This window comes from Bifidobacterium bombi DSM 19703, assembly GCF_000737845.1.
Lineage (GTDB): Bacteria > Actinomycetota > Actinomycetes > Actinomycetales > Bifidobacteriaceae > Bifidobacterium > Bifidobacterium bombi.
Window position 1 is genome coordinate 1,095,756 of the sequence record NZ_ATLK01000001.1, and the last position, 57,671, is coordinate 1,153,426.

Here is a 57,671-nt window from a genome sequence, read left to right on the forward strand (position 1 = left end):
GGGTTTGTGCCGCCCCAAAGGAAAGGAACACCCATGAACACCAACATCCCATCCCTAATCACTGTTGACAACACCTTCCAGGCCACTGCGCGCAAGCTGTCCACTCACCACGACCTTGCCGCAAAGACAAGCAGACAAACTCTTGAAACCATTATGAGCATCCTCACCGGAACCCGCCAGGACGTCAACATGACCTATGAACAGCTCACCAACGTAGCCGCCCTCATAGAAACTTCCCTACAATACCGTGACGCTTTTCTTATCGCCTCTCTCAACCCGCAAGCCACTCAGGACGACCTGACCACCTGCACCGAACACCCGCACAGTCAAGAAGCAATCCTCCTCATCACCGGCACATTGGACAAATTCTTCAACATCAAGGATTACACAGACCAGACTCGCGTCAACCGGGCCATACACTTGCTTGACCAGCTCACCCGCATTACCGGCATGACACCACAACTATGCACCACCCGCGCCTACCTGAGCTGGGCCAGCCACGATATCGAACAGACCAAACAATATGCCAGCATGACCGCAGAACTTGACAAAGACAACACCCTAGCCGCGTTGCTCTTGGCAGCCCTGCACCTCAACATCAACCCCAAAACCAAGTAAACACAGCAACGGTGTCCACGCTTCCACAAGCGTGGACACCGTCACACGGGAAGAAAGCACCGCTCATGAAGAAACTACTACTTCTACATCACCGACGACCACCAGCAGGACGATTCCATCCCTCCTTCCGTGTCAGGGCGGGCACTTATTAGGGCAGGCACTGACGGCCTGAATATGGAACATCCCCGCATTCCCGGGCCACATACGACAACAAGGCATTTGCTCATCGGACCGGCACCTGCTCCGATTGGGATACCACGAGCCTGCCATCAGCCATCGTGTATACCACATCGCACCGCCGCGCCAGGTCAGGGTCATGGGTCACCATGACCACGCATTTGCCGGGTCGATGGGCAAAAGCAAGCAGTTCGGAAAACACCATCCAACCCGTATTCCGATCGAGCGCGCCGGTCGGCTCATCGGCGAGCACCACATCGGGGTCGGCGATCAAGGTGCGGATCAAAGCCACCCGCTGCTGTTCACCGCCGGACAGAGAGCCGACGGCATCCTGTTCATGTCCGCTCAGGCGGAACCTGTCCATCACAGCGGCGAACGTTGCCTTATCGACCTTCCGACCCGCAAGGGAAAGCGGCAGCAGCACGTTATCCCGCACCGTCATGGACGGGACCAGGTTATACGCCTGGAAGACGAAACCGACGTGAGCCCTACGGAAAAGAGCCAATCTCTGCTCGTTGAGTTTGCCCAATTCCCGGCCCAGCACCTGTGCTACGCCGCCTGCAGGCCGTTCCAGGCCGGAAAGGCAGTACAGCAAGATACTTTTCCCACATCCGGATGGCCTGGTTATCGCCGTTAAGACACCTCGGAACGCCATGAACGAAACATGATGGAGAACCCTGGCGTGATCCCGTCGCCGGAAACGAACCGCTGAGTCAGCCCTTGCGCCATGACCATGGCGGCGGACCGCATGACATCATCCATATGAGACCTCCCGCTTCTTCTCTGTTGAAGAGCCGCCGGCTTGGCTCGAAACATGTCATCATTACAGCACACGCGACGCCGTTTTCATATCAGGGAACACCCCGGTTCATCCCTGATTTACCCCTAATCGGTTTGTTCCACACTGGCGTTCGGAGCCGGAAAGGAAAATGGAAAAGCATAAAATCCGTCACATATAATACCGAAAAATACATGAAGACGGTATAATCGAGTACAGCACATGTAATGACTGTGCCACCCCTGAGCAAAGGAGCTGAAATGAATCAACCATCAGTCGAAACCTACCACGAAGACGGCAAATGGAAAAACAAGGTGGAAGGCAAGGCGCGCGCCACTAAGACCTTCGACACCAAAGCCGAAGCCGTGGCGGCGGGACGGGAGCAGGCCATGAAGCTTGAGACCGAACACGTCATCAAGAACATGGACGGCAAGATCAGTGAGAAGAAGTCCTACGGAAACGACCCACGGGCTCCGAAAGACTCACGCGGCTGAACCTGCCCCGTCAATCGTCTTGAAACCAGCACCTCTTTGGTGGTCACGCTTCATGTGCCGGTTTTTATATGCTCCTCCCTGCCGTGTGACCCTCCACATGAAACAGCCCGATAGAACGTCACACTCAGCGGCGAGCATTCATGAGAGGATTCGATCCGCTCCGTTCAAAACAGACGCAGATTGCCGTCTTCGGTTCCTTTCATATCGTCATAGTCAAGTATGAGGCATTCAAAACCACGAGATTGCGCAAGGACTTTGGCTTGGGCCGTAATGGTCTGAGCGGCGAAAATGCCACGAACCGGCGCAATCAAGGGGTCTTCATTAAGCAGTTTGCAATATCGCGTAAGCTGTTCTACACCGTCGATGCCGCCGTGCCTTTTGATTTCGATGGCCACGTGCCGTCCTTGGGCATCCTTGGCCATGATGTCCACCGGTCCTATGGGGGTCGGGTACTCACGTCGCACGAGCGTGGCTCCTTCGCCGATGCGCTCGATTTGTTCAGCCAGATACCTCTGTAAATGATCCTCCACACCGTCCTTGACCAAACCTGGATCCTGGCCAAGGTCGAAGGTCTGGTCATAATAGACGTGCGCAATCGTCACTTCAAGGATGTCATCGGATTTGGTTGAGGACACGCGAAACACCTTCTGAATCGGTTCCTCGGAAACAGCCTCCGCCACCTGAATGGCCTTTTCAATCTCACTGTCATCGTGGAGGCCGCACGACGCAACTCCGGCGTTAGTGGCTCCCGCAGCAACATCACCGTGAAGTGCTGCCGTAGAGGCCGTCGGCGCCATATCATCAGTGTCGACGGTCTGGGTCTGCGTGTCAGCGAGCGCACCCGGACCTTGTCCGCTTATCTCACGAATCGTACACGGCGCCGCCATCCAGTTGAGCGGCTTATAGGAACCCAACTCGGAAAAAATCAGAAAGCTGTTATCGGCTTTGACGAGCAATACGCGCTTCGCCATAGGCAGGTAGGCGTTCAATCGGCCGGAATATTCGGCACTGCAATCCGCAACAATTATTCGCACAACCTTCACTCTAGCGCAGGCTGGCCACCACAGGCGAGGAGCCTCCCCCGGCCACGCGATGCGAACATCACGACCGTGGAAGGCTCCTCTTACCGTTCAATGGTCACATGAACTTGCACGCCATCGCCGTCATTCCAAACCAATCGACTTGATGTCATGCACGGCGAGCCTGTTGATCGCAAGGACACCGCACTCGCTCGTGAGTTTGATGGCACGCGGGCCATCGGATGGGTAACTGTACGAGCTAAGCACGTAATGGCCGTCGTTGACATACACTTCAACCGAACCGCGATCGACGAAGACATGCAGCTTGAGTTCGTCGGCCTGTAATTCGTCGTCGCTCAGACGCGCGGCCCGATAACCACGATCGCCACGTGCCGCGGCGGCGCGGTCGATCACGACGGTGCCGGCCTGTTGGTCGAAAGCGACATACGTATAGGAACCATCGAGTGTGGCATGCACCTTAAGACCTGCACGTTCGGAGGTTGAGTGTTTGAGATCGATGTCGAGCTCGATCTCGGCGGCTTCCTTGTCCTCATCAACCAAGGCCTCTTCGTTGGTCTCGATGGTACGTGGGACATGCTCGAACGTGTTGATGCGCAGCTTCTCGATTTCTTTGACGGGGACGGTATGCACATCACCATCGTCGCCGAGGAACACCTCACGCGGCAAGGTCATCTGGCCGCACCAACCGTCGGACTGCATCGGGGCGTTGCCGGCGAACGGGCTCATCCAGCCGTACATGATACGCCTTCCATCGGCTTCGAACGATTGCGGAGCATAGTAGTTGGCACCACAGTCCCAAAGACGGAACTCGGTTTCAGGCTTGAACGCCTCACCCGGCGTCCATGTGCCGATCATATAGCCGGCGTTATCCTTGTTGCGGTTCATATAGCCGTTGGGGCGAGCGCCCTGGGCCGAGAAGCAGATGACCCACTTCTCATTGCCGTCTTTGTCCTTGAGTGGGAAGAAGTCCGGGCATTCCAACATGAACACGTCCGGATCGGGGCTTTCATACAGCACATTGGAAAACTTCCAATCAATCATGTTCTCGGACGTGTAGAGCCAAATCTGGCCTTTCTTTTCGGACGTGGAAACACCATGTATCATGGTCCAAACACCGTCTTGCTTCCAGACCTTCGGATCACGGAAATGGGAATCCACCTTGTCACGAGGACAATCGATGACCATGCCTTTCTTGTCAAGCCTAGTGGCATCGTCATCGGCGGCTTCAGCAAGCATCTGAACCTGCCACTGCCCATCGGAGTCATCCTTGCCGTTGACCCACCGATGACCGGTGTAGTAGAACTTGAGCCCGCCTTCATCGTCGATGACTGCCGAACCGGAAAACACACCATCCTTCTCCTGCTCAAGCGTAGGGGCCATGGCAATGGGATCGCGCCTCCACGTCACCATGTCGCTGCTCGAGACATGACCCCAATGGCAGGCTCCCCACTGCGTCCCATACGGAAAGAGCTGGTAATACACATGCCAACGTCCCTTGTAACGGCACAGGCCGTTGGGATCGTTGATCCATCCACCGTTGGAAGCGATGTGGAATTTAGGGTACCAGCGGTCGGTCCTTTCGACTTCGAGGCTTTCGGCACCTGCTTCCGCCTTGGCCAATTCCTCCTCATCATCCCTGATGGGAGTGTATACCGGATTGTCGTTGTTCATCAATTGCTGCCTTTCTCTTGTAGTGGCGGCACCGGGCAGACGGCGCCACGCTTTTTACGGAACCGACGGTCACATCCGAAGACCCGGCACAATGATGTTGCGCCCAAGTCGGACACGCGGCTTCAATCCATGGAATGTCCTGCATCGACTTGCAAATCAGGGGTAGTCGGGAAAACCGTTCCCGACTACCCCGACGGTTGTCAGTGCGAAATCTGAGCGGCCTCGGCCTTCCTACGGTCTTTGATTCTGACGAACGGATCGCCGCCCACTTGCTGGTCGTCCTTTTTGATGACGAGGAACCCATAGATCAAGGCACACAGCACTATGGCGGAGATGACGAAGAACGTCTTGCGCGGACCCATCGCGTCATGCATCGCGCCCAGCGGGTGCGACATGACGATTTGCCCGAGCTGCGAGGCGATCTGGAAACCGACCATGTAGAGCGTCGCCGAGAGCTTGGTGTTATAGTGCAACGTGAAGTAACGGAACGCCGGAAGGCTGAAGAGCGGCGTCTCAAGCGCATGGAAGAGCTTGACGACGGAGATCATGACCGGATTGGTGGCGACTCCGCACAGCCCGATGCGCAGGCACATCACCAAAGCGCCAAGCAAGAGCGAATTACGTACTCCGATGTGATCCATGATGATCGGTACGACACCCATCATGATGGATTCGAGGAACACCTCGGTGGCATTGAGGATGCTGTACCATTTATTGCCCAAATCGGGGGTGGCGAACAGCGAGGTGAAGTAGTTCGGAAACATCTGCTGATCGAACACAGTATAGAACGTGTTGGTGAAGAACATGAAGACGATGAGCAGCCATAGCGACCCCATGCCAAGCACCGAGACCATGTCCTTCAGGGTAGGGTTGGTGCGCGGAGCGTCCGGGTCGGCTTCCTTCCTAAGCTCGGTCTTCTGCTCCGAAGGACGCCAGAAAGCATAGATGCACAGCATGCCAAGACCGAATATGGAACCCAACCAGAAGTTGAGGTACATGTTGACGTTGAAGAGGAAACCTGCGACTAGCGCCACCACGGCATATCCGAAGGACCCCCATGCTCGGGATTGGCCATACTCGAAGCCGAAGAAACGGCTATAGCGTTCCGTGAGGGCTTCCACCAACGAGCACCCAGCCATGAATCCGGCGGAAAGCACGATGGATCCGAGCAGCGCTCCGATCATCCGCATGTTGCCGCCAGCCTTGAGCATCGGGCCGTATATGAACTGCGCGAATGGACCCACGAGGGCGGCTATGGTGGAGACCACCACTACCAGACGCCTTTTGATGCCAAGGTTGTCTTGGATGATGCCATAGACAAACATGATGATCAGGGTCGCCGCGGAGTTGATGGAATAGATGTTTCCTTGCTCGGCGCCCGTCATGCCCAGACCGTGCACCGGATCGGTAAGCCACCTGGAGAAGAAGGACCACCAAATGCCCCAGGAACAGAAGAACATGAAGATACCGGTCGAGCTCTCAAGGTACGAGGGATTCCGGTACGTCTTGGCCGCATTGATTTTGATAGCCATAAACCACCCTTTCGTTTCGTGGCGCGTCTACACGCCGCATACGGGGACTGCCCCACTGCAGATGCACCTGCAACACCGCTGCATCCCATTGCATATCAATATAGAACGAGAATCGATTCACGTCAAGCCGGAATCGATTCACGTCGTGTTTTTAGATATTTCGCAAATATATGACCACGTATTTATTCCCACTCCCATCCCCTACCATAAAGCGCCAAGAAGTCGATCTAGCCGTTGCTCTTCAAACAGAACACGGAAACACAGGAACACCGACACTGAGGACGCTACATGGCATCCTAACTGAGAAGACCTCTCACGATGCGTATCACGCTCAGGAAACCTGACGAACTCCAAATCATGACAAGCTCAAGAACCTGACGTTTCAGAACACATGACAGTTCCAAACAACATCGCGGTTCGGAACGTACCTGTCTCAAACGCATGGTGCGTTCAGAAACTATAAAGACTCAAACACAAAGCGGCGCCAACAGCAGAACCACTCCAACAACACAGGCGACGAACGCTAGGGGACCATGCATCACCGCAACACGGAGACGGGTTCAACCCTAGCCGTATGGCGGATTCACCCTTCACGTACCGATTCGCGCTCGATTAGCCTGCAATGAATCAACCGCTCATTGGGACCATCCAAAGGAGGAATCGAGGCACGCCATTGGTCCTGCATCCCTAAGCTACTGGGGACGCTCAAATCCCGTCCTTCTATTTCATGGACCAACCGGCGCGTTCCCCAATACCCCATTTCATAATGAGGCAAAGCCATCGTGGTCAGCTTCGGCGCAAGCGTCTGCGCGACCACGCGGTGATTATCGACGCCCACAACGGAGACGTCCTCACCGATGCGCAAATCCAACCTGGCAGCACACGCGTACACATACCACGTCCTGGCGTCGTTGAAACAAAAGAATCCATCAGGATGGGCTGAGCGAAACAGGTGCGCTACGGCCTCAAGAGCGGGCCCGTTGTTGCCTACGGCGATACGCAATCGAGGGTCAAAACTCATGCCCGCCCCCTTCAGGGCCTTCTCATAGCCCTGTTCCCGCAAGGACTCGGCCCTGAGGTTCTCGGAACAGCCGACATAGGCTATCCGTTTGCAGCCCGCCTCGATGAGCCTATTGGTTGCATCAGAGCCGATAGCGACTTCGTCGGGGGCGATGCTCGGGGTGGCTCCAGTAACGTCTGAAGCATTGACGATGACCGTCGGGACACCATCCAGACATGACGGGCGAACGGTTACTCGATTGTACATCTTCGCATACATGTAGCCGTCCACGCCATAGCGCCGAAGCGCCGCTATCTCCTCATCCTCATTCGCCTTGCCGTCCGTGTTCACGAGGAGCATCATATAGCCGAGCTCACTGGCGGCGTCCTGGGCTCCCAGGACGATTTCGCCCGCGTAAGGCGTCGTGGCTATCTCCTCGCTTACGAAACCGATCGTGCGGGTGCGGCTGGTACGCAGCGAACTCGCCAAAGGACTGGGCTTATATCCCATCTCCTGCGCCGTACGACGAATCTTCCGGGCGATTTCCGGCTTGACGTGTCCGGCCTCGCGATGATTCAGCGATAGGGACACCGCCGTTACCGAAGCGCCGGCGCGTTTGGCCACTTCCTTAATAGTCGTCATACCTTACGAACATAGTAGAAGGGCGAGATTGCGGTTCCCTGCCATCCAAAATAAAGACGGGCGCTGATGATTCCCTGGCGCGATGCGGAAGCGCCTCCAAAGGGCGCCCACGATAAGGATTGCAGCCATTGGGATGGACCTACCCACAAACACGCGGTGCGGGGGCACCAATCACGCCCATCACTAAACGAAGGGGCACCCGCATATCGCGGATGCCCCTTGCCTGCCGCTTTGTTCGCGACGGGTCAATCCCCTGACCCGTCGACTTTCGGCTCACTACCTTTCTCGACGGCTACGGTAAGCACATTCGAATCGAACGCGAAGAAGCCATCCGACACGTCGAAGGTATGATACGTGCCGTTCATGTCCAGAGCCGACACACGACCGCTTTGGATGACCGTAAGGATCGGCTCATGGTTGGGCAGGATCCCCATCAGACCGTCCGCCGCAGGAACGGTGACACTTCGAGCCTCGCCGTTCCAGAGCGGCCGATCCGAGGCCACGATGTTGACCTGTATTGAAGAGCCTGCCATGTTCACTCACCGTATTCTTTTTGCATGTCGTGCCATTTTTGCTCAAGGTCCTCGATGCCGCCGATGCCGGTGAACGCCTGAGCTGGAACGTCATCGTACTTGCCTTCGCAGATACGTTTGAACGCCTCGATGGTCTCGTCGGCAGGAACATAGGAACCTTCACGACCGGTGAACTTCTGGGCGACATAGAAGTTCTGACCCAGGAACTGCTCGATCTTACGTGCGCGGTTCACCGTGGTCTTGTCCTCTTCACCGAGCTCGTCGATTCCGATGAGCGCGATGATGTCCTGAAGTTCCTTGTTGCGTTGCAGAATCGCCTTGACCTCGTTGGCAACCTCGTAATGATCACGACCCACGTAACGGGGGTCGAGAATACGCGAGGTGGAAGCCAAAGGATCGACCGCTGGGTAGATACCCTTCGACGCAATCTCGCGGGAAAGCTCCGTCGTGGCGTCCAAGTGGGCGAAGGTCGTGGCGGGTGCCGGGTCGGTGTAATCATCGGCCGGCACGTAGATGGCCTGCAACGACGTAATCGAATGGCCTCGGGTCGAGGTGATGCGTTCCTGGAGGGCGCCCATCTCATCCGCGAGGTTCGGCTGGTAACCCACCGCCGAAGGCATACGGCCCAGCAACGTCGAAACCTCCGAGCCAGCCTGGGTGAAGCGGAAGATGTTGTCGATGAACAACAGCACATCCTGATTCTCCACATCGCGGAAGTACTCGGCCATCGTGAGTGCCGTAAGCGGCACACGCAGACGGGTTCCCGGCGGTTCGTCCATCTGTCCGAAGACTAGGGCAGTCTTTTCCAACACCCCTGCCTCGGCCATTTCTCCGATAAGGTCGTTGCCCTCACGGGTACGTTCACCTACACCTGCGAAGACCGAAACGCCGCCGTGATTCTGGGCCACGCGCTGAATCATCTCTTGGATGAGCACGGTCTTGCCGACACCCGCGCCACCGAAGAGGCCGATCTTGCCGCCTTCCACGTATGGGGTGAGCAGATCGATGACCTTGATGCCGGTCTCGAACATCTGTGTGCGGCTTTCAAGCTGATCGAAAGCAGGCGGATTGCGGTGGATGGACCAACGCTCTTTGACATCGATGTTCTCACCCGGTTTTGCGTTGAGGATGTTGCCGGTCACATCAAAGACATGACCCTTGGTAACATCGCCCACCGGCACTTCAATCGGACCGCCGGTATCACGCACCGAAGCCCCACGAACAAGACCGTCCGTAGGCTTAAGAGCCACGGTTCGCACTGTGGAGTCTCCTAGATGCTGCTCCACTTCAAGGGTGATCTCCTTGACGGTTTCGCCCTCTTCGTTGCCCACGTTGTTGATTTCCACTTTGAGGGCATTGTAGATGTCGGGCATGTGTCCAGCCGGAAACTCGACATCGATCACCGAACCCTGGACGCGCGTGACGCGTCCGGCGCTCGGGTCGATGGTCGGCTTTTCGGCGGCCGCTGTGGTCTTGGTATCAGCCATATGCGTCCCTACTCTTCCTTTTTGTTCAGCGCATCAGCGCTGCTGATAATCTCAGTAAGTTCCTGTGTGATCGCGGCCTGACGCGAAACATTGAGCTTGCGCGTCAGTTCATCAATCAATTTGTTGGCGTTATCCGTGGCGGTGTGCATGGCATTCTGACGTGATGCCGTTTCGGATGCCGCCGCCGTCAGAAGGCACTCATGGATGCGCGACTGCACGTATTTTGGCAGAATCGCATCAAGCACCGCCTCAAGGCTCGGCTCAAACAGATACAGCGGGTGATCCTGACGCAGCTTCTCCTCGGCACTCTCGGCCTGCTCCGAAACCGCCGTCTCGATGCTCCCAGCGGATTCCTGACCGTCGTCCGAAGCGGCGTTCGACCTCCCCGCCGATTGCTCGACGAACTCCTGGTGCGCCTTCGCGGCCCTCCGCGACTGCTCGTCGGCGTAACCGCCAATGACCTCGACAGGCAACATACGCAGCACGCGGACCTTCTGGACCACCATGTTGATGAATTCGGTGAACACGATGTAGAGTTCGGAAACCCCACCCTCTTCCGCCGGCTTCATGTAATCGGCAAGCAATTCATCGGAAATCTCACGAGCCACCTCAACGCCGGGATGGTCCGTCTGACCCTCCCAGGTGTCCGCGATGTCGCGCCCCCGATATTTGTAGTACGAGACGCCGCGCCTCCCGTATACGTACAGCTCAGGCTGCTTGCCCTGCGCATCGAGGGTGCTGAGCAACGACTCGGTCTGACGGATGATCGAAGACGTATAGGCGCCCGCCATGCCACGGTCGGCCGTGAGGGCCAGAACCGCAACTCTCGGATTGTTGGCCTGGCGGCTCTTGACGATCGGATGATCGATGTCCGTATGGGCCGCCAGTGCCTGCACGGCATCGAAAATCACATCGCTATACGGCTTCGCGTTCAAAGCCACAGTACGTGCCTTTGAGATATGCGAGGATGCAATCATCTCCTGGGCGTTGAAGATCTTACCCAACGAAGCCGTGGAGTTGATTCGTGATTTCAATGCGAGTTGCGAGACCATGTGTTACTTGCTCCCCGCCACGATTTGTTCCTGCTCGACCTGAGCTGGCTCGAAGTCGGACTTCGGCTGCCCGCTCTTGACGACCAGAGGCTTGCCTGCTTGCGTGACATACGTGCCACGGAAGTCGTCGACGGCCTTCTCCAACGCCTTTTCCGTATCATCCGTGAAATCACCCGTATCACGAATGGTCTTCAGGATCTCGGTGTTGTGGTCGAGATAGTCCAGCAGACCATGTTCGAACGGCAGCACATCTGCGATCTCGAGGTCATCGAGCTTGCCGTGCGTGCCTGTCCAGACCGATACCACTTCCTGCTCCATTGAATAGGGCGAGAACTGCGGCTGCTTGAGCAATTCGGTAAGACGTGCGCCACGGGTCAGCTGAGCCTTCGAGGCGGCGTCCAGATCCGACGCAAACATGGCGAAGGACTGCAGTGAACGGTATTGCGCCAACGAGATCTTCAGCGTGCCGGATACCTTCTTCAGCGCCTTGGTCTGCGCCGCACCGCCCACGCGGGACACAGAGATGCCCACGTCCACAGCCGGGCGCTGATTGGCGTTGAACAGATCGGACTGAAGGAAGATCTGCCCGTCAGTGATGGAGATGACGTTCGTCGGGATGTAGGCCGAGACGTCATTCGCCTTGGTCTCCACAATCGGCAGACCCGTCATGGACCCGCCACCCAAATCGTCCGAAAGCTTGGCGCAGCGTTCCAGCAGACGGGAGTGCAGATAGAACACGTCGCCAGGATAGGCCTCACGCCCCGGCGGGCGCCTCAGCAGCAGAGAAATTGATCGGTATGCCTCAGCCTGCTTGGAAAGGTCATCGAAGACGATGAGGACGTGCTTGCCGTGGTACATCCAGTGCTGGCCGATGGCCGACCCCGTGTATGGGGCGATGTATTTGAAACCGGCTGAATCAGAGGCCGGACTCGCCACGATCGTCGTGTACTCCATCGCGCCGGCCTCTTCCAAGCTCTGGCGCACAGAGGCGATGGTGGAACCCTTCTGGCCGATGGCAACGTAGATGCAACGCACCTGCTTCTTGGGGTCCCCGCTCTCCCAGTTGCTCTTCTGGTTGATGATCGTGTCGATGGCTATGGCCGTCTTGCCTGTCTGCCGGTCGCCTATGATGAGCTGTCGCTGACCACGGCCAATCGGAGTCATCGCGTCAATTGCCTTCAAACCCGTGGAAAGTGGCTCATCGACCGGATGACGATGCATGACATCGGGAGCCTGGGCCTCCATGATGCGACGGCCTTCGCTCTTGATCTCGCCCAGACCGTCGATGGGATTGCCCAGCGGATCGACCGTGCGGCCAAGGAACCCGTCCCCTACAGGCACGGAGAGCACCTCACCCGTACGCTTGACTTCCTGTCCTTCCTCGATGCCTGCGAAGTCGCCTAAAACGACGACGCCGATCTCACGGGGATCTAGGTTGAACGCCAACCCAAGCGTGCCGTCCTCAAAGGTCAGCAGCTCGTTGGCCATGCAACCAGGCAGTCCCGTCACGTGCGCGATTCCATCGCCGGCCGTCTCGACATGCCCCACCTCTTGGGTGGGTGTGTCGCTTGGCCGATAGGCCTCGACGAACTCGTCGAGGGCCTCACGCACCTTGGCGGGATCAATGGTAAGTTCTGCCATCAATCACTCCTTATCGTTAATTTTCACCGTTAAGTCTTTATGTACAACCTATGCCCACATGCCCTTACCGATCTGGCAGAGCCACGCAGTCACACGCCCATGCTTACGCTTCGCTTCAACCTCTCCAGCTGCGCCACCACGGTACGGTCCGTCACCTCGTCACCGACCTGCACCCTCATGCCGCCTAAGACCGAAGGATCGACCACCAAGTTGATGTGGGCCGGCCGCCCGAGCTGCCGCGTGAAATGGTCGGTAAGACGTTTCATGTACTCCGGACTTGGCGTGGTCGCGGTCGTGACGATCACCATCGACTCACCCATGTGCCTGGAGAACTTGGCTATGAGCCAGCGCAACGCCGACAGGAAACGCCGATGCCGCGGAGAGCACGCCAGATGCTCGATGAGACGCATGGTGACCTTACCAAGGTCATTGCCCTCGAACACCTTGTGCAACAGATCCTCGCGGTTTTGCGCAGGCACCGACATGTCGGACAACTTGGAACGCAGAATCGGCATCTCCATAAGTGCCGACTCGATCTGCGCCAGCTCCATCGACACCGTCATGGTGGAATCCGTGGCGTCCGCATAATACATCATCGCGTCAACTGCGAAATCCTCCACGGCATTGGCGATGTCAGCCACACGGCTCCACCGACGCCGCACCAGGTCACTCAGTACTTCCAGCGTGCATGGATGAACCTGATCGCCGAGGATGTCCTCAAGCAAGGCCACCTTATCAGCTGAGGGCCTGCTAGGGTCGGTCAACGACTCCTCCACCCTCTTGTTGCCGTCCAGAAGCTGTGTCATTACGAACAGCTCCTCACCGATACGCCATGTATCCAGTCCGCTTTCACGCAACTTCGGGGCAAGAGAGTCACGTGACTGCCTATCGGCGCTTAATGAAGCCTCTCCGCGCATTTTGGTTCACCTCCTTGGTTATTTCGTCCTTGTGTGTCATTCGATCGCCGCACCCTGCCCGGCGACAGACGCATTGGCGTTTGCCATCCAGCCGGTGTGCCACGGCCAGAAACGGCTACTGTTTGCCTTCGTTTTCCATATCGTCGAGCATCTGATCAAGCATGTGCGATTGCATATCCGGATCCTTGAGCTCCTGGCCGATGATCTTGCCCGCCAACGATGTGGCCAATGTACCGACATCACCCTTGAGCTTCACCATCGCCTGCTGCTGCTGAGAAGCTATGGAGCGCTGGGCGGTCGCGGTGATCTGCGCCGCGTCGGCATCCGCCTTGGAATGGGCGTCTGCGATGATCTGCTTCGCCTCGCTTCGCGCATCATCACGAATCTTCGAAGCGTCCATACGAGCCCCGTTCAGCTGTTCCTCATACTTCTTCTTCGCCTCGTCCGCTTCCTCCTTGGCCTTGGCGGCCTTGGAGAAGTTACCCTCGATCTTCTCGGCACGCTCGTCGAAAATGGAGTTGAACTTCGGCATGAAGTACTTGTAGAAGAACACAGCGACCACGACCAATATGACCAGCGACCATACGATGTCGTACAGCTTGGGGATAAACAGGCTAATCCCGTCACCGCCAGCCAATGTCACCATAGGTTCCTCCCTTCACACGTTCCATAATGTATTTCATCAAAACTGCCTGAGCCTCGGCGCATCGCGCAAGACCCGTTTCCTTATGGGAACGATTCACATGATCAGCAAGGCCACGAAGCCCAGAAGGCCCAGCAGCTCAACCATTGCGGCACCGATAAGCATCAGTGTCTGGATCTTCCCGGCCATCTCAGGCTGACGGGCCGTGGATTCGACCGACTTGCTGACGATGAGGCCCAGGCCCAAGCTCGGTCCAAGCGCCGCAAGTCCGTAGCCGATGAGGTTCAGGTTGCCGGCAATCTGAGCGAGAGTAATGATACCCATTTGTTTTCCTTTCCTAGGGAATGAACCACTTGAACTCCATCCAACGCCAACTCGCGGACGAATGCGGACAACGGATCGTGCGATTCAGACCAAATCCTTTATTTCAATTATCGATGTTCAGTTATAAATATGTAAGTGATGCGTAACGCCCACACCATCGGACCGCCGCATCTGGCTCATTCTTCGGGGTAGCTCAAGTTGATATAAGCGGTCGTCAGAATTGCAAAGACGTAAGCCTGAAGAAACGCCACGAAAATCTCGAAAAGCGTCATGATCAAACCGCCGACGAGCCACATCGCGCCCACGGGTACGCCGGTGAGCTTATTGCTCGCCTCGAACACCCAATATTGCGCGAACGCAAGGCAGGTAGCCAAGGTCAGATGCCCGGAAACCATGTTGGCGAAAAGTCGGATGGTCAGTGATGCCGGACGCACGATGATGAGTTCCAGAAGCTGAATCGGAGCCAAAAGGAAATACACCGGCCACGGCACTCCAGGAGTGAAGCACTCATCACGGATGAAGCCCCACGCACCTTTTTCGCGAATGCCCGCCCAGCAATACTGCACCAACGTCCAAGCGGCGAAAGCCAAAGGCATTGCCACGGTGGCGGTCGCGGCCATGTTCGCACCGGGGATGATGCCGCACAGGTTGAATACCAGAATCGTGAAGAACAACGCCACAATCATGGATACATAACGCTTGCCACGAAGCTCACCCATGACACTGTAGACAACGCCGTCGCGGATGAAGCCGATGCCCATCTCTATCATGCTCTGCCAACGGCCCGGAACCAGCTTGGCGTGCGACGCCGTAAGGGCGAGGACCGAGAGCAGTATGACGGTCGCGACTATGCGAATGAGAATGATACGGTTGATGGCAAACGGAGTGCCTTGAAAAAGAATCTCCGGCGGCAAGAAGTCCTTGACCGTAGGTAAATCAGCGCCCGTACCGGCCGCAAGTATTGTGGTCTTGCTCACCGATTCAAACATGTACGCCTCCCATATATCCACAGGCCTTCGATTCTACGCCATGCAAGGGAAATGCGGAACTGGAATCTCACGGATCCGTATTTGCTCACAAACAAAAGAGGCAGGGGCGACCCCGTTGGATTGGCCCTGTCCCTCTACCTCGAACAACCGTGATGTGATTGTACACACTTTTGAGCGAAAGCGATAATCTAGGGCCATTTCATTGCCGCTTTGGGCGATTCTTGCGTTTCAATCCGTTTTTGGCACATCGGCCGTTCGACCTATGCACATGCCTTGTCTCACAACGCGTCGCTCGCTCTCCGTCGATAAACCAAGACCAGTTTTGCATCGCAGGACAAACCTTCCGGCGTGTTGAAAGCCAACCAGAGGAGATGAGGCGCATCACCATCCGCGAAAAAAACGTCATCATCCGCAAGAGACCGTCTGAAACAGTCTGAGACCGCCTGAGACCGCAAGTACATGGCCGTATGAAAGGCACATGCAGGGGCCATGAGACGGCAAACCCATGGGCGCGTGCAAACGCAAATGCGGACCTCCTAAAACAACACATGCGCAACCATCGGAAGCCACTAAAATGCACAACCATCTGAAAACGACCGGAACGCCACTTCACCCGCAGCCATGGATGACCTTCAACCAGCACTGACGGCTCCACTTGGACAAAACCGTATAAACAAGGCCGTAGCGGGTCTTTGTGTGGGCCGGTCAACAGAGCTACCAACAAGCAGAACCCACATAGCCAAACCCACATAGCCAAACCTTCTGGGGCTCGCAGTTGAAGACCACACCGATTTAATCAACGCTCCCCGCAAGGGCCGACCCACAACGATCAAGCCGCATCGATACAGCAACCACACACGCCACGTTCAGACGGAACAGCGCGGCCCTGTCATTTCTCATGCAGACCGTACCCGTCATGAATGAACGGTACGAACCCGTCTTTCCTTGGCGGACCGGGATCATGCCTGATGGCGCGGTCGGTACCCAAACGTTTGTGCTCGCGTAATACGGGAACGTCTTCAAGATCGTACGGCGTGGTCTGATAGACCCAGTTGAGCCAGTTGCGCCAGATAAGGTTTGCATGCGCACGCCAAGAGAACAAGGGTTCGATGCCGGGGTCGTCATGCGGGAAATAGTTCTTCGGGAATGGGACGTTCGTCAGACCCTTCGCCTTGTCGCGTTCGAATTCGTCACGCAGCGTGTACTTGCCATACTCCCAGTGGCCCATGATAAAGACTTCTGAAAAATCCCGCGTGGCGATAAGCCCGGGGCCGGCCTCGGCTCCTTGTGTGAGCACCTGGAGATCCGCATTCGCCTTGATATCATCTTCGTTGACCCCGGCAAGCCGTGAGTGCGGCTGCAACAAAACCTCATCAAAGCCGTTGGTCAGAAAACAGTATTCATCTTGCAGGAACTGTGGAAAGACTCCGAAGAGCTTCTCGTCATAGTCCACTTTCCGCACGCCGTAATGGTAGTAGAGACCAGCCATGGCACCCCAGCACAGATACATCGTCGAAAAAACGTGGGTCTGGGCCCAATCGAGAATGCGCGTGAGCTCCGGCCAGTAGTCCACCTGTTCGAACTCCAGCTGCTCGACCGGTGCTCCGGTGACGACGAGGCCATCGTAATAATTATCTTGGAAAGCATCAAGATTCTCATAGAACTTGACCAAATGGTCCGCGCTCACATGAGTGGGCTCATGGGTGGAGGTCTTCATGAAATCCACGTCCACCTGAAGCGGCGATTTGGAGACCAGACGCAGGAGCTGGGTCTCCGTCTCGATCTTCTTGGGCATGAGGTTGAGGATGACCAATCGAAGGGGACGAATCTGCTGACGCTCGGCATCCGGCTTCTCAAGCGCGAAGATGCGCTCCGAGTCAAGGATGGCGCGTGCGGGCAGACCGCTGGGAATCTTGATGGGCATAGTTTCATTATGCTACGTGTTGCGGCCAGCGCAAAACACTAATGTTATCGCAGGCCGGGCAGACGAGCAGGAACCAGTGGCGCCCACGGCCGGCGCACGGTGGCAAAGGCTAGAGTGTATGTCTGAAAACGAGAGAAACGTACCGATAGAATATCATGGAGATCGTAAAAATCGCTAGAGTGTATGTCTGAAAACGAGAGAAACGTAGCGTGATAGGAATAGAGAAACGTAGCTGTGAGGAATTACAGCTACGAAAACTGACGCAGACCGGCAATCACAGCTACGAAAACTGCCATAGATCGAAAACCACATCTACGAAACTGCCACAGACCGGCACAAAACGCTCTGAGCATATCCGATTTGACGTTTCCCGTTTTCCACGTAATATAGAGAACGTTGCTTTTTGCAACCGACGCGGGGTGGAGCAGTTCGGTAGCTCGCTGGGCTCATAACCCAGAGGTCTCAGGTTCAAATCCTGACCCCGCTACCAGTAATCACGAACCATCAATGAAGTTCGTAGTTTTCTTTTTTATCATGCACGCAAAGATAGTACTAGATTGGTAAGTTCTGGCGATTTGCAAGAACTCAATACTACAACGACGGAGATTACAAGTAAAGTGCCACAACAAGTCATCATATCTGTCATGAGCAGCCAAGAACCGTCATTCCGGAAAAGAATCCAGCACAGCCGTCGCCAAAAGCCCAAAAAGGGGTTGAGCATCAGTATTCGACCTACACTTAATAACGGCGAAAGCCATCACCGTCTCCTCTGCTTTATCCGAAGCGCACACTAGGGAGACATTCCCTTTACCTAACGGTATCATGAAAACCACTATGCGAGCCCCGTATCATCCCTGCTCTTGCCGGAAATCGAAGGAACTCGCTTCCCGCTTCATCGACGGCGGCACCTATGACGTAAACCACAAGAATTTAACTGAGGCACTGGAACTGACAAACTACTACAGCCTAAATGGCTAATAGGACCCTTTCCTAGACGAGGACTCATGTTCAGAGGCAAACGCAAGATTTCGTTCCTGCAGGAACTAGCTGACAACGGTCAAAGAAAGCTATGTTTTTGACAGAGCGCTGAGGAAACTCAGTGTTCGACGGAGTAGCAGAAATTGAAGTGTTTCTAACAAAGCTATGTGACCATGCGACTCGCCGACGGGAGCGAACCATTAGGCTACACAAACCCCAGATTTCCCTCCGCCAAGACCAGCGTCTTTCACAAGGAGGAGCGCAGTAAGTCAACCAGTGAGACTCCTTCCAGCGCGCACGAGGGTCAGCGACCGTACTGACTGCGGTGTTCTACTTACTCACGCATCCTGAGAATGCCCGTTGGTACAACGAATTCATCACACTTATGAACATACACCCGTTCATCCCTATCGAGGATATAGGTTTCTCGAATGACTAGTAAGCACTACCAGTATGGAGCGATGACGATAGCCAAATGCAGATGACACATTTGACTTCCATATCTTCTGCAAGTTCAAAATAAATCATCAAGGATACTGGTAGGCTGGTATATGATTGTTTAGGTCCTATAAGCAAAGAGGTCAGAAGGCATGGTCAGTACACAGGATTCTCAATCAGCCGACAATTATGTTAAGCAGCAAAGCATTACTTTTCTGAACTACCTTTCTGCAGTGGCACGCGAAACAGGACCGAGACCGATAAGGCGCTATGAACTGAACGAGAGCTTCATAACCCAGGAAGAAATCGAATCGTCCGACTATGCGAGAATCGGTCCCGACGAAGAACATGATGCCTGGCTTTCCATCAGCAGACCACCTCATTTTATTGGAATCACGCTGCCGGAACCACTGAACAAGGTCATAGACCCTGAAAGCATTGCCGATCCGCTTACGCAGCCGGCGCTATCTCCTGACATGGTCGACCGTTATGTCGAGCAAGAGATGAACAAGAACGTTGGCTTTTCACAAGGCCGTGATCTTAGTACCGGCTATGAAGAAGCACAAAACGCAAAGCAGCGTGCACTTATACGTGAAAAAATCAGCGACGCTTTTTCTGAATGGAAAGACACACAATGGAAGCAGTGGAGCGAGAAAAACCACAGCATTGCACGGGCAGCTATTCTATACAACAATTTCTATGGCATCTTCCAGCAATTGCAACAGGAAACCGAAAGCAAGGAGATTATTTGGGGCCAGGCCATAGCCACACGAACATCAGACGATCCAGAAACAAGGGTCGAATATCCTCTGCTACTAACAACCATGTCCATCAGGCTGGAGCCCGATGGATCCATTTCGCTTGCACCGAGTTCCAGTACACAATTCGATTTCTCACCTCTGGAGGGGGTAGGAATAACCGGTATTGATGGACTCGCCAAACTTCAGAAATATCTATCCGTTGAAGAGACGACCATAGATATATGGGACAAGGAATCTCTGCATAATTTTGAGCGGCAGATTGTCGCGCAGCTTGGAGGTGACGCTTACATCAGCGATGTTCTGGCTCCCATTGATACGAATATGACGGCAAATGGCTCGATAGTACTTGCTGATCAGTGGGTTGTCATGCTCTGCAAGAAAAAACAAGAGGAGGAACAGTTCTACAAGAGGCTATCAGACGAACTTGCAAACAATGATTTCTTTCCCGAAGCTTTGGAATCCATAATTCTAGACAAAGATACACTCTCGCAGACCAACATCTTAAACTCCTCAGAAAGCGACGATGACAGCAGTTTGGAATCAGAACGTCTGCTTTTCCCTCTTCCCTCCAATGATGAGCAGGAGCGCATTGCCAGACAGATTGGTAGAAGCGCAGGCGTGACGGTGCAAGGGCCTCCGGGGACAGGGAAAACCCATACCATCGCCAATCTGGTCTGCCACTTGCTAGCCCAAGGCAAGCGGGTCCTCGTCACTGCCGAAAAAGCTCAGGCCCTCAACGTACTACAAGACAAGATTCCGGCTCCAATACGCGATCTGACCATGGCTTTCATCGGTTCCACACCTGATGCCATGGCAAAGCTCAAAAATTCAGCACAGCGAATGCAGGATGCGGTTGCCAGTGTAAATCCGGTTTCCGAACAGAGCACAGTAAGCCGCTTGCAACAGCAGCTTGATCAGTTGCAGGAACAGCTTGCTTTGTCCAACCATGAACTCGATGAGGCTTTGGAATCACAAACCAGAGAATTCATACTACCGGAAGGGTCTCGCCGCGCCACGGATGTGGCACGATGGGTCGCCACGCACCAAGATGAGGACATCATTACCGATGACATCGGTCCGGATGAACCATTCCCCCTGACTCAATCGGAGTTTCTTGAGTTCATCCACCTTTGTAAAGGCATCGACCCACAAGAAGCAGCAGAGGCGAATTTCGATCCTACACTGGTCACAAATTTGCCCGACGGAACGACAGTCAACGGCTTGTTTGCAAAACTCAGAAGCGCTGAACAGTCTTCAGAACAGTTGCAAGATGCCGGTCTCCGTATAAAAGCAATTAATTCCGTCAGCGATCGAGATATTGAACAGCTTCAAAAGAATATCGACACAGGCATTGAGGCACTTGATTCAGTGGACGATCATCTGCAGCAGGTGTTTGACTTTCAACACTTGGACCAAACGATTCTCAACATCCTATATCAAAGAAATGCAGACGTTCTTAACAACGCTCAGCTTGGTCTCGAGTACGATCAGAAGCTATCCGGATATAACATACATGTACCACAGGGTAACGCAAGCGATCTGCACGCCTTAGTAGCAGCGTGGAGGCAACGCATAGTCGATGGGCATAAGCTTGGCTTTTTCACTCCCAAGGACGTTAAAGCATTCGCAGATGCTGTGACAATAAACGAGCAACAGCCATCAACAAGCGAGCAGCTTGATTTCGTTGACCTAGAGATTGATCGACAAGCTCAATGGGACAAGACAAGTCATACGTTTGAAAAACTGGTAGATGATTTCAATCTCCCTAACGACACATTAAGCGAAGCTGACTCATTCATAGGCATCTTCACCTGCGCCACAACAATTTACCGGACGTACACTTGGTGTTTTGAACAACGACCTACGATTGAACAGCGAATTAGATATCTCATCGACATGAAGGACCCCTGTTCCAGCAAAGAGACCTTGCAACAATGCAAGAGTCTACTCAGTCATGTGCCTGAACAACGCAAGGCAAACTTCACACGTCAACAGTTGCAGAGCCTTGAACAGCTATGCGACAAGACGATATCGCAGAATCCTGAGGCACCGATATGGAAGTCCTTTAAACAAGCGCTGCTATCCCAAGACGCCGCGGCCTGGAACAGATTATATGGCAAGCTCAACCATCTTATTAAAGTTCATGATTCCATGAATCGGAGGAATCAACTGGCACAGAAAATCATCCAGGCAGGAGCAACCAGCTGGGCAGCGGCCATGATTCGGCAACGAGGGGACGAACAAACCTATCTTTCCGCGGATTCCGTGGAAAACTCCTGGGAAATAGCAAAAGCCCGGACCTGGCTGAGCACCCTGCATCGAGGGCCATCTGTGGAAACCATATCAAATCAATCTGCTCAGCTCAGCAACCAGATTCGCGAACTGACCGTGGACCTCATTCGACGTCAAGCCCTGATGTATTTACATAAGACCGCGGGTGACAGTGAACGACGGGCTCTGTCCTCTTGGCTAGACGCAATGCGCCACGTCGGAAAAGGTACGGGTAAGAACGCGCCACGCTTCCTTGCGCAAGCTCAAGCGGTTCTTCCTAAAGCTATGGGAGCGGTTCCTGCGTGGATCATGCCCATAGACCAAGTGCTGAGAAGTTTCCAGCCTGGAACGACGAGACCCTTTGATGTTGTCATCGTTGATGAGTCATCCCAATGCGGCCTCATGAGCGTGGGTGTGCTCGCATTGGGCAAAAAAGCGATTATCGTAGGCGACGATAGGCAGACATCTCCAAACCCTGTTGGACAAGACACCTCAGCCATCGCTGAATTACAAAATCGTTACTTGAAAGGTTTCCCCGAGAAATCTTTATATACAATCGACGCCTCACTCTACTCATTGGCGGATCGCGCATATGGAAACACCATACTTCTGCGCGAGCACTATCGTTCAGTACCAGAGATCATCAACTATTCAAACCGGTTCTACGATGGTATGATTGTTCCATTGCGAGAACGGATACATCCGCAAATCGGTAACCCCCTGCATGGCGTCTTTATCGAAAATGCGGTGTCTCAGAAAAAGGGAAATTATCGGGTCAACAAATCAGAAGCCCACGCTCTGGTACAGCAAATCGTGCAATGTGCAAAAATGCCCGAATACGACGGTCTTACTTTTGGCGTTGTCACCTTTATGCAGGGCGATCAGAAAGGCCTCATCGAGAAAGAGCTCATCAATCAATTAGGGTACGATGAAATCGGCAGACGTAAACTACGGGTTGGGAATCCTCCCACATTCCAAGGCGACGAGCGGGATGTCATCTTCCTTTCGATGGTGGCGCATGACAACTCGGCAAGTTACGTTCGTCAAGAGCAAATGCAGTGGGCCAATGTCGCCGTTTCTAGAGCGCGTGACCAGATTTGGGTCTTCTACTCCATGGACCCGGCAAAGCTCAATGCAAATGATGTAAGACGGGGCATAATCGAATATGTGTCCGATTACCACGAAGAAAAACATCCTGAAAAACTGTATGAGTTGACGGAATCACAGTTCGAGCGCGATGTCTTGGAGCAGATGCTTCAACATGGGTACGCCGTGCAGCCACAATACAGGGTTGGAAACTACCGTATAGACTTTGTCGTGACCATTGCACCTGGTTATAGGCTTGCCGTCGAATGCGACGGCGATGCTTTTCATGGTCTGGATAAGCTGCGCGATGATATCCGTAGACAAAGAACTCTCGAACGGTGCGGATGGAATTTCTGGCGCATCAGAGGGTCTGAATACTACCTTGACCCAGAAGCTGCCATGCAACCTCTCTGGCATCGATTAGAGGAAATGAGGAAACAAGCGAAACAGGATATTACTTCAATGTGAGCAAAATAAGGTTAAAGCCTTATTCACACTAGAGCGGGGTCAAGTTTTCCTTGGCCTTTGAAGTCAAGGTACAATCTCCGACAAGCCATTCCACATGGCAGTACCCTTCGCGGAAATTGCATCTGAAAGAGTCGAGGCAAGCCCCGACACCTCGCCTCCGTATTGGTGGTTATGCATGAAGCCAACGAGCTCTTCGCACATAACCGCCAATAACGGCTCATCGAACCGCGAAGTTTCTTCTTATGACGGTTCAAAAGGACATCGTCATGATAAAAGGTATCGCGGTTCTGCAGCCAGGCTTTTCATCCTGGATTCTGACATAGGGAATCATTAGACTCCCCTAGGAATCCATATCACCCGCACGAAGGACCGGTTTTCACGGCCGACGATATGTGAAAAAGAAAAGCCGACGAACTACTCCACATCCACGGGCAAATGACATGGAAATGTACGGACGCGACCAACGACTACATCGAGCATGTCGGCATGCCAATGATCGAAAACTACACCAGACCAGACCGAACACGAAACTTCGGTACAGCGACAACTACAAGGCCAAGCAAATACGTGCGGAAGTCAAACTCAGATTATCGAAGAATACGCTAAAGTTGCAAAACACCTTCTCGGTATCATGTAAGAAGGCAGAGTTAGCAACCTCTCGCGCTGTAGTTTAGGCTTAGAGAACCACGTAGCCAAAAGGCGGAACACCATAGACATGACCCTCCTCCAGACTGCCACAAATCTACACATCAGCGAAGTCAACACCATCCAGCTGAAAGGAGATCACATTCAAGGATAACGGATAAGTATTCGTACATGTCTCCAAGCCATATCCAAGCCCCATAAGATGAGAGATATACCAATTATCGCCCGGACGCGGCAGAGACTACGATCAAGAAAAAACAACAGTAACGATAGCTTTGATCACGTCATCAGCGCCCCACTGATGCTGCGGAAACAAAAAAATCGATCTTAACAAGAAGCTGACCGACGAGCTGGACATCGGACTACTGCAAACCTCCAGAACCTATTATCTAGTGGAAAGCCCTGAACACCCTGCTATTTGCCAGTGTGACCGAAATCATCGGTGCAGCATACTTCGACCATGCTCGAAAAGTTAACCTCAAGTCCTATACGGACGCGACCAACGTGTCCCCATGTTGGACTCCTTCGACGGACTCTTTACCAACTCACAGCATCCTAAAATAGCTGCATAAATAACAGCGATAGATCCGCGACATTAATCGACAACCGATAACATCACATGACCTCAGATTATGGAGAAAACCATAGGGAATATTGTAATATTGCCTCACAAGCAACCTTGCACTACAACAATAAACAAATCGTAGTCACGTCCCAGAGGTCCTAGTTCAAATCCATGTCCCGCTACCGGTAATCACGGATTAACCCGCAAAATTTCAGTGGATTCTATATTTTCGGGTATTCTTCCAGCAATTAAGTTTCCTGTTCAGAGCTTGAAATAGACAATCAACTGTTCAGACACTCGCCCTTGGCGATCACCTTGATTATCGTTGCAATCTATGCTGCGCCGAATTTCTTTCGAAGCGGCACACCACCCACATTCACCTGCGTCTGCATGTAACCTTGCACCTAACATCGCAGACAATCAAGCATCAACGCGAACTCTCCACGTCTTTAGTGTGTTTTCCTCTCATATTGAGTCGGCAACGACAAACACCATTCCAAGGACGAATACCACACTTTCAGGGAACAGTCAAAATAGGGCATTCACTTGCTTAGGACCCACAAACACAAATTACCTCGCGAACACCACTATTTCTTCACGCTATGCTCTTTATGGTAGTCCTCATAGGAAAGCTCCCCTGAGAGAAGTCTCAGCGCATCATCAGGAAAGTTACTTTTACTGGTTAAATCACGATGCTCCTTAATCGTCTCCCACCCATGCTTCGACATGAACTGACCCTCCAGACCCTGCCTTGTCTCAAGCTCTGAAATAATTTGCTGGACCTTCGTTCTAGCTTCAGTACGGGAATCACTCTGCCCCGCATCAATAAGGTCAACTTTACCTCTATGCTCATTTACTTTCTTTCGTATGGCATAAATCAGACTCTTATTGACTTTAGGCTTGTACTTTCCTCCCACAACTCCACAAACATAGTCGTCGGTGTAAATCACCAAATCACCTTCAGGATGGGAGTAAATAGCCTGCCAAACAGCTTCGAGCTTACCAATGTTGTTGGTGCCATAACGGACGCCACCCTGATTTTTCTCTCCGTTAGAATCGAACCATGCCCAACTCATAGGACCAGGATTAGGCTCGTCACTTGCGCCAGTGTAAATTTTAATTTCCATACATAAAATATACTCCAAAAATCTGAAAATCTCAACATAATTTGGAAAAACATAAAATTTCCCCTAAAAAAAATTGGCATTACTTACCATATTTGATGAGCAATCATCTCCCTCTCACAAAAGTCTAATTTTAAACAATCACTTCAAATCTAAAACCGAAGCCGATGTGCATTTTCAGGCAACTCTTTCTGGTTAGTCAACAGACGCCGCTCTTGTCCGAAGGTGTCTATCGTTAATAAAACCTCCCTGAGCCACGTCTAACGGCACAGCCAACGGCGCACCTCTGACTCACATCAGACGCTGAGGCCAGATCAAAACACAATCAAAAACGATGTCCACTCGCCCTGCCTTGATAACAAATACAAAGGAGTTCTAGTCTCGGCAGCTGCCAACAACCAGCAATCGCAAGTGACCAGCAGTGAGGGCCAGTGGATAGCGAGCATTAAAAGCAATAAAACTGACGAAACAGGGGGCATCGCCGTTGACGTTCAGACCGGCATTCCACACGATGGCCTGAACCGGCAAACACAATGCTCCTGCTGCCGAACTGAATCAATGTCTCTGCTGCCGAACTGAATCTGGGGCGTCCCGTAGCGTAGCGGGGCAAATAAAACGCATACCATCACACACGAACGTAAATATCAGCACATACCAACGCATATCAGCATATATTACTGTGTACTTAGCAATGATCCGACGCAGAGAGAAGGGGCACGAACATGAATAAGCAGAACAAAACCCGGTACTGCACCCAGTGCGGTGCCTCAATCGCGGCGGACTGCAAATTCTGCACATCGTGCGGTGCAAGAGTGACGGCGCCCACCACACAGAGCACGCCGGCGAAGAGCCTGCAGGGCGCGAATAGCGCAACGGCACCCGGCGTCCCTGTGAATCCAGCAAACCCCGCAAACACAGCGACATCCGCCAGCGCACAATCGCCGATAGACCAACCGGTACCACCAGCACCAACAACACTGCCGAACCCAACAGTGCCGCCAATACCAACAACACCAACAACACCGCCAAACCCACAAAATAACGACGCGGGAAACACGCCCAAAGAAGCCAAGCGGAACAAGGTACTCATCATCATCTCGATTGTGGTGGCCGCAGCGCTGGTGCTCGGCATCGGAGGTTATGCCGGCTGGCGGTATTACGACGGTCATTCTCACTCACACGCGCAGCAGCGGTATATCCAATCGCTGGAACAACTCAAGGATGCAGACAAACAACTCACCAAAACGTTGCAAAAAACGAGCGCCTCCACTCGCACAATCACCGCTGCACAGGTTGACGAGCCGGACGCCCTTACCGCGTACACCAAGGCGGTCGACAAGGTGTCAAAACTGGTCTCTCGGTCGGCCGGGAGCGAGAAGGCAGGCACTCATGATTCAGATGAATCGACAGTGCGCAATCCAAACGAAGCCACGGCTCAGGAGCTCAACCGTGCCGCCGATGCCAATGAGAAAGCCACAAAGGCCCGCACGGACGCCAAAACCAAGCTCGAGGAGAGTGCGCGGAAAGTGACCGATTCCAGAGATTCAGCCAGCAAGGTACTCAACCCGGTCGAAAAGGCCGTGGCAGCCGCCGAGAAACGCAGGAAGAGCGCCGAGAGGGAAATCAATGGCAAACCACTGGATGCGAAAGCCATCGCATCAGGCGACTACTCGAGCCTCGACGGTACCTGGACAAACAACGCCGGCGCATGGATGCAGATCAAGGACGGCAAGCTCATTCCACAGACTCCGATCTCGGGCACCACAGCGCCATACACACTCAAAAACTGCAAGGGCCTGGATGCTTGCATAACCGATAGCATATTGACAGGAGAGAATGAGACGTACACCATGGCTGAAGTCCCAGACACGCAAGTCCAGCTCGTACAGGAGGGTGCAGTAGATTGCTCAGTTAGAAACGAAGGCATTTGCGAACGCCAAGATCCTTATTCGATTGTGGCAGTACAGAAAAACGCCATACTGTTGAACATGGCGTACGACGGCCGACGGGACGAATCACAAACCGATCCGACCGATTCCTCCCGCGATCGCATCATTGTTTCTCATTCGATGGGACAGGGAGGTACACCGTTGTGCCTCGATGCCTCGTACGCTTATTACCGCGATGAATCGACGTTCAAGCCGTCTGCAGCAGCACAGAAGCAGATTGATGATGCCGTCAAGGCCGCACAGCAATCGATTGACGGCCTCAAACAGCCGTGGGCCAAGGCCGCGTTCCAGTGCAGACTCGACGTAGTCAGCAAAAAGCGCTCCTCGTGCGCAACGCAAGAGCAGGTGGGTGCAACACAAACCGGAATGGACATCAAGGCCATTGCCAAGGGTGACTGCTCGTCCATCGCGGGAAATTGGGTGAGCGCCAGGGGCGTACAGTTCGTGTACAAGGACCAGTGCCCCTCCTTCAGTTACACTGATGGATCAGGCCATTGGGTGCACTGGAAGCAGCCGGAACTCCACGAAACGTACGCAGAGCAATCCAACACCGGCTACACTGCCGGAGGAAGAGATTCCCGGGTCTTTCTACCTAAGGGTAGCACGCTGCCGGACAAATATCTCAAGTGCTTCGGCGCAACAAGCGACAACTCCGACATCAACCGAGACCGCATCTTCGACGTCAACGGCATGTCGTGTCAAACTCCGAGCGACCCCACCAACAATGTCCACTACCGCCGGTGACAAGGCACGCTCCTGTCAGTGACAAGCCAAGCTTCTGCCAGCTCCTGCCAGATTCTGCAAGTAACAAGCCAAGCTCCTGTCGGCGGCAAGCCAAGCTCCTCACCCAGCAACAAGCCAAGTTCCACTGGTGCTGAACCGCCGTTGATTGCATGCGGTCAGACCTTCCGGTGACGAACCGGGGGCCGCACCGTGCAGCCGCGCCGGTGCCCGAATGCCACGGCAATGAACCCAACAACAAGCACCACCACCGACGTCAGCAAACCTACAAGCAGTGAGTCTCCCCTAGCACGCCCGGGCTCGGGAATCGGGTCGGGAATGTTCTGCCGCACGCCCGTAACAACAAGTCGCTGGGTGTTGACGCCATACGGGGTACAGGTCATCAGCGTCACCATATCCTGCCCGGACATGACCTTATAGAACCGGGTGTCCCCCGGATCGATGACATGGACGCCGACCACCCGATAGCCCATCGTGTGATTCAACGTCTCCACATAGAAGATGTCGCCCTTCTTAAGCTCGTCAAGCCTGGTGAACAGCAGGGCGTCGCTCAGACCTCGATGCCCGCTCAGCACGGCGTTGGTCGATTCGCCGCCGACCGGCAGGCTCGTTCCATAGAGATGTCCCGCGCCATGCAGCAAAGCCTCGTCGGAAGTGCCATGGTAAATCGGCATCTTCACGGAAATCCTGGGGATATGAACGACACCCATCACCCCATAACCGTCGTTCAGAAGCGATTGGTATTCCCCGTCTTTTTGGTCTCGCGGTTTTGCACCCCCCTGCAAAGCATCAAAGGGACCGGCGTATTCCCCCAAAGCAGCCTGATCGGAAGAGGCGATGCGCCGATTGTAGTCCTGGGCCCGTTGATATTCGTCGAGGATCCGTTCTTGCGGCCACTTCGCAACACGGATGTTCGCAGCATCCATCGTGCGGCGCTCATCATAGGCATGCATGGCCCACCTTGCCGGAAACCAAGCGATGGCCACGACCAACGCAATGCCGCAACAGACCAGCAACAGATCAACGACAAGGACGATGAACCGGTGGGGGCGAGCCCTCTCGCCGCTCCTGTCCATGATGATGGACCAGAATTCATCGGTCGCGCCTTTCCCTGACCCGGCGAGCCTCGATGCTCCTTCTGGCACCCAGCCGTTATGGGGCATAGGCTCACCCCGTACGATTCTTGCTTGACAATCGCACCATCCGTTCCCCGCCTATCATTCGTCGGCAGCCATCAACAAAGAAGCGATGAGGTACGAACCTCGGTGCAGGTTCGCACCTCACTACGACTTATCCTTTCGCGCCTAGCGCCTTCAGCGGTTGAGGCGACGGCGTGCCAGCAGAAGCAATCCCATAGCCACCATGAGGACCACGACGACGAGGAGCGCCAAAATCACTCCGGCTCCACCGGTCAACGGAAGCTGAGAGATGGAGCTGACGTTGAGCACCACGATTGCGTTGTCAATGGTATGGCCGGCATTGGTGGTAAGCGTTGGCGTGGAATTCTTCCTCACCAAGCCCCACGCATCACCGGTGTTGGTGGTCACGGACTGGGCATCGTTCGGGAAGCCGCCATTATTGTCTGAAGCCGTGGCACCATGAACGGTGACCTTGAAAATAGGCAGGAATGTGGAGGAGAAGCCGGCCGGAGCCTTCGTCTCCTTGACGATGTATGTGCTCCCGTCCTTCAGACCATCAACCTTGAGCATACCCTTGTACAGGCCGATGGCGGACTGAGCATCATCATCGGCCACTCTAAGAGTGGTGACGGCGTTCTTGTCGCTTCCATCCTGGTGCTGGGCTTTCTTATAAGATCCGTGAGAAGACGGGACGGCGAGAGCGCCATTGTCGGTCATGGGGCGGAAATACATCGGATTCTTGCTGTCCCCGTCGAATACCTGGAACTCCGCACCGACAAGCGTCTGATCCTTTGCGCCTGAATCAACGAGCGCCTTGGACTTCTTGACAAGGTTGAAATCGCGGAAGTAAGTGGTGGCACCCTGGTTGGGGTCCGTGGGGGTCGTGGTCGACACGGTGCTGTTGTTGTTCGCACCGTCCTGTGCGTCGGAGGCGATCGTGCCGTCGGTGTTGACCACGGCCTTATCCGTGGCGGGCTGGTGGTTGACGTCGGTGGAATAGCTCAGCGCGGCGGAGTTCTGCACTGGGCCGTCCTGGGCGCTGTCATTGAGCCTCATCTTATAGGTCACGGAAATCGACGCCTTGTACTGTAAGGAGCAGATAACCGGAGAAAGGTCGAACACCACGTGTGCCGTCGACAATCCGTTGTCAGTGGTGGAGGCGATGGCTTGCACGAGGTAATCGGTGCCTTGAACCAACGTCTTGCTCTGCGACTTGCCGTCCGCATCGGTCCATGTCACTTTGACCACGGTGTTGGGGGTTGCTGCGGAGCCGGAATCGTCGGGGATATAGGTCAGGCCGTCGTGGACGGGGCTGTCGACCATGGTGTAGAGGTAGTGGGTGAAACCGGTGGTCAGCGGTACGGTGCCTGAAAGTTTGTAGTTCAGGATTCCACCAATTTCGATGTCGCTGTTGGCCACGTCAAGAGTCTTCTTGATGCCAGGCTCGTCATCATTCTTCATGGCGATCTCGCCCAGCGTTCTGCCGTTCAGCTGATTGTAGTTGTTTCCGGCGGAGGTGATGCCCGTACAGACAAGCATGGGGATCGACTGCTTAGGATTGGAGGGCTTGCTCGCCGCTTCCGTGGTATCTTCGATGACATAAAGACCAGGCTGCGCAACGGTGAAGGTCGCCGTGTCGCCAAGGGTCGTCGCAGTGACCGGCTGAAGCTTGGTAAGGAAATCCTTTTGCTTAGCAAGTTCAGTGACGAACCTACGCAAGTTGCCATTCTTGCCCCAGGCGTCAGCATCGCTGCCGCTATTCGAGACCTTGTCACGATTCTCTGAACCGCCGTCATAGCCAAGCCACGTCGCAGCCACCTCGCCTACTGGGTTGCCCGCATAGGCGGAATCAGGCTGATCGTTCTTGTCGCGAGCCGCCGCCAGCGCGTTGTTCGCCAATGTCAGAACATCCTGATCGGTGCCGACTGAGACGCTGGTAAGCTGGTAAGAAGCGGAACCATCGCCGCCGGCAACGGACTTGCCCGCTGCATCCTCATAGTCACCGATACGAACCACAGAAAACGTGTGGTTCTTCATATTTTCGGCGTTTGCCCCCTTGATAGTGATGATCTCTCCGTTATAACCGGACTGACCAGCTGCAGGAACAGCAATCGGCGCGGAATCGCTATCCGCCGCATCGGCGGCATTGGCAGTTATTCCCATCGGGGCCAGCGCCAGCAAAGAGGCCGCAGCGACGCTTGCGCCCACGAACCTTCGAACTTTCCCATGGAACATCATGAGATATACCCTTTCCTATTTATTTCCTAATACGACTTCTTACTTCTCGGATATGCATGCCGACAGACTCGAAGTCAAATCTTGAATCTCTTCTCAATCGCTGCATGATGAGTCGAATGAACGAACCCATTCACCCTTAACAAAATGAACGGTGTGCTTAGCATGACATACAGATCATCACCGCATGGCATGCAACCCCTTCGTCCCACAGTTTTTGAACCTGAGCAACGCTAGGAACACAGCAAGCAGCAATACCACGATGCCCGCAGCAAGCAGAAGCTCACCGACCTGGAACCCACCGGTGAACGGCAAAGCATTGGTAAGTGGAACGTCGGCAATCCGGCAAGTCACGAGGTTGGAGTCATTACCTGCACCTATCGGCAGATTTTCAGCCGGAGTATTGATGTTGTATTTCCGCTGGAACACACCAGATCGATCCGTTGCGAAAACACCTACATTCCCCTCAGGCATATTCTCGGGAATAGGTACCTTCCAGGAGCCATTGTTCTCTGTCTTCACAGGAACTGACTTTGAACCATCAGGCCAGATCAACGTAACGTTCAACCCACCGGCCCCACGGTAGCCTTCATCGTCAGGCAACGCAGGAGAAGACGCCATCTCAGGCAGCTTCACAATCCCACGCACTCCTCCTACGCGATTGGCGGACGCAATTTTGACAACGGGAGGCACCATGTCAATCACTTGGTTGACTACGCGGCCAATGGCGGGTTTTCCGCCATCAATGTCCTGCAAAACCGCATAAATCGAATAGACAACACTGCCATTGGGATTGTCCTGCGTGGGAAATACTGACGGATCTATCGCGCACGACCAATCCGATTGCCACTGGACGGGATTGGCTGCAGCATCAGTACCAGAACCTGGAACCTGGGTTATATTGGATTGAGAACATCCATTCGAAAGATCTCCAACCAGATACTTGCTATCTGGCACCTTGAGACCATTCAACGCCACCGAATCGTCATCATCACCGCCCGATGGCGATGTTTCTCCTCCACCGCCCGTACTTGAGGGGGCGTCCTTCGCGGTGGCCGAAGCAAGCTCACTTAAGGGCACAGCGAATACACGCAGGATGTCTTCCTTATGATTGGCGGAATTGATGGATCCCTTGATCATTACTTTGGCGGGTTTACCACCCAACTGGAGACTGGCCTTGCCTGAATCCGGTCCATCGCTCGCCATGACGGTATGTGGTGCATAAACCTGTTTGATCTCAGGATTCGAGTTCATGGTCAAATGGAAATTCGCGGGAACAATGTTGGAGAACAAGGAGGTGACGTTGATTGACGTGTCGTCGGATTGCCAGGCATGGTACCGCACCAGTGCCTGCTTACTAATATCGACGCTTACCATGTCCTTGATGCTCCAGTCACCGGTCGTCGGGCTAACCTTGACCGTGCCAATTTTCCTTCCCTTGGTGTTTGGATCATTCGGATTGTTGGGGTTGATGGGATTATCAGGATCCTCTGCGAACACCGTCACCAGGTAACCCGGGGTGGCCGTCCCTTTCACAGTACGGCTTTTCGCGCTGGCATAGCCCTTGAAACTATCAATGAGCGGGGCTTGGGGTCGAACGATGTCAAAGTTGAAGAAAGCAGTATCCATCGTCCAACCCTGATTGATTCGTTGTTCCGCAGCTTCAGGGTTGGTTCTGGCCAAATCGTCGGTAATGCCTTCGGAAGCCGGATCTGGATTGCGCAACGGATCTTCCACTGTGCATGCTTGATTGACTATTGGCCACGTGACCAACTTGAAATACCCGTCCAGCCCCTGTTGCCTCTTTGCCATATTGAAGTCAATACTGCCATCGGCGGCCTGGGCTACCCCGCTCTGGCCCGCATTGGGCACTATGAGACGACCGGATGTGGGGTCACCATCGTAATCGACGTTGCTGTTGAACGCGATAGCCGCATCGAAAGACCTGTTGGCGAAAGCGACAAGGGCCTTGCCATTCAAACCTACCGGGACAAAGCTACCGCTATTCGCCAGTGCACCAGCAACAGGCATACCAGTGACGGTCTGCGCTGTCGGCGTCAATGCATCTACCGGCACCCATCTGTTGTCTTTCAGCCCAATCCACTGGTATTTGAATCCGGTTACTTGATAGCAGGGATTGCTGGTGTCCAGCCCTAAGGCAGGGTTGTACCAAGAGACGAAGAAGGAATTCGGAGGCGCCACACCAGGTTGAGTCAAAGGTGGATCATGCGCTATGCCGCCCATACTCGACATATAACCGCCTATGCCCTTATCGGTTATCATACCCCAATTGGCCTGACCAAGCGACCATAAAGATGGCCAAGCGTCGAAGCCCACCCAAGTGTTGGGTATGTCGCAACCATGTTTGACGCTAACATAGCATGAGCCAGGATACACCATGACCGTCTCATTGTCTGCCATATCACCGACCAACGGTGAAGCTGCCAGCAATTCATTGGTCTTCAGCGCCGTCGGACCAGACCAGGCAAGCCCCTTGCTCGCCATGGTGGAAGAGAGATTGCTGATCGCACTGATAGCTGGAGGTCCGACCTCGACCCAGATATGTTGCTTCCATGGATGACCATCGTTGTTTGTGCTGACGCCTCCCTTGTCCTTCGAAGTCCAATACAAATTTGGCTCATCGGGTGTATCGATATTCGCATGCATTGAAATGGCGACATAGTCGTAAAGACCCGCATGCATGATCTTAGGGATAGTGTAATATTCATCGATATTCCGAGCCCATGTATTGGCCCTCTTGACAGTATCTGAAGCCGGTGTCGAAGGGTCACTGTACGTGTTTTTATAGCCAACGACGTAGTTGTAGTCAGGGTAGACGGTACCATCCAAACCCACACCGCCATCGCCGAAGTCAAACCGAAGCTTCATTCCGATTGTCTCGGGAGTCGTACCATATGGATTGACCTCACCATGAGCAACGCGCATCACGAAATCAATGCGCAGCTCATCACGCAGGGTGTCCAACTTGTTGTTCATGGCAAGCATGCGGTGGAGCACCGGCTTACGTATGGCACCATCAGGGTTCGTGGCGCATTCAGTTTTCCTCCAGTCATCTGACTTTGCAGCTACACTCTGCGTAGGGCACAAATCCGCATTAGTGTTTCCATCGGCAAAAGCCGAAAAAGGCGTAACGACATTGGAGCCGATCAGGCAGACAAATGCCACCGCCCCAGCGCAAGCTACTCTTGCGAACCGTCTGGCGCAGTCCACGACGTTTTTAAGGAATGCACCCTTGGCCGCCCGAATGGAACAGACCCTTCCCACAACAAATCACCTCTGCACAGAATTTCCGCTTACCTCAGAGAGCAAGACACATCATCCATCGTTTCAACAAAGCTTTCACCGGGTAACCTTTGATCGCTCATGCTGATCGCCGACCAACGGAGCGACAGTCCAGCCCACTTGATCAGCGATGGAGTTCATGCTTGCATATTTTTCTGACAGGTTTTCCAAATAGCGAACACAAAAATGTCTTCTTTTTCTCTATCGACTTGACATCTACTAGCTATATTCCTTGGAACATAAAGCAATTCAGAGAGGCAATGAAATCTACAAAACCCCGATATTGCAATATTTTTATCAGACAAAAGAAGTAGATCTGCCTCATTTTGTTATGTATATTATTCTATATTATAAATATATACTATTCAGCTTAATTATGATATAAAGCACATTGAGTTCTTCCTGTAACAGGATGTCACGACGTGGCAAACGTTTGATACAACATACGTCCGACGCGACATGTATTTGCATTCCATAACTTCCCATCGGCCGGGCGACCGCACTTGGAAAAACGCCGGTATTCCTGTATTAATTTCCAGGAATCGAAGTTAACGCATCGTGCGAACGCACGCAAAGCACGAAACTAAAAAAGGGACTGGGACTCTTACATGGAATCAGCACGTTGCATCAAAGCAGATTCGGCAGCGAACCCGGCGCACGCCAATCAGCGAACAAGCCGTCAAACACCTGAGCAGACGTACGGACCGACTGGGCCAGGCGGATTAACACGCCAGCGTATTGAAAACCATAAATACATATTGATTCAAACCGCAATACTTCAGCAACCACCTGAACGTTGTCTCAAGCATCAGTTACCTCATAACTCCAAACGCACACACTACAATCATCCACCACACGATATGACCCATGGCGCAACTGAAGAATTCCGGAGTCTTTGGGCTCGAAACCAAATTCACACACATACATCTCCCAGAAAGCAGACCAACTTCGCCCATTTCAGCATAAAAACACCGACACATGGCCGCTTCCGAATGCACAAAGACAAGGAAAATAACCCAGCCTCAAATGAGAATTCAAGCAGGCATCCGCTTTCCAATTTTATGGAACACAAAGGAAAGCGGATACACCATACTTCTGGCTTTACGGACAATCAACCCATATCAACCCATACAATCAGTTCATATCCGCCAAAACAGGGAAAGCGTCATGGTTGCCGATCTGACTCACCTTGATCGCCGCCGCCTTATTGACGAAGTTGACTGCATCTAAGAAATCACCGTGCTGGGAGTAATGCACTACCAAAGGAGAAATCCAGATGGCAGAGCTGGACCCAATCCAAAGTAAGTGTGGCAATTCCCTTTTAACAAAACAGATCATCCTTACTCACGGAAAGCGAGTTGACGATGGCCCTCACGAGCACGGATATGCTCTATGAACTTCAAATGATATTCAAACCTGTAACACTCACCGCCGCTGTCACACAGATACATGTAGCAGCCTTTGCTCTACACTGTATGTTCTATCCGTTCAACCAGTTCCACGAAGGATGGATTAGCCAAGTTAGGCACAAGCACCGCGATAAGATCCAACGACGTTCCAGATAAGGTATTCACCTTAAGCTTAGTCCGGACTCCAAATTATCGACTACTTTTAAAACTTCCTTCATGGACGCCTCACCGATATCTACTTCAACATTGATGATCATTGAGATTGTTGCCATGGTTAGAAAAATCAAGAGTTTATGTTAATTGGTTACGTAGTTTCGATCGCAAAATTGCGTATAAGCACGAACGGGTAGCTCCCCCGGTTAAACCCCTAAAACCTTTCCAATACAACCCATGTCCCATCATGGCATCATGAGAACGATTTCAACGACTATTTATTCATTCTGATTTCAATGCGCCTCACAAGTAGGGTGGTGCCGAATTGACCGATTATCCTTAAAGCCAATATGGCCAGTGCGCGCTTTACCGTGTACCGTTATAAATGAAAGTACATGTGAAGTTAATCTTCCCACTGCTTTGCTGAGGTTTGATGGGGTGGGCGAAACGATATCCTACCATGGATAGCCGGCTGGAATATCACGAGACATCCCAAAACGGCCTTTTATATGATGAATACGATTCGTCACCACCCGCACCGATGAAGTTCCATTTCATACCCCACCACGCAGCGAAAGACAAAGAATGAAGGTATGCAATGAACACAAAGCTAACAACCAATGAGGGCCAGACGTGGGCCGACAACAACCACTCTCAGACCGCAGGTGAGCGAGGACCCATCCTCATGCAGGACTATCAGCTGCTGGAGAAGCTGGCGCACTTCAACCGAGAACGCATTCCCGAACGCGTGGTCCATGCCAAAGGCGCCGGAGCCAAAGGCACTTTCAAGCTTACGCGCGACATGAGCCGGTACACCAAGGCCGATCTGTTTCATGGCGAAGGAAAGCAGACACCGATACTCATCCGCTTCTCCCAGGTCGCCGGCGAAGCAGGCTATCCGGACACATTGCGCGACGTGAGAGGCTTCGCTCTGCGTTTCTACACACAAGAGGGAAACTACGACATCGTGGGCAACAACACACCGGTGTTCTTCGTCAACGATCCACTCAAATTCCCTGATTTCATACACTCTCAGAAGCGCGACCCCGTGACCCATCTTCGTACGCAGGACATGCAGTGGGACTTCTGGTCTCGCTCTCCTGAATCAGTGCACCAAGTGACCTATCTGATGGGCGACAGAGGCAACCCGGCTTCCTACAGAACCATGAACGGCTATGGATCTCACACGTTCAAATGGGTCAATGAGCACGGCGAGCAATTCTGGGTGAAATATCACTTCGTAAGCAAGCAGGGCGTCAAGAACATGACCAATGAACAGGCAGCAAAAACCGCCAGCACAGACACCGATTTCCTCATACACGACCTTTACGATGCCATAGAACGCAGGGATTACCCGTCATGGACGGTAGACGTTCAGATTCTGCCATATGAGGAAGGTCTCAACTACAAGTACGACATCTTCGACGTGACCAAGACGATCTCCAAGAAGGACTACCCGCGCATCGAAATCGGTGAGTTCACACTGAATCAGAACCCGGCCAACTATTTCGACGAAGTCGAGGAGTCAGCATTCTCACCAGCGAATTTCGTCCCCGGCATCGAACCGTCACCAGACAAGCTGTTGCAGGGCCGTCTTTTCGGGTACAAGGACGCCGAACGCTACCGGTTGGGAGCCAATTACGAAAAACTTCCCATCAACCGGCCGATCAATGAAGTGCACAATTACGAGCGCGACGGATTCATGTCGCAAGGCCAGGACGGCTCGGTCAATTATGAGCCGAATTCGCTCCATGGCCCAGTGGAAGACAACAGCGCCCGTATGCATCCGGACCAACTCAAGGGCAAAACTGTGTATTCAAAGCCTTATGAAACGGACCATTACTCTCAAGCCGGGGATCTGTATCGGCTCATGTCGGCCGATCAAAAGGACCGCCTGATAGAAACAATCAACAACACCCTCGGAACCGTGGAAAGTGAGCAAGTCAAAATCCTACAGACCAGACAGTTTTATAAGGCTGATCGTGACTATGGCGAGCGCGTGGCCAAGGCGTTGGGGCTACCTCTGGACGACATACGCGAATAATCGGACTCGGAGTTCGTTCGGAGCAAGAAAAATCTTGCCACCATTTGCTCGCTTGAATTCACTGCGCCTGTCAGTTATGCCAGCAAGGCACCTGTACGAGGTTGGGTACGCCTTGATTCAGGGCTTGCCCAAGTACCAACTGTATCAGGGACATTCCTATGGCAAAACGGTTCTGGCTACATTGACGGCATTATTGATGACCCTCGGGAATCCCCACATACGGCACCGTCTCAAGGACGGCCTGAACAACCTCCGTCCGCGTCAGCCCCACATGTAAGGCGGCGGCAATGTGGATCTCCAGCTGAGGTTAGGTGAAGCCCTAGGCACCAGGCTTCCCAATACCACAAGCTCACGCTACCTGACATCAAATATCTGGTCGGCATGCATCACCGAACGCAAATTCGGCGATCCACTGCCTCAGCTCAAAGGCTATGTATGCCCTGCAACGAATCGACGACCGCCTGGCCGTCCTACACATCATCGCTCCTGCCTCAACATGGCCGCCTATACCTTCTCGAGTTTTACATCCCAGATCTTAAGCACGGAGTCTCGCATCTTGAGCAACTTACAGTCATACAGAGTAGGCATTAAGTATCTGAAGGTAAACTGGAAGATGCATAATAGTGTTGTAAGCCGTCGATAGGGAAAGAGTGGGATTGTTTTTCGGTTCGAAAAATAGAAAAGCCCGAAGACCGGTTATCAGTCGATTTTCGACGGCGACAACGGACAGGTCCCTATCGACGGTGGTGAGCAGTCTCAACTGACCGATGAGACGGTTACCTCTCTTGATGGCCCCTTTTCAGCAAGTGCCCCTCCGATGCCTATGGTTCATTCAGAGGCCAGGCCAGCTGCCAAGGCTTCCGTTCAGCCAAATGCACGGCCTGCGCAAAGCAGGCATGGTGTCTCTCGGTCGTATTGGGTCGACAAGACTTATTTCTCCACGGTTTATTTCAAGTCAGGCTATGACATGGATGATGTGGACAAAGTTTGCGATCTCATCCACGACGAGTTCAAGGGATTGGAACACGGTGCGGACCCTCACGTGATTAGTTCGGAAAAGGTCGCTGGCATGCAATTTAAACAGGTCTCGTTTGCCGAGGGATACAAGCGGGATGATGTTGACAAATTCATGAGGGAGGCCGCCAGCGCACTTCGGGAAGAGTATAAGGTCTGAGCGGATGCCTGCAGGTCGGCAATCACCTCGTCGCCGCCTAGGGCAGTCAGCCATAGGCATGAAATGAGGTGAATGCAGCGATGGATGGTAGTCGTTCATGCTCGGATACCGGGCCTGAAGAAACCAACATGAGAACTTGTGGCGCGTCAGCATATGACGGTAGGCAGTATCCGCTCGTGGCACCAAAATCTGACACCTTTGACCAACCTATGGCGACCTCCGGAGTGGATCCGTTGAACATCGGTGGATCCATACGCCACACAACCCATATTGCAGATATGCAACACCTCGGCTTACATCAAGCCGAGACACTGATTGACGCCCATTGGACTCGAACCGACAACCCACGACTTAAAGGATGCTGTTCCAACCATTGAGTCAGAGGGGTAACAAGAATTCGCATACAATCATTTCTTGATTTGCAAATCGTGGATTGCGTATCGCGATGTCCAGCCTGTACCCCTGGCTTCAATCCCGCACTCTTAGCTTCAACCCATGACGATCGGGAAGCCATGAGTCAGGAAGAGTCCAAGCGCCAACACAACCACCGCCAACACGATCGGCATCAAAATTGCCACGGCCGACACGGCATCGTTGCTCTTCTTGGCGAAGCCTATCTCGGCGAAGGCGATCATGGCGAGCGCCAGGATAACCTTCACGACCAATAGCAACTCGATATGGGGCCAACTGCGCACAATCATAAGCACCCCGCTCAGGATGATGAGAATATAGCAGACACGGGCAATCATCGCCCATATCCTTGTCATTTTAGTCGACCCCAGCAGTCCCGCCGCCACCGCGACGATCAGCACAACACCACCAACGAAATGCATCCATGGCCAAACCATGCCTACCTCCCAATAGCGCCCGATATCGCAAACCTCTCGTCGTCCAATATAGCAAGCCACACCCACCACAAAAGCCGAAGCACAATGGGAACAGACGAAGAATGAGCCAAGTTACTAGACGACACGACAGGCTGTCAAAGCAAAATTGCAATGGCGCAATGAAACTGCACGATACTAAACGGGCGAAAATGAGCAAACCTTTCCTCACGATAGTGAGAGAATGAGCCGGAGTATTGGAATAGCGATATTCATCGTCCACCGAGGTGGTGGAGAATCAAGGTGTACAATCGCTGTAATTTACCAAAAACGTATTAGTCTGACCGTGTAGACGGCCGTGCGGCCCCGTGTGCACGACGGGCATACCTCTCACGCCGACGCGTGTTTTCCTCGTCGCGAGCTTTCGCTATCTCTTCCGGTCGGTCGTCAAGCCAGTGCTTGACCGCGATTGTGGTCATCGCGACATTCCGGGCGTCAAACCCAATACCGACGGCGGTCGCCTGCTTTTTTAACTGACGACGAGCCTTGAGCGGCAACCCACCATGGATGCCACCTTGGGCCTCTTTGACCATGCTCAAGGCCAGACACTGATTGCGCACCGGGCACATTTCGCAGATTCTCACCCCTGCGCGCCTTAATTCATAGCCAGCCCTACCATCGTCGTCTGCCGGGTCATCGAGTCCCCATAGCAGATCCGCCAACCTTGAGGGAACGACCCGGCACCAACCGAGCTCCCCGTCAGATCGCAGCACATCTTGAGCGACTCTCATCTGAATCTCCTTTCAAGGAATTCGTCCTCCATTCGCTTTCAGTCTGCACACAAGCCCAACGCCGGACAAACGATTCAAACTCGGGTGGTCAATCGACGGACCTTATGCACACACCGGCGTGTCAACAGGACACCCATCCACAAAACATGTCGATAACCCGGATACATCTGCGGCCAGCCCATCGCTGATGTGGACAGGTTGAAACACACAGAGGACCGTAGCCGCCCGCTTCACCAACACCACGTCTCCTCGGCGACACCGTCACCTCCAACGATGCGGTTGATCGCCACGTATCAGCCACGGGCATAGGCCGCTTTTAGAACCCTGAGGGCTTGGATGACCGGGACAGCAAGGGGCACTGATTCGGCCTAGACCTGCGCTAGACTATAGATTGAACCAGTACATACATCCACAGAGGAGAAAAGATGTCAGATACGTTCAATGTCGTCGTGGAGATTCCACGCGGGTCCAAGAACAAGTATGAAGTGGATCAGGAAAGCGGCCGCGTCTTCCTTGACCGCACCCTCTTCACAGCCATGGGCTATCCCGATGACTACGGATACATCGAGGGCACCTTGGGTGAAGACGGCGACCCGCTCGACGCATTGGTGATGATTCCAAACTCCGTGTTCCCCGGATGCGTCGTTGAATGCCGTGCCGTGGGACTGTACCACATGGAGGATGAGGAAGGCGGCGACGACAAGGTGCTGTGCGTGCCCGCTGACGTGCGTTTCGACGACATCAAGGACATCGAGGATGTGAACTCCTTCCATAAGGCGGAGATCAAGCACTTCTTCGAGCAGTACAAAGCACTCGAGCCCGGCAAAGAAGTCATGCCCGGTGATTACTGGACCGGCGTCGCCGAGGCCAAGAAGCAGATCGAGGCTTCACGCCAGCGCCTGGCCGACTCCAAGAAGTGAGCATTCACCTGCTTGGGTGCCGATCAGCCAAGATCGACCATCGATGACGAACGCCCCTGAGCAGCAATATTGAAGCCGTGGCGAAGCCGGGATACCACGTTCCAGTTCCGCCACGGCAATTTCGTAGCTTGCATGCCTCTGACACAACCATCACAGCCAAGAGGCACATCAAGGCATACTTCCCCGTATCCACTGCATTGCGTAATTGCCGCACTCTTCACGCCGCTTCGCAGCCAATCAGCGAATTCCTGCTCCCGGCGCGTCCCCAAGACTCCGCTTGAAAAACGAAAAACACGGGGTGCACTCGAAACGAAGACCGTTCAGATCTTGAATGTGTACAGCTCCCCAAGGAAAAACTGATGACCTACGTGGACCGGTTCGTCATGCTGGTCGCAGATGAACGTGTCCACCTTGAAGAAAGGGGTCCCGACAACCACGTCCATCGTGTTGGCCATCTTCTCGTCCGCAAGGGCCATGCAGATCGACGTCTCCCGCGGGTGGATGGGGTCTATGCCGCGTTCACTGCCAAGCAACCGATATAACGAACCGCTGAGATCGCTTCGACGCAGGAAGTCGAACTTCGGCAGCGGGAAATAGTTGTTCTCCAACATCACCGGACGTCCGTCGGCCATTCGCTTACGTTGCGTGTACAGCACCGGTGCGCCGTCGGGAAGACCCAGAAGCCGTGTGATCCTCCCCGGAACCTGAATCACCTCTCGTTTCAGCAGCGTCGAGGAAACCGCAAATCCGGCTTGCTCGGCGCTTTCGGTGAAGCCGCTGACGTATGCGATCTTGCGATCGATGGTGTGACCACATACAAAAGTCCCTTTACCCTGCCGCTTCACCACATAGCCTTCGTCGACAAGTTCCTGTATGGCCCTGCGCACCGTGATGCGCGAGACTCCGTAGCGTCGGCAAAGCTCAGGTTCCGAGGGAAGTCTTTTATCCCGGCGGTATCGACCTGAACGTATCTGCGAAAGCAGGGTCGTCTTTAGCTGAAGATACATCGGCACTGCCACACCGCTCTCAAGCATCTTCATTCCCCTCCACGCCCTGGATAGGCACACCAAAACCAAAAGAGCCTTCCAACTGGACCGCCTGCGCGGCAAACCTTTGGGCGTCCGCCAGACTCTCTTCAACACCCTTGCCCTCTATTTCATGTGAGAGCAGGAAAGCGGTGAGCGAGGCATCCCCGGCGGCCATCGTGTCCACGGCCTTCACCACACGCGGAGCCATCTCGTAAAAACGCCGACCATCGAAGGCGATGGTCGACCGGGAGCCGCGCGTGGCCACGAGCACCCTATTTGACGGCGAGAACAAACGCTTGAGCAGACCCTTCACCCGATAACCTGGCATGTCCAGGGAGAAGAAGCCGTACTGGACGTAATCGACCGCCTTGAGGGTTTCGTCCGTGAACTCATCGGAGAAGTCATAGGAAACCGGCACCCCTAGGGCAGACACATCCTTTAGGAGATGATCGCAGTGTCCCCAGATTCCCATGTGCACCAATCGGAACGAAGCGATGTAATCGAAATCGGCCTGTGAACAATCAAGGGGTTTCTCACTGCTGACGCCGCCCTCATTACTGCCGAGAAACACCCGTTCACCATCGATGATGGCGACCTTCGCACAACCGTTCACCCCGTGCTCAGTACGGCAATGGCTGCGATCGATGCCTATGGCATCGATCGCAGCCTTCACCACACGCGATTCCCTGTCGTCACCGAAAACGCCCATGAACGAGGCCTCATACCCCAGTTTCCTCGCGAACGCCGCGAAATTCAAAGCGTTTCCACCAGGGTACATGACCGCGAGATTCACATACTGATCGACCACCTGGTCGCCCAGACCAAGGACCTTGATGACACCCGTCATAATCAGTATTCCACTTTCCCCATGTAACGGCGAACATCCAGACCGTGATTGCGCGCCGTCGAAAGCGCCTGACGGTATTTGCTCAGCACACTGTAGAACAGGATAGGATTGAAGAACTCACTGACCGAATCATCAATGACATCGAGCCCTAATTCTTTCGCATCAACAACCTCGACCTTGTGCGCATATTCATTAAGAAACCTCAGGGCTCTCTCGTCCAATTCGCGCGTGCGCCCCAAGCCCATGACGAGAATGAACGGGGTGTCCCTGTCCGTCACCTCGAATGGTCCGTGGAAGAACTCACCCGAGTGAATCGGCGCCGCGTCAAGCCACTGCATCTCCATCAGCGAGCAGATCGCAAAACCGTAGGCGTGGCCGTAGGAAGCCCCGGAGGCCAAGACATAGAACATGTTTTCATCCCGGTAACGTTCGGCAAAGGCTTTGGCGCGGGGCACGACCGCATCCTCGGCCTTCCCCACCACGTCGTCGATGATGTCCATGCCTCGACGGAAAGCCGGCAATTGCGGCCAACCTTCAGCTTGGTCAATAATCAAGACGGTCAAATCGAGCATCAACGCCATCGGATTGCCATGCACCCGCTTTTCATCACCCCATTCGTAGATGAACGAATAGTCGGATTCCTCCAGAAGGTCGGCTTTCCTGTTATATGTCAATCCTATGGTGCGGGCTCCGGCACGGTGCGCCACACGAGCCGCCTCGACGGTTTCGGCGGTGCTTCCGCTGTGTGAACACAGTACGACCACTGAATGGCATCCGAGCTTCGCCGGGGGAACATGGACGAACTCATTGGCGGTGTACAAGCCACTGACCAGGGTTTTGGACTCGGACTTGACTACATAATCCGAGACGTACATATCCACCAAGGAGCCGCCACACGCCACGAAATAAATCTCACCGATCGCGCCATCCATGTCAGCGAACAACTGACTCACCGTCTTTTGGACATCCATACCAGACCCTCTTTCCACTATATGACGTTATATAACGTATTATGTTACTGCACGATGCGCCATGAACGACGACAAGTTCCACGATCGTGTCCTGTCGCCCCGACCTTCCTTCGCCGGAAGCCAGACAGATCAGGCAATGGCGTTGGCACGATATGTCGGCGCCAAAGGCCTATCACCCATGTACGCTACAATCTTCAGAAACCGGAAAGATGCGCCGCCGTATACGTTCCGAGCCATGACACGAAATCGGACGACGCATTCTTCCGCGATGAAAACCGAGCAAGAGGGCAAGCAATGATCGTCACCATACTGCTTATTGCGGTCTCATTATCCATGGATGCGTTCGCCATCTCCATTGGCAAAGGGCTTACCGTGCGCAGACTCAAAGGCATCGATGTATTGAAAACAGCGCTCTGGTTCGGTGGCTTTCAGGCGTTGTTCCCCGTTCTTGGCTATTTCCTGGCAAGCCTCATCGGCACCTATATAGAGGCGGTTGACCACTGGATCATTTTCATCCTCCTCCTGCTCATAGGCGGCAACATGATTCGTGAGGCACAGGAGGAGGACAAGACGAACACAAAGGAGACCCCTCAGTTCGATTGGCGGCACATGCTGCCGCTAGCAGTGGCATGCAGCATCGATGCGTTCGCAGTCGGCATCAGCCTTAGCCTGATGAAAATCAGTCTCTGGCTGGCGGTCGCAGTCATCGGGGTTGTTACCGGTCTCCTTTCCGCGGCCGGCCTCTACATCGGCCGCATGTTCGGCTCCCGCTGGCAGAAACCGGCGGAAATCGGGGGCGGTGTGATTCTCATCCTTTTGGGGTTAAAGGTATTGCTGGAACACCTCGGTTTCATCGCCTGAAAGGCACCCAGTCGGTGATACGACGAAACGGGTTCCAGGCGAACACATCCGGTAATCACCTACACCGCCACGTCGATACGACTTCCCTAAAAAGTCCTACGCCCTTTGGAATGGGCGCGGCCGGCGCGCAACGGTCATGCGAGCGAGAGTATGAGGACCGTAGCCAGCACGTAGACGATCAACCCCGAAAACATGAATGGGAGCCCAACGGCGAAAACGACGTCGGCATGACGGCGACCTGCGGCAGCAACAGTCGACCGGCACGAAACAACCACCAGCAGAACCGTGAGAACCACCGCAACGACAATGGCGATCAGCGCCAGGTAATCAGGAATGCCATTGCCTGATCTGGGCGCAGAGCATACGTACCACAGGACGACCGGAAGAAAAGCCCAACCGGTGCTCGAAGCGGCGGCGGCATTGGCGAGAACGTTTTGGGAGAGCGAGACCACAAGCTCTTTGCGCTCGCGCCGCAGCATCTGTATCAGAAATCCAGCCGCCACAAACACCACAAACACCACAAGCAAACCCTGCGCCCAACCTCCGCAGGCACGCGACAGTCGGGTGACCTGCGAGCGTGAGAAGTCCAACGTGCGCACGCCTTCACCGAAGAAAGGCAGGGCATCAAGCAGACCCATCAGACCCACGAATTGCAACGCCCCCGCACCGAGGACGCCCACAATCCTGTCAGCGGCCGACCCGTACAACGGACGGCAGAAGACCACGGACGAAACCCAAAGCGCCAAGGCCAGATACGAGCACAGCCATATTTGCGAGCGCAAATCCAAGAACAGCCGCATCACCATGATGACCACAACCACAAGCACTGCAAGCACGGCATGGGCCAAGGCGATCGAACCGCCCCTCCAACCGGTGGCGACGCCCACACCAACCTTGCCTTGAGCCCTATCGTCTTCCATGAAACCTCCCGAAAACGGCCGTAGTCACACAACAACTCGCAATTCCTGATTTCATGCTAGCGGAACGTGTCCACAACCTACGGCTAGAATATAAAACAATCGAATCACAACGGCCATCCGAATACATCTTGGACATTGAAGGGATTGATGGCTTCCTGCATGTGATGATACCGTGAAAGAGGCCTCCCCATAGACATCGCTTCGCGGTGACGGGAACCACACGCGGGTTACGTTGAGGGGTTGCAAAAAGGAGGACGGTGTGCTTGATCTAACCTTGATGACGTCGGCCTCCGATCCGGCGGTCGTGCTGCCTTCCTTGACCTTGCTTTCACACCGTGTACGCGTACTGCCTTTGAACACGGCCAGTCTGGTGAAGCTACCGGATGAGACGATACTCTTCCTTGATGCCAGACAGGATCTTGCCGGTGCGAAGACGTTATGCTCCCTCATCCACGCCGCCGATTTGAACGTGCCCATCATCCTCGTGGTGAGTGAAGGCGGCTTCCCAGCGGTGAACGCCCAATGGGGCATTTCGGACATCATCATCGACACCGCCTCCCCAGCCGAAACCGAAGGACGGCTGCGTCTGGCCCGGGAGAATCGTGGCTCCCTACCGAAACCATCATCGAATTCCGTCGATGAGGTGGACCAGACAGGCCACATCCATTGCGGCGATCTGGTCGTGGATCCCAAAAGCTACACGGCCACACTCAAGGGCAGGCCGATCGACCTGGCGTACAAGGAATTCGAATTGTTGAAATACCTGGCCCAACATCCCCACCACGTTTTCACGCGCGCCCAGCTTTTGCAGGAGGTCTGGGGATACGATTACTACGGCGGCACACGTACGGTGGACGTCCACATTCGCCGGCTGAGGGCAAAACTTGGTGGCGAGTACGAACATCTCATCGGCACTGTACGCAACGTCGGCTACCGATTCGACCCGGCGGAAGGGAGCCTCGAGAACGGGGCAACCGCACACGCCGAAGGGCCCACCGGCGCCCAGCACTCGGAGCCTTCAGAGTACGAAGCCCATTCCGCCGGCCACGGACGAACCTTGGCAAAGAAAACGACAGGACAGAAAAACGGTATGACCGACGGCACGCAATGAAACGCACGAACGAAACCAAGCAGGAACGCATCCGCAGAATGCATGACGAGTACGGCATACTGAAAGCGTCCATACCGGAACCTCGATGCGCCTTGAACTTCACCACCCCATTCCAACTTCTGGTGGCCACGGTGCTGAGCGCACAAACGACGGATGTGCGGGTCAACAGCGTAACCCCGGAGTTGTTCGACTCATACGGCACGCCCGAAAAGCTATCTGAGGCCCGGATCGAAACCGTTGAGAGCATCATTCATCCGGTGGGTTTCTACCACGCGAAGGCATCGCATATCATTACGCTCTCCAACCAGATTGTCGATGACTTCGCAGGCGAGGTACCAGCCAACATGCGCGATCTGACCACTTTGGCCGGGGTCGGGCGTAAGACCGCCAACGTGGTGCTCGGCAACGCCTTTGGCATCCCTGGATTCCCGGTGGACACCCACGTCATCAGAGTCACCGGACGACTGAGATGGCGCACGGATTGGCGGAAGGCGAATCCGGACCCGGTGCACATCGAGAATGAGATCTGCGGATATTTCGAACCCAAGGAATGGACGAACCTCTCACACCGTCTCATCCTTTTCGGCCGCTCCACATGCCACGCAAGGAAACCGGCTTGCGCGGACTGCCCATTGCGCGCGACCTGCCCTTCAGCGGAAAGCATTTAGCAAACTTTCAGCTGAAGCTCAGCACCTCAAACTACAATTGCTTGCATGTCCGAACGTATCAAAGACCGTCACGCTGCATCCGCAATGAAGCAGGCTCTGACGTTCGTAATACTTACAGGGGCATTGTCCGCACTGCTGTGGTTCGGCTGGTCGCAGATCAACCACCACAACTTTCCCTCGGCCATGCCCTCGTTGGACATGGGTCCATCCACCACCGTGGGCATCCACGGAACGGGACCCTCATCGCTCGACACCCGCAATACGCATGACCGCACCGACCCGACCACCCCCGAAGACCCCGACAGTACGGCATTACGCCAGGCGTTGGTGAGCAACGTCTATGAGACCCTCCTCTCCCGGGACGAATACAACAGACCCGTAAGCGGCTTGGCGAAAAGTTGGTCGATTTCGAAAGATGCGTTGAAGTACACCTTCAAACTCAACACCGAAATGCGCTTCTCCAATGGAGACGCCTTGGACTCCTCCGATGTCGTGTATTCAATCCAGCAGCAAATCAACAGCTTCGGCGCGGCTTCGAATGCGAACGGACTGGTGAACCTGCAGACCGTTTCCAATCCGGCGCCATCGACCGTGGTCATCACTCTTAGCCAGCCCAATCCCCGACTTCTATATGCATTGTCGACCAGTTCAGGCATCGTCTACGATTCGGAAACGGGGACGAACTACGCGAAGAAGGCCTTGGGGTCCGGGCCCTTCACGGTAAGGGATTTCCAACCCCGCTCCTCGATCACACTCACGCGTAATTCGCTGTATTGGGGTCAACAGCCGGCCTCCCAACAGGTGACGCTACGGTATTACGACAACATCGATTCGTTGAGGAAAGCATTGCATGAGGACCAGATCCAATTCGCCGTCCTGAAACCGGGCGACTCACCGAAGCCCTTCCAATCGGACAAGTCCTTGAAGGTCAGTCTGGGTAAAAGCACGTCAAAGCTCCTCATCGCGCTCAACAACGACGGCCGCTCCATTTTCTCGGACGCACGGGCACGCCAGTCGCTGCGTTACATCGTTGACACCAAGACTCTCGTACAAAGCAACCCTGAAGCCGACGAAGTGCTCGGCGGACCCATAGGCCCTATGGAACCAGGATACGAGGACCTCAGCGGGCTCTTCCCCCATGATTTGGCCAAAGGCTCACAGGACATCGATTTCTTCAGCCCCGGCTATGTGGGGACGCCCAAATTCATCGTCCCACAGAGGTACTCCGCATTAGGACAACAGCTTGCGCGTCAAATCAACCAGTCGCACCTACAGGTCACCTTGGAGACCTTGGATGACGGCGAGTTCGCAAACCGTCTGCGAGATGGGGACTATTCGCTGGCGCTGACCGAAATGGACCAGACGGGGGACGCCGGAAGCTTCGCCAATTCGGCCTTCGGCTATCAGAACGGCGACGTCCAACGGCTTTACAAAGCTGCGCAGCAGGCCAGAAGCGACGAATCCTACCGGACCGGAATGCAGACATTTGCCAGAGCGGTAAGCCAGGATAGCGCATGCTGCTGGCTGTACACCGAACACAGCATCGTGGTCTCCACGGCCAAGACGCACGGATACCCGACCAACCTCGTCAATCAGCGGCTCCCACTTGAGAACCTGACGACGACCTGAATCTTTGCCGGCCTTACTGTTTCTTGCCGTCGCGCCATCGTGAACCTTGAGGGTCCGTCCACCCGAGTCTACCGATCGCTGGTTTCCTCGTCCGGCAGGATTCGGCTGCACACAGGCAAGGCACAACCGGCTCCAGAGGACGGAGCCTGGCGCAGTCTCATGTCACGAATGTTTTCTAGACTTATGACTTATGACAGATACGAGCTCAAACAGCGACAACACAGGCATCAAGGCCAATCTTTCCGCGCTCCCCGACCGTGCGGGCGTGGACGGGCTTGAGGACAAGTGGCGCGAGGCGTGGGACAGAGAGGGAACCTACGATTTCGACCTTACGGGAGTCCCGCGCGACGGTAACGGAAAGCCCGACCGCAATGCGGTCTACTCTATCGATACCCCGCCCCCCACGGTTTCCGGCCACCTGCATGTCGGCCACGTCTTCTCCTACACCCACACCGATGTGGTGGCGCGCTATCAGCGCATGAAGGGCAAACACGTCTTCTATCCCATGGGATGGGACGACAACGGTCTGCCCACCGAACGCCGAGTGCAGAACTATTATGGCGTTCGTGTAGACACCTCGCTGAAATACGACCCGGATTTCAAGCCGCCGTTCGAAGGGACCGACGGCAAGAAGCTGGATGCGCGCGACCAGGTGCCGGTCAGCCGCAAGAACTTCGTGGAACTGTGCGAGCAACTCACTGCGAAGGATGAGAGGCAGTTCGAAGAGCTCTGGCGTTCGTTGGGACTCTCGGTGGATTGGAAGCAGACCTACCACACCATCGGGGAGCACCCGCAGCGTGTGGCGCAAAAGGCTTTCCTCAGGAATCTGGAACGTGGCGAGGCCTACCAGAAGGACGCCCCGGGTCTTTGGGACGTGACCTTCCAGACCGCGGTCGCCCAGGCAGAACTTGAAAGCCGCGAATACCCCGGGTTCTACCATAAGCTCGCTTTCCGTTTCGAAGATGGAACTCCCATTTATATCGAAACCACGCGGCCCGAGCTGCTCGCCGCATGCACTTCGTTGATCGCCAACCCCGATGACGAACGCTACAAAAAATATTTCGGACAATATGTGTATTCTCCCCTGTTCAAGGTGAAGGTGCCCGTTCTGGCACATCCCGCAGCCGAAATGGACAAAGGAGCCGGCATCGCGATGTGCTGCACCTTCGGCGACGTGACCGATGTCGAATGGTGGCGCGATCTGAATCTGCCGACACGCTCAATCATCGAACGCAACGGTCGCATCACTGCCAAGGTGCCTGATTGGATCGAATCCGAAGCCGGCCGCGAGATATTCAAGGAGATCGAGGGAAAGACCGCTTTCTCGGCAAGGAAGATCATCGTGGACCATCTGCGCGAATCGGGCGACCTCGAAGGTGAGCCGACACCTACCAAGCGCATGACGAACTTCTACGAAAAGGGCGACAAACCACTGGAAATCGTCACTTCCAGACAATGGTACCTGAAGAACGGCGGCACCGACATGAAGCTGCGGGAACAGCTGCTGGAACGAGGCAAGGAGCTGGAATTCCATCCGGACTTCATGCGCGTGCGTTACGAGAACTGGGTCAATGGACTCAACGGCGACTGGCTGATCTCCCGTCAACGCTTCTTCGGCGTGCCGTTCCCGTTATGGTACCCCTTGGATGAAACAGGCAAGCCCGATTACGATCATCCGATTACGCCGAGCGAAGACCGTCTGCCCATCGACCCCACGAACGATGCGCCTGAAGGCTACAGCGAATCCCAGCGCGACGTGCCCGGCGGATTCACTGCTGAAAAAGACATCATGGATACGTGGGCGACCTCGTCCTTGACGCCACAGATCGTGACCCGTTGGGCGGAGGACGGCAAGGAGAGCGAAGATCTCTTCGCCTCGACGCTCCCCATGGATCTGCGCCCCCAGGGACAGGACATCATCCGCACCTGGCTGTTCAGCAGCGTAGACCGTGCGCACCTGGAAAACAAGTGCCTTCCTTGGCGGCACACCACATTAAGTGGCTGGATTCTCGACCCGGACCACAAGAAGATGTCAAAATCCAAAGGCAACGTGGTGGTGCCGAATGAACCGATTCAGAAGTACGGCGCCGATGCGGTCCGCTATTGGTCCGCCTCCGCCCGTCTCGGCCTGGACGCCACCTATGACGAGGGCCAGATGAAAATTGGACGACGCCTGGCCATGAAGCTGCTCAACGCGGCCAAATTCGCCCTGGCAATCGGCCGGGAGGACGACAACCATCATGTGAGCCAACCCGCCACAGCCCTATGGAACCCGGCAGATGTGACGGAACCGCTTGACAGAGCCGTCATGGCCCGCCTGTCCGGCGTGATCGATGAAGCCACGTCCGACTTGGACTCCTATGAACATTCGAAGGCTCTGGAGACGATCGAAACGTTCTTCTGGCAATTCTGCGATGATTACATCGAGCTGGTGAAGAACCGGGCGTATGGCACTGCGGACAGCACCGGAAGAACCCCGAGCGAGACGGCGGTGAAATCGGCGCGAACCACACTCGGGCTTGGGCTGGAGGCATTCACCCGCCTTCTGGCACCGTATCTTCCATTCGCCACGGAGGAAGTCTGGCACTGGATGCACGTTGGCGAGGGATCGGTACACACGTCCAGCTGGCCGAAGCCCGATATGTACAGGGCGGCCGCGGGAGCGGCCAAACCCGAAACGCTTGTTTGGGCCGGCAAGGCACTCGCTGAACTACGCGGTCTGAAATCACAGGCGAAGGTCTCGATGAAGACTCCGGTACTGAAAGCAACGCTTTCAGTACCGGCAGCAGGGGTTGGTGCCGTTCAGGCCACACTTGACGACATCGCTGAGGCTGGACGTGTCACCGGTCCATTGACCGTTGAGGTGACCGGCGGGACTGGCGCGATAGAGAAGAATTCGAATACCGACCCGGATTTTTCAGCGACTCCGGCAACACCTGGAACCATGAACAACAATGATTCCAGCGATGATGAGGACGTCACCGTCACCGACTTCCAACTCGGTGAACCTCCGGTTAGGAAGAAGTGACACCGCCGAACATCCTCTGAGCATCATTATGGAAGGCGCCTGCTATCTGCGGGCGCCTTCCCGTATAAACCAAATTGTGCCCCAAGATGTTCCATTGCCAGGTGGATGCCTCACCCTCTCACGGATGGGCATCTTACCCAACATGTTGTTGCGAAGACGCCCGGCAATGCACCTCATGATCCGGCAGAATCGTTTCAGCCTCTTCTTCGAAGAGATCTCATCACTGAGGATTCCCCGATTCCATACGTCCGCCAATCATTGATCCAGCCCCCTGACGCAATCCGTTTTGCCGTTTGCCCCAACCTTGATGAGGCCGAATCCATCAGGAACGTCCCACACAAGAATCCTTGTGATGCATGAACCACTACAACCGTACCTTCCGCATCTCGCAGATCTCGTAAAAGACCAAGATTCAGCCAGATTTCAGCCTATATGAATGGCGGTCCATGAAACCGCAGGCAGGTCCACACTCAGGGTATGTCGCCCTTCGACTTTGACTGAGTCATTGCGGTGCAGCGTTACACGATTCTGCTCATCCTTCGTATTCGCAGCGTAGATATCATCCTCATGCAAGGTCTGCACATCTATACGCTTCAAATCGGTGTCTTCAGGAAGATCGATCTCGAAGTGGGCCGACGTCTGCAGCGAACGGTTCGAAGCAAAGACCGTCACGGAACCGTCACTCTGGGTGACAGCCACGGCGTTCACCATGTCGACATCGCCAAACTTCTTGGTCGCAGTGGCATCGGACTCCAGCTTAGGTTGAAGCGCCACAGCGCCGTGGGCATACTTCGCCGTAAGCGCGAACGGGTAGAACGTGGTTTGACGCCATGCCGACCCACCGGGTTCGGTCATGATCGGCGCAATGACGTTGACCAGCTGCGCCAGGCTTGCGGATTTGACCTTATCGACATTGCGAAGCAGAGTGATCAGAAGGTCCCCCACCACCACGGCATCGGCTGCGCTGTACACATCTTCAAGCAGATGCGGCGCCTGCGGCCAGTTGTCGATGCCCTCCGGGCTACGACTGGCCTCACAACCCTGATACCAGACGTTCCACTCATCGAATGATATATATACCTTGTGGTTGCTTTTGCGGCGTGAACGTACGGCTTCAATGGCACTGTACACATCACTGATGAACCCGTCCATGTCCACTCCTGAAGCAAGGAAACTTGCCATATCGCCGTTTTCGGGCTGATAGTATGCATGACATGAAACGAAGTCCACATTATCGTATGTATGATCGAGGACGGTTTCCTCCCATTGCCCGAACGTCTCCATCGAGTGGGACGAGGAACCACACACCACAAGTTCGAGGTCCGGATCCATCTGACGCATTCCAGCCGCCACGCTCGCCGCAAGCTTGCCGTAGTCGTCGGCGTTTTTGTGTCCCAGCTGCCACGGTCCGTCCATCTCGTTGCCAAGACACCACATACGTATGTTGAACGGCTTGTCCGCACCGTTCGCCCGACGTGCCTCGGAGAGCTTGGTTCCGCTAGGAACGTTCGCGTATTCGAGCAGGTCGAGCGCCTCCTCAAGTCCGCGGGTGCCCAGATTCACGGCTTCCATAAGCTCGTTGCCGCCGGTCTTCTCCAGCCATTTGGCCATCTCGTGAAGACCGAACTGGTTGGTCTCCGTGGAATGCCATGCCAGATCAAGCCGATTCGGGCGCTTGTCGGCCGGACCTACGCCGTCCTCCCAGCGATAGCCTGAAACGAAGTTGCCGCCCGGATAACGGACGGTCGTCACCCCTAGCTCCTTCACCAGGTCGATGACGTCCTGACGGAATCCGTCGGCATCGGCCGTCGGATGGCCGGGCTCATAGATGCCGCTGTACACGCAACGACCTAGATGCTCTACAAATGAGCCGAACAGCCGGTCACTCACCGGCGAAAGTTCGAATGCCTTGTCTACAACCAACTTCGCATGCTGAATTGTATTGTTCAATCTTGACTCCCCTGTGTGTAATCGCGATAGCAGTTTCTCGCCTTTAAGAAGCGCTCCCTCTACCGGAAACAAATCTTTGTTGTATTGCAGAACCTAGTTTACATCGTAGTAAATACGACACGTGACCGATTGCGCAATGTCCGGATTTATTCAGTGAGGCACTTCACGACCATCCGGGCGCTGAAGCGGCCTATAGGAACCTGGATCAACCTGATGAAAGACTTCGCCCAGGTACAAGCAGGCTGTTCGTCTCACGCGCCACCCCACATACCCCCGGCGCCTCGCCACTGCCGAATGGCCAGGCGCCGGGATGAGAGGAAGGTCATGCGTACGTAAAGGTCATCGGATCGTGGCCCATGGAACCGTTGCCGTCAAGGGCGCTTATGGCCTTGTGCTCCTCATCGCTCAGCTCGAACCCGAATACGTCGAGATTCTCACGCTGCCGTTCCTCATGTACGGATTTCGGAATGACGATGAAGCCCTCTTCGACGTGCCATCGCAAAATCACCTGAGCAGGCGAAACCCCGTGGGCATTGGCGATGGACTCCACGATCCCACCGCCTGCCGCGAAATCCGCCCCGCGGGCGATTGGCGAATACGCTTCCACGGCGATTCCGTGTTCACGACAGAAAGACACGACCTCGCGCTGCTGCCAAGTGGGATGCAACTCAATCTGGTTGACGGCGGGCCACTCACCGGTTTCGCTGTGAAGACGCTCCAGATGTTCGGGAAGGAAGTTGCATACGCCCAGCGTACGCACACGACCCTCTGAACGCAGACGCCTGAACGCGTTCCAAGTCTCCCCCGAACGCCAGTTGAAAGGGGTGGGCCAATGCAACATATACATGTCGATATAGTCCAGACCAAGCAAACCGATCTGTCTGTCAAAGGCTTTCAATGCACTGTCATATCCCTGTTCCGAATCCTTGAGCTTGGTGGTGACCCACAGGGACTCACGGTCCGGCCCCCGGTCAAAGCCGGTGGCTGCCAACGCACGGCCCACACCGCCTTCATTCTCGTAACCCGCAGCCGCATCGATATGACGATATCCAACGCCAAGCGCGCATTCGACTATATCCTGTACCTCGTCATCACCAATATGAAGTACACCCAGACCCACCTGCGGTATCTCGCTGTCGTCGTTCAGGTGTACCCGTGGCACGCTTTCAGTGTCGTTCTGTATATTCATTTCAGCCCTTTCATTCCTTAGCACAGTAGATACCATGCAAGCACCCACGTCAGACGACGTTCTCGCGAACACATCCGACATGAATCGCCGAAACCATTCAACCAAAAAGGCCTCAGTACGTCTGCGGCTGCAGTGTAAGAGCGAATTCGAAGGAGGCACTATCAAGTCGGTAGCGCTCATCCAAAGCCGGCCCGCATGAGTTCGAGCCGACGCCCGACTGCGCATAGTCCAAGCACAGGATCGTGTATGCGGATTCCTCAAGCTCGAAATCATGGGCCTTGCTCGTAAGTTCCTCTTCGGTGTAAGGCAGACAGCTGAATGAGAACGGCGTCGGAGACGCGATTGCAAGCCTTAGCCCACACCCACTCAGATCCACCAAATCGCAGCCCCAATGGGAACCATTCTCCTGTGGCTTAAGGTAATGCTCGGCAAAACCTTGGGGCGAACTGACAAAATCACCGTACCAACTGGAACGATGCTTGTCCACATAGCTTTCATAAGGCCCATAGCCGCAATATTCCACGCGGTTCATCGATTTCGGCAGGAACAGCCGTAGGCCGAAACGCGGCAGGAAGGGGAACGTATCGGCATCGCGCTCGACTCGAAGTCTCACATCCAACACACCGTTGACGTACACGGTCCAACGTGCATGCACCTTGGCAAGTGGCTGGATGACCGGTGCTACCAAAGCGATATCTGCATTCACTACGGCAACGGAACCTCCCTTCTCCAGCTCCGCCTCACAGCTGTATGCACGCGAACCACAGCGCGAGTAGCCGGCCGACTCCCACTCGTGCTTGACCTGGATATCGTTATCCGTTGGAGCACGCCACACATTCAATTCGGCAGGCTTTGCGAGCAGCTGCCTCTGCCCGACCGACATCGAGCAGACCAGACCGGTTCTCCTGTCGAATTCGTACCGCCAATCGCGGCCGCGGACTGCGATCGAACGCGAGTCGCCTTCCAACCGGATGGGTGAATCATTGATA

The 57,671-nt window shown here is 54.5% G+C and carries 41 protein-coding genes and 1 tRNA gene (1 of these 42 only partly in view); 13 read left to right on the forward strand and 29 right to left on the reverse strand.

Annotation, left to right across the window (positions count from 1 at the left end; genetic code table 11):
• Positions 1-33 precede the first annotated feature (33 nt).
• Positions 34-618 (forward strand): hypothetical protein, encoded by a 585-nt coding sequence (locus BBOMB_RS04165; protein WP_044087059.1) that lies wholly within the window; start codon positions 34-36, stop codon positions 616-618.
• Between the two features lie 223 nt (positions 619-841).
• On the opposite strand, the gene BBOMB_RS04170 is transcribed toward BBOMB_RS04165, so the two are convergent.
• Positions 842-1,450, reverse strand: coding sequence for an ABC transporter ATP-binding protein (locus BBOMB_RS04170; protein WP_081867290.1), 609 nt, complete (start codon positions 1,448-1,450; stop codon positions 842-844).
• Positions 1,429-1,557, reverse strand: coding sequence for a hypothetical protein (locus BBOMB_RS08410; protein ID WP_269146617.1), 129 nt, complete (start codon positions 1,555-1,557; stop codon positions 1,429-1,431). Before BBOMB_RS08410 ends, BBOMB_RS04170 begins: the two co-directional genes overlap by 22 nt.
• A 276-nt stretch (positions 1,558-1,833) precedes the next feature.
• Here BBOMB_RS08410 and BBOMB_RS04175 point away from each other — a divergent pair, with 276 nt between their 5' ends.
• Positions 1,834-2,067 carry a DUF2188 domain-containing protein gene (locus tag BBOMB_RS04175; protein ID WP_044087058.1) on the forward strand — a complete coding sequence of 78 codons (234 nt, stop codon included), beginning with the start codon at positions 1,834-1,836 and terminating at the stop codon, positions 2,065-2,067.
• A gap of 164 nt (positions 2,068-2,231) precedes the next feature.
• Here the strand turns inward: BBOMB_RS04175 and nucS are convergent, their stop codons facing one another.
• The 13 genes from nucS to BBOMB_RS04240 form a co-directional block, all read right to left on the reverse strand.
• Positions 2,232-3,101: an endonuclease NucS gene (gene nucS, locus BBOMB_RS04180; RefSeq protein WP_044087057.1), complete on the reverse strand. Its 870-nt coding sequence runs from the start codon at positions 3,099-3,101 to the stop codon at positions 2,232-2,234.
• A gap of 129 nt (positions 3,102-3,230) precedes the next feature.
• Positions 3,231-4,778, reverse strand: a complete 1,548-nt coding sequence (locus BBOMB_RS04185; protein ID WP_044087055.1) for a glycoside hydrolase family 32 protein — start codon at positions 4,776-4,778, stop codon at positions 3,231-3,233.
• A 200-nt stretch (positions 4,779-4,978) separates the two neighbouring features.
• On the reverse strand, positions 4,979-6,310 hold the full coding sequence (locus BBOMB_RS04190; RefSeq protein ID WP_044087054.1) for an MFS transporter: 1,332 nt from the start codon (positions 6,308-6,310) through the stop codon (positions 4,979-4,981).
• A 583-nt stretch (positions 6,311-6,893) separates the two neighbouring features.
• A complete protein-coding gene (locus BBOMB_RS04195; RefSeq protein WP_044087053.1) occupies positions 6,894-7,952 on the reverse strand; it encodes a LacI family DNA-binding transcriptional regulator in 1,059 nt (352 codons plus the stop codon).
• Positions 7,953-8,197: 245 nt separating this feature from the next.
• Positions 8,198-8,485: a F0F1 ATP synthase subunit epsilon gene (locus BBOMB_RS04200; RefSeq protein WP_044087052.1), complete on the reverse strand. Its 288-nt coding sequence runs from the start codon at positions 8,483-8,485 to the stop codon at positions 8,198-8,200.
• A gap of 2 nt (positions 8,486-8,487) precedes the next feature.
• Positions 8,488-9,972, reverse strand: a complete 1,485-nt coding sequence (gene atpD / locus BBOMB_RS04205; RefSeq protein WP_044087050.1) for a F0F1 ATP synthase subunit beta — start codon at positions 9,970-9,972, stop codon at positions 8,488-8,490.
• Positions 9,973-9,980: 8 nt separating this feature from the next.
• Positions 9,981-11,024, reverse strand: coding sequence for a F0F1 ATP synthase subunit gamma (locus BBOMB_RS04210; RefSeq protein WP_044087049.1), 1,044 nt, complete (start codon positions 11,022-11,024; stop codon positions 9,981-9,983).
• A gap of 3 nt (positions 11,025-11,027) precedes the next feature.
• A complete protein-coding gene (gene atpA / locus BBOMB_RS04215) occupies positions 11,028-12,665 on the reverse strand; it encodes a F0F1 ATP synthase subunit alpha (RefSeq protein WP_044087048.1) in 1,638 nt (545 codons plus the stop codon).
• Between the two features lie 89 nt (positions 12,666-12,754).
• The gene (locus BBOMB_RS04220) at positions 12,755-13,582 is read right to left on the reverse strand and encodes a F0F1 ATP synthase subunit delta (RefSeq protein ID WP_044087047.1); all 828 of its coding nucleotides are present in this window, start codon (positions 13,580-13,582) and stop codon (positions 12,755-12,757) included.
• Positions 13,583-13,697: 115 nt separating this feature from the next.
• Positions 13,698-14,228, reverse strand: a complete 531-nt coding sequence (locus tag BBOMB_RS04225) for a F0F1 ATP synthase subunit B (protein ID WP_044087045.1) — start codon at positions 14,226-14,228, stop codon at positions 13,698-13,700.
• Positions 14,229-14,321: 93 nt separating this feature from the next.
• Entirely contained in the window at positions 14,322-14,549 is a 228-nt protein-coding gene (gene atpE / locus BBOMB_RS04230) for an ATP synthase F0 subunit C (RefSeq protein ID WP_044087044.1), read from the reverse strand.
• Between the two features lie 176 nt (positions 14,550-14,725).
• On the reverse strand, positions 14,726-15,538 hold the full coding sequence (gene atpB, locus BBOMB_RS04235; protein WP_044087266.1) for a F0F1 ATP synthase subunit A: 813 nt from the start codon (positions 15,536-15,538) through the stop codon (positions 14,726-14,728).
• An 889-nt stretch (positions 15,539-16,427) separates the two neighbouring features.
• A complete protein-coding gene (locus tag BBOMB_RS04240) occupies positions 16,428-17,462 on the reverse strand; it encodes a homoserine O-succinyltransferase (RefSeq protein ID WP_044087043.1) in 1,035 nt (344 codons plus the stop codon).
• Positions 17,463-17,875: 413 nt separating this feature from the next.
• On the opposite strand from BBOMB_RS04240, the gene BBOMB_RS04245 reads away from it, so the two are divergent.
• Together BBOMB_RS04245 and BBOMB_RS04250 are read left to right on the forward strand one after the other, a co-directional pair.
• Positions 17,876-17,952 (forward strand) — tRNA-Met (locus BBOMB_RS04245).
• Between the two features lie 1,078 nt (positions 17,953-19,030).
• Complete coding sequence (locus BBOMB_RS04250) at positions 19,031-23,464, forward strand: AAA domain-containing protein (RefSeq protein ID WP_044087041.1); 4,434 nt, start codon at positions 19,031-19,033, stop codon at positions 23,462-23,464.
• 1,797 nt (positions 23,465-25,261) lie between these two features.
• Here the strand turns inward: BBOMB_RS04250 and BBOMB_RS04255 are convergent.
• Positions 25,262-25,801, reverse strand: a complete 540-nt coding sequence (locus tag BBOMB_RS04255; protein WP_044087039.1) for a ribonuclease HI — start codon at positions 25,799-25,801, stop codon at positions 25,262-25,264.
• Positions 25,802-26,520: 719 nt separating this feature from the next.
• Here BBOMB_RS04255 and BBOMB_RS04265 point away from each other — a divergent pair.
• Positions 26,521-28,491 carry a DUF6287 domain-containing protein gene (locus BBOMB_RS04265; RefSeq protein WP_152570112.1) on the forward strand — a complete coding sequence of 657 codons (1,971 nt, stop codon included), beginning with the start codon at positions 26,521-26,523 and terminating at the stop codon, positions 28,489-28,491.
• Between the two features lie 155 nt (positions 28,492-28,646).
• Here BBOMB_RS04265 and BBOMB_RS04270 read toward each other — a convergent pair whose 3' ends face one another.
• From BBOMB_RS04270 to BBOMB_RS08415, 4 genes are all read right to left on the reverse strand, one after another.
• Positions 28,647-29,651 carry a class C sortase gene (locus BBOMB_RS04270; protein ID WP_052377451.1) on the reverse strand — a complete coding sequence of 335 codons (1,005 nt, stop codon included), beginning with the start codon at positions 29,649-29,651 and terminating at the stop codon, positions 28,647-28,649.
• Between the two features lie 150 nt (positions 29,652-29,801).
• The gene (locus BBOMB_RS04275) at positions 29,802-31,865 is read right to left on the reverse strand and encodes an isopeptide-forming domain-containing fimbrial protein (RefSeq protein WP_044087031.1); all 2,064 of its coding nucleotides are present in this window, start codon (positions 31,863-31,865) and stop codon (positions 29,802-29,804) included.
• A gap of 177 nt (positions 31,866-32,042) precedes the next feature.
• Positions 32,043-35,147 (reverse strand): hypothetical protein, encoded by a 3,105-nt coding sequence (locus tag BBOMB_RS04280; RefSeq protein ID WP_152570111.1) that lies wholly within the window; start codon positions 35,145-35,147, stop codon positions 32,043-32,045.
• Positions 35,148-36,299: 1,152 nt separating this feature from the next.
• Entirely contained in the window at positions 36,300-36,428 is a 129-nt protein-coding gene (locus BBOMB_RS08415) for a hypothetical protein (protein ID WP_269146618.1), read from the reverse strand.
• An 897-nt stretch (positions 36,429-37,325) separates the two neighbouring features.
• On the opposite strand from BBOMB_RS08415, the gene BBOMB_RS04295 reads away from it, so the two are divergent.
• The gene (locus BBOMB_RS04295) at positions 37,326-38,771 is read left to right on the forward strand and encodes a catalase (protein WP_044087024.1); all 1,446 of its coding nucleotides are present in this window, start codon (positions 37,326-37,328) and stop codon (positions 38,769-38,771) included.
• 967 nt (positions 38,772-39,738) lie between these two features.
• Positions 39,739-39,945 (forward strand): DivIVA domain-containing protein, encoded by a 207-nt coding sequence (locus BBOMB_RS08060; protein ID WP_152570110.1) that lies wholly within the window; start codon positions 39,739-39,741, stop codon positions 39,943-39,945.
• A 488-nt stretch (positions 39,946-40,433) separates the two neighbouring features.
• Here BBOMB_RS08060 and BBOMB_RS04315 read toward each other — a convergent pair whose 3' ends face one another.
• Positions 40,434-40,793: a DUF1516 family protein gene (locus BBOMB_RS04315; protein ID WP_044087017.1), complete on the reverse strand. Its 360-nt coding sequence runs from the start codon at positions 40,791-40,793 to the stop codon at positions 40,434-40,436.
• Between the two features lie 311 nt (positions 40,794-41,104).
• Positions 41,105-41,560 (reverse strand): WhiB family transcriptional regulator, encoded by a 456-nt coding sequence (locus BBOMB_RS04320; RefSeq protein WP_052377452.1) that lies wholly within the window; start codon positions 41,558-41,560, stop codon positions 41,105-41,107.
• 425 nt (positions 41,561-41,985) lie between these two features.
• Between BBOMB_RS04320 and BBOMB_RS04325 the strand changes: the two genes are divergently transcribed.
• Positions 41,986-42,480, forward strand: coding sequence for an inorganic diphosphatase (locus BBOMB_RS04325; protein ID WP_044087016.1), 495 nt, complete (start codon positions 41,986-41,988; stop codon positions 42,478-42,480).
• A gap of 320 nt (positions 42,481-42,800) precedes the next feature.
• Here BBOMB_RS04325 and BBOMB_RS04330 read toward each other — a convergent pair whose 3' ends face one another.
• Genes BBOMB_RS04330 through BBOMB_RS04340 form a run of 3 tightly spaced genes read right to left on the reverse strand, consistent with a single transcriptional unit; the run spans position 42,801 to position 45,326 of the window.
• A complete protein-coding gene (locus BBOMB_RS04330) occupies positions 42,801-43,520 on the reverse strand; it encodes a GntR family transcriptional regulator (RefSeq protein WP_081867291.1) in 720 nt (239 codons plus the stop codon).
• On the reverse strand, positions 43,507-44,355 hold the full coding sequence (locus BBOMB_RS04335; protein ID WP_202961854.1) for a PfkB family carbohydrate kinase: 849 nt from the start codon (positions 44,353-44,355) through the stop codon (positions 43,507-43,509). Before BBOMB_RS04335 ends, BBOMB_RS04330 begins: the two co-directional genes overlap by 14 nt.
• Positions 44,356-44,357: 2 nt before the next feature.
• Positions 44,358-45,326: an SIS domain-containing protein gene (locus tag BBOMB_RS04340; protein ID WP_044087014.1), complete on the reverse strand. Its 969-nt coding sequence runs from the start codon at positions 45,324-45,326 to the stop codon at positions 44,358-44,360.
• 294 nt (positions 45,327-45,620) lie between these two features.
• Here BBOMB_RS04340 and BBOMB_RS04350 point away from each other — a divergent pair, with 294 nt between their 5' ends.
• The gene (locus tag BBOMB_RS04350; RefSeq protein WP_044087012.1) at positions 45,621-46,187 is read left to right on the forward strand and encodes a manganese efflux pump MntP; all 567 of its coding nucleotides are present in this window, start codon (positions 45,621-45,623) and stop codon (positions 46,185-46,187) included.
• Positions 46,188-46,321: 134 nt separating this feature from the next.
• Here the strand turns inward: BBOMB_RS04350 and BBOMB_RS04355 are convergent, their stop codons facing one another.
• Positions 46,322-47,107 carry a hypothetical protein gene (locus tag BBOMB_RS04355; protein WP_044087011.1) on the reverse strand — a complete coding sequence of 262 codons (786 nt, stop codon included), beginning with the start codon at positions 47,105-47,107 and terminating at the stop codon, positions 46,322-46,324.
• A gap of 277 nt (positions 47,108-47,384) precedes the next feature.
• On the opposite strand from BBOMB_RS04355, the gene BBOMB_RS04360 reads away from it, so the two are divergent.
• From BBOMB_RS04360 to valS, 4 genes are all read left to right on the forward strand, one after another.
• The gene (locus BBOMB_RS04360) at positions 47,385-48,218 is read left to right on the forward strand and encodes a winged helix-turn-helix transcriptional regulator (RefSeq protein WP_152570129.1); all 834 of its coding nucleotides are present in this window, start codon (positions 47,385-47,387) and stop codon (positions 48,216-48,218) included.
• Positions 48,215-48,886 carry an endonuclease III gene (nth, locus tag BBOMB_RS04365; RefSeq protein WP_044087010.1) on the forward strand — a complete coding sequence of 224 codons (672 nt, stop codon included), beginning with the start codon at positions 48,215-48,217 and terminating at the stop codon, positions 48,884-48,886. The genes BBOMB_RS04360 and nth overlap by 4 nt, the downstream gene beginning before the upstream one ends.
• 45 nt (positions 48,887-48,931) lie before the next feature.
• Positions 48,932-50,515, forward strand: coding sequence for an ABC transporter substrate-binding protein (locus tag BBOMB_RS04370; RefSeq protein WP_052377454.1), 1,584 nt, complete (start codon positions 48,932-48,934; stop codon positions 50,513-50,515).
• Between the two features lie 190 nt (positions 50,516-50,705).
• A complete protein-coding gene (gene valS / locus BBOMB_RS04375; protein WP_044087009.1) occupies positions 50,706-53,543 on the forward strand; it encodes a valine--tRNA ligase in 2,838 nt (945 codons plus the stop codon).
• A 423-nt stretch (positions 53,544-53,966) separates the two neighbouring features.
• Here valS and arfA read toward each other — a convergent pair whose 3' ends face one another.
• The 3 genes from arfA to BBOMB_RS04390 form a co-directional block, all read right to left on the reverse strand.
• On the reverse strand, positions 53,967-55,493 hold the full coding sequence (arfA, locus tag BBOMB_RS04380) for an arabinosylfuranosidase ArfA (protein WP_044087007.1): 1,527 nt from the start codon (positions 55,491-55,493) through the stop codon (positions 53,967-53,969).
• A 322-nt stretch (positions 55,494-55,815) separates the two neighbouring features.
• On the reverse strand, positions 55,816-56,682 hold the full coding sequence (locus BBOMB_RS04385; RefSeq protein WP_044087006.1) for an aldo/keto reductase: 867 nt from the start codon (positions 56,680-56,682) through the stop codon (positions 55,816-55,818).
• A gap of 112 nt (positions 56,683-56,794) precedes the next feature.
• On the reverse strand, positions 56,795-57,671 hold the final stretch of the coding sequence (locus BBOMB_RS04390; RefSeq protein ID WP_044087005.1) for a glycoside hydrolase family 2 TIM barrel-domain containing protein. Its footprint extends 2,573 nt past the window's final position; only the last 877 of its 3,450 coding nucleotides appear in the window; its start codon lies off the right edge, out of view; the stop codon is at positions 56,795-56,797.

Bases quoted from the DNA above. Each gene is read 5' to 3' on its own strand.
- BBOMB_RS04165 (WP_044087059.1), top strand. From the start codon at position 34: ATGAACACCAACATCCCATCCCTAATCACTGTTGACAACACCTTCCAG.
- BBOMB_RS04170 (WP_081867290.1), bottom strand. From the start codon at position 1,450: ATGGCGTTCCGAGGTGTCTTAACGGCGATAACCAGGCCATCCGGATGT.
- BBOMB_RS08410 (WP_269146617.1), bottom strand. From the start codon at position 1,557: ATGGATGATGTCATGCGGTCCGCCGCCATGGTCATGGCGCAAGGGCTG.
- BBOMB_RS04175 (WP_044087058.1), top strand. From the start codon at position 1,834: ATGAATCAACCATCAGTCGAAACCTACCACGAAGACGGCAAATGGAAA.
- BBOMB_RS04185 (WP_044087055.1), bottom strand. From the start codon at position 4,778: ATGAACAACGACAATCCGGTATACACTCCCATCAGGGATGATGAGGAG.
- BBOMB_RS04190 (WP_044087054.1), bottom strand. From the start codon at position 6,310: ATGGCTATCAAAATCAATGCGGCCAAGACGTACCGGAATCCCTCGTAC.
- BBOMB_RS04195 (WP_044087053.1), bottom strand. From the start codon at position 7,952: ATGACGACTATTAAGGAAGTGGCCAAACGCGCCGGCGCTTCGGTAACG.
- BBOMB_RS04200 (WP_044087052.1), bottom strand. From the start codon at position 8,485: ATGGCAGGCTCTTCAATACAGGTCAACATCGTGGCCTCGGATCGGCCG.
- atpD (WP_044087050.1), bottom strand. From the start codon at position 9,972: ATGGCTGATACCAAGACCACAGCGGCCGCCGAAAAGCCGACCATCGAC.
- BBOMB_RS04210 (WP_044087049.1), bottom strand. From the start codon at position 11,024: ATGGTCTCGCAACTCGCATTGAAATCACGAATCAACTCCACGGCTTCG.
- atpA (WP_044087048.1), bottom strand. From the start codon at position 12,665: ATGGCAGAACTTACCATTGATCCCGCCAAGGTGCGTGAGGCCCTCGAC.
- BBOMB_RS04220 (WP_044087047.1), bottom strand. From the start codon at position 13,582: ATGCGCGGAGAGGCTTCATTAAGCGCCGATAGGCAGTCACGTGACTCT.
- BBOMB_RS04225 (WP_044087045.1), bottom strand. From the start codon at position 14,228: ATGGTGACATTGGCTGGCGGTGACGGGATTAGCCTGTTTATCCCCAAG.
- atpE (WP_044087044.1), bottom strand. From the start codon at position 14,549: ATGGGTATCATTACTCTCGCTCAGATTGCCGGCAACCTGAACCTCATC.
- atpB (WP_044087266.1), bottom strand. From the start codon at position 15,538: ATGTTTGAATCGGTGAGCAAGACCACAATACTTGCGGCCGGTACGGGC.
- BBOMB_RS04240 (WP_044087043.1), bottom strand. From the start codon at position 17,462: ATGCCCATCAAGATTCCCAGCGGTCTGCCCGCACGCGCCATCCTTGAC.
- BBOMB_RS04250 (WP_044087041.1), top strand. From the start codon at position 19,031: ATGGTCAGTACACAGGATTCTCAATCAGCCGACAATTATGTTAAGCAG.
- BBOMB_RS04255 (WP_044087039.1), bottom strand. From the start codon at position 25,801: ATGGAAATTAAAATTTACACTGGCGCAAGTGACGAGCCTAATCCTGGT.
- BBOMB_RS04265 (WP_152570112.1), top strand. From the start codon at position 26,521: ATGAATAAGCAGAACAAAACCCGGTACTGCACCCAGTGCGGTGCCTCA.
- BBOMB_RS04270 (WP_052377451.1), bottom strand. From the start codon at position 29,651: ATGCCCCATAACGGCTGGGTGCCAGAAGGAGCATCGAGGCTCGCCGGG.
- BBOMB_RS04275 (WP_044087031.1), bottom strand. From the start codon at position 31,865: ATGATGTTCCATGGGAAAGTTCGAAGGTTCGTGGGCGCAAGCGTCGCT.
- BBOMB_RS04295 (WP_044087024.1), top strand. From the start codon at position 37,326: ATGAACACAAAGCTAACAACCAATGAGGGCCAGACGTGGGCCGACAAC.
- BBOMB_RS08060 (WP_152570110.1), top strand. From the start codon at position 39,739: ATGGATGATGTGGACAAAGTTTGCGATCTCATCCACGACGAGTTCAAG.
- BBOMB_RS04315 (WP_044087017.1), bottom strand. From the start codon at position 40,793: ATGGTTTGGCCATGGATGCATTTCGTTGGTGGTGTTGTGCTGATCGTC.
- BBOMB_RS04320 (WP_052377452.1), bottom strand. From the start codon at position 41,560: ATGAGAGTCGCTCAAGATGTGCTGCGATCTGACGGGGAGCTCGGTTGG.
- BBOMB_RS04325 (WP_044087016.1), top strand. From the start codon at position 41,986: ATGTCAGATACGTTCAATGTCGTCGTGGAGATTCCACGCGGGTCCAAG.
- BBOMB_RS04330 (WP_081867291.1), bottom strand. From the start codon at position 43,520: ATGAAGATGCTTGAGAGCGGTGTGGCAGTGCCGATGTATCTTCAGCTA.
- BBOMB_RS04335 (WP_202961854.1), bottom strand. From the start codon at position 44,355: ATGACGGGTGTCATCAAGGTCCTTGGTCTGGGCGACCAGGTGGTCGAT.
- BBOMB_RS04340 (WP_044087014.1), bottom strand. From the start codon at position 45,326: ATGGATGTCCAAAAGACGGTGAGTCAGTTGTTCGCTGACATGGATGGC.
- BBOMB_RS04350 (WP_044087012.1), top strand. From the start codon at position 45,621: ATGATCGTCACCATACTGCTTATTGCGGTCTCATTATCCATGGATGCG.
- BBOMB_RS04355 (WP_044087011.1), bottom strand. From the start codon at position 47,107: ATGGAAGACGATAGGGCTCAAGGCAAGGTTGGTGTGGGCGTCGCCACC.
- BBOMB_RS04360 (WP_152570129.1), top strand. From the start codon at position 47,385: ATGACGTCGGCCTCCGATCCGGCGGTCGTGCTGCCTTCCTTGACCTTG.
- nth (WP_044087010.1), top strand. From the start codon at position 48,215: ATGAAACGCACGAACGAAACCAAGCAGGAACGCATCCGCAGAATGCAT.
- BBOMB_RS04370 (WP_052377454.1), top strand. From the start codon at position 48,932: ATGTCCGAACGTATCAAAGACCGTCACGCTGCATCCGCAATGAAGCAG.
- valS (WP_044087009.1), top strand. From the start codon at position 50,706: ATGACAGATACGAGCTCAAACAGCGACAACACAGGCATCAAGGCCAAT.
- BBOMB_RS04385 (WP_044087006.1), bottom strand. From the start codon at position 56,682: ATGAATATACAGAACGACACTGAAAGCGTGCCACGGGTACACCTGAAC.